Below are 57,296 nucleotides of genomic sequence, written 5' to 3'. Positions count from 1 at the left end.
AGTTATATTTGATATCCAATCAGAAGATTTTCTCCTGCCTGCGCTTACCATACAACCACTGGTAGAAAATGCTGTCAAGCATGGTCTTATGGGGTTGGAAAGCGGCGGAACTGTTATTATCTCCACATATGAAACAAAATCTGATTACTGCATTTGTGTAGAAGATGATGGAATCGGCTTTGACAGCACCGCTGTCCAGGACGAGAAAAAGCACGTGGGAATCCGAAACATTCGAATCCGTCTGGAGATCATGTGTAAAGGCAGACTTGATGTGTGCGGTGTTCCAGGCAAAGGAACAAAGGCTTTGATCACAATACCAAAGAAAGAGGGAAATGAGAAATGATTGCAGTAACTGTTGATGACGAACGTCCAATGCTTCAGGCACTGACAAAAGCAGTTGCCTTTTCTCCGGATATTACAGCGATTTCTGAATTTTCTTCCTGTACAAAAGCACTAGAATGGGTACAGAACAATCATGTTGATATCGCTTTTCTTGACATTAGTATGCGTGGCATGGGCGGTTTGACGTTGGCGGAAAAAATACTAGAGGCACAACCTGAATGCAATATTGTATTTTGCACAGGATTTTCTGAGTATGCCCTGGATGCTTTTCAGATCCATGTTTCTGGATATCTGCTGAAACCGATTACAGCGGAAGCAATACAGAAGGAAATCGACCATATAAAGGGGCGAAAAACAAAGGAAAAGCTGCTCCAGGTGAAGTGCTTTGGCAACTTTGAAGTTTTCGCTCATGGAGTTCCATTGAATTTTACACGCTCTAAATCCAAGGAATTATTAGCGGTTCTGATTGACCGCAATGGTGCAGGTGTGACTGCCAAGCAGATTTGTACAATTATGTGGCAGGATGACTATGATGAATTGAAAAAAATAAATTACCTGCATCAACTTTTCTTTGATCTACGCAATGCGTTGAAGAAAGCCGGAGCGGAATGTCTGCTGAAACAAACCGGATATTATTATTCGCTCGATACGGAACGGATTGACTGTGATTATTATTGTTTTCTGCAAACCGGAATGCCTGCATTTCAAGGTGAATACATGACACAATACAGTTGGGCAGAAGTCACTTGCGGTATGTTGTGGAATAACAAATATGAGTTTTTACAAAACAAATAATGATATTTGTGATGACGTTTTCTATTTTCCATAAACTGACATGAAAAAGTTACACAAATTTTAGCATAAACAACAGAAGCTTTTATGTAAATTCATCTTTCAGTGTCGTTGTTACTCTGCATTTCCTTGTGAAAAATGATAAATTGGTTGTTGAAATGTTTATTTGTGGGGTTTGAAGTCGATTTGATGTGTAACGACTTTGTAATCCTACAGTGCTATATTATAATAAATCTTGATTTCTATCGGCTTCGCGTAATTTTTTTATAAAATTCAAAAAAAGGAGGGTACGCGCCGTGTATAAATCTAAACATATTATAGGAAAACGCAACGGTAAAATACACCGGTTCGCTCTTTTTTTCACAGTGCTTATGCTTCTTTGCGGTGTTCTTTTGCTGTTTCATTTTACCCCTTCCCACGTTTCAGCCGGCGAGGACAGCAGTGTTAACAAGCTGCAAAACGGCAGCTTTGAAGATGGACCGACTTTTTCAGGGATTAATTATTCTCAGCCTGATCAGAGCCAAGTTCCTAGCTGGAATACGACAGCTTTTCAGGGAAAAATTGAGCTGTTCAAGGAGAATAAAAATACTTATATTCAAAATGTAACACTTAAACCATCTGACGGCACTTATGCCGCTGAACTGAATGCCGATGAAGAGAGTACATTATACCAGAATGTTAGTACCTCTCCGTCAAGTGTCTATGAGTGGGGATTGGATCACGGCGCCCGCAATGGCACGGATACCATGGCTTTGGTTATCGGTCCTAAACAGAGCGTTGATCCGTCAAAGCCCAGCAAAGATGGGCGCGACCAGCTGATGCAGATGGTGGACTGGCTGATTGCGCAGAACATGACCTCTGTTAAAACTTCTGCCGGGTTGGGTGAACAGCTTACCGTTTACAGTAAAAAATTTGCCGCAGAGGGTACTTTTGAGGATAATGCAGGAAATAATCCGTTCAGCCTTACTCCAAGTGCGATTTATACCGAAGAGTGGCATATCTGGATCATGGCATCCTCAAAAACTACCAGCGGAACGAATCCATGGAACAGTTACGGCTCTAATGCTGAGAGTTCTGCTGGCAGCAGCTCGGTTAGTTCAAAGGCAGTAGATTTAAGCAAATACTATCTCTATACCGTTCCGTCGGGTCAGACTGATACATTGTTCGGCTTTGTGTCGGTGGGATATTATCAATCATCAACAACTCCGGACAAAGCCAAAACCTTCGGCAACTTCCTTGACAATATCAATTTTGAGATTTACCATCCGCTGTCGGGTAGTACTACCACCCACGGCAGTGCGGTTGTTGGCGGAAGCGACGGAACAACCGGGGGTACGGGAAGCTCAGACGGTCATCATGTCACCGTTGACAATAAGCTTGCCACCTATGTGGTGGATGGAGAACCGCTGAAAATTCAGGCTATTGTGAAGAAAACAGACGCCTATGACGGCTGTGAGTTTGTCGGTGTATATCACACAGAGCAGGATGAAAACGGAAATCCTGTGACCAAGTTTTTGAGATTAGCCGGACATGAAATAGAAGACACCGGAAGCTTGACAGATGAGCAAAAGGCAGGGAAATGGGTAAAATCTACCAATGCGGACGGCGATACCATTTATAACTATTATCTGGACAACCTGACTTCGGCAACAGACCTGCACTTTGTCTTTCTCAAGAGTCCCACCGTAACCTATGACCCCAACGGCGGAAAGCCATATGTAGTCAAAAGGGAGCATAATACAGACGAAGCGGCAAATGTATACAGCTTTAAGCCCGCTTCCGGTGTTGACGAGGCACAGGCAGGTACAAAGACCTTATTTATTGACCCTTATGTATCACATGCAGCTGAAGGACAGAATGATGGCTGGAAGTTTATGGGCTGGCGGCTTATAGGTGATGTCGTTGATGGTGATCTGACGAAATTTGCTCAGGTAAATGCAGATCAGTTGGGAAGTCTGATTCTTCCTGCGGAGCATACGATAGCCTGCGATTACACTTTTGATGGAGTCAATGGGGACACGAAGGCGCAGTATTTTAAAATATACAATGGCAAGGTATCCTTAACCAAGGAGCTCAAAAAAAATGAGAAAGATAATGATGTGGGTGTAACCTGGAGAGATAACAGCGAAACAAAAGCCTATGCCAATGTCCACAAGGGGCTTACCATGGTGGCGCAATGGCGTTGGCTGCAGGCGTTTATACCACGGACGTATAACATCAGTTCAGTCAGCTATGAGGATTCTGATACAGGCGGTACAGTTGCAATTACAAGTGTAACAGATACATCCGACAAGAATTACAACGCCGCATATAATGAAAACGGCGGTAAATCCTACCACGCTGCAACTGGTGAACGCGTAACTCTCAAGGCGACTGCAAAAGAAGGCTATGGTTTTGTTGGTTGGTATGACGAAAGCGGAAATCTTATTGCTACGAATGCTGAATACAGCTATGTGGAAACACAGGAAAGCGTAAAAACCTACTATGCGAGATTTTTGAACAGTGTTACACAGACCTATATCCGTCAGGTAGGAAGCGGTGACAGCTGGGAAGAAACCAATAACGATAAAATAGGTACTCTCGGACGTTATACTTATACCGATGCTGTAGGTATGCCTATCAGCTCCACTGCAACAGCAGGAAGCGGCTACAAATTTATGGGCTGGTATGATTCTGAGGGTAATAAGGTTGACGATAATATGCTTATAAATGACGGCGCAACGATAAGTTACACAACTACGGGCAATGCGACCTATTACGCGAGATTTTCGAAAATTGTTACACAGACCTATATCCGTCAGGTAGGAAGCGGTGACAATTGGAAAAATACAGGCGATGATACAATAGGTACTCTCACTCATTACAGTCAAACCAATACGGCAGATGCGACTGTAAGCTCCCAAGCAACAGCGGGTAAATACTACGAATTCGTTGGTTGGTATGCTTCCGATGGCGCGCTTATTACAACAGATATAACAATAACAGGCGAAATTACAGAAGGTGCAACCTATTACGCGAGATTCTCGAAAAAGATTGTTACACAGACCTTTATCCGTCAGGTGAAGAATGGTGACAGTTGGGAAGTCATCACCGATGATACAGATGATACAATAGGTACTCTCACGAAATACAAAGATGTAGGCGAGATAGATAAACCTGTAAGCTCCAAAGCGACCGCAGGAAGCGGCTACAGATTTGTCGGTTGGTATGATTCCGAGGGTAATGATGCGAATAAGGTCAGCAATGATATGCTTAAAGACAACGGCATGACAATAAGCTACACAACAACAGGCAATGCGACTTATTATGCACGTTTTGAAAAGGTGTATACCCTTAATGTGAGCAAGATTGACGGCGATAAATCCACAGATAAGAATAAAGTGCCGCTTGCCGGTGCGGAGTTTACGCTGTATCAGGCGGACGAAAACGGAGAACAGACCATTGTCTATGAAGGAGCAATCCTTAAATGTACAGCTGTCATAACCTCCGTTACGGTTTTAAATGCGGAAGGTACGCAGGCGACCGCAGTTTTTACGGATACACTCTCCCCCGATAGTGTGTATTATCTAGCCGAAACAAAAGCGCCCACGGGTTACCGATTGCTTGATGCACCATTAGAAATCAACTTTGACGATTCGGGCAATACTGCCCTGATCGGTGGAATAGAAAAAAACATTACTGAAAATGAGGTTAATGTTGAACTAGCGAACTATCTGACGCTGCATATGCCCATTTCCGGAACACCATTCACCGGCGGCCTATTCGCAGTGACAGGGCTTTCGCTACTAACCTTAGCTGTAATCGGTTTGTTTTGGTTTAAAATAAGCCGATATAAAAGCAAAAATAAATAATGAAAGGAAAATTCATATGAAAACAAAAAAATTTGCGGTCTTATTATTTACCCTTATTTTAGCCCTCGGTTTATTTCCGATGGGTGTGTTTGCGGCATCGACCACTGTTACCCCGACTTCAAAGGCATCTATAACAATTAATAATGCCGTGCAAAATGATGTACTTGAAGCTTATAAGGTAGTTGATATCACTTATGATGAAACATCTAACCACGTTTCATATGCGTGGAACAGTGCTTTTGCTGATTATTTTGCGCAGACTAACAGCGTAACGAATAGTGCAAATCAGGCATATACCGTTGAACAGTTTGCCGCACTTAAAGATGGTTCTGCTGACCTGAAAAATCTGCTTGCAGGTCTGCCAAAGTATATTGCAGATCACAACATCGATGCTGCGAAAACAGCAACTGTTGGTGAAGGCGGTACTGCCACCTTTGCAAATCTTGCAATGGGCGAGTACTTTATCCGCCCGTCCAGCACCACATCGGTTTATCAGCTGATGCTTCAGAAGATTGAACCGAAAGTAGAGGAGGCTTCTGATGGAAATCCGCATTATGTAATTGAGGATGTAACCTTCACAGCGAAAAAAGAGGAAGTTACTATTACCAAGACTGCTGACAAGACGAGCGTAACAAAGAATGAAAAAGTTGTCTACACCATTACAGTCGATATTCCTACCTATGCTGATAATACGACAGATAAGTCCTTTTACATATCTGACAAGTTTCCTGACGGACTGAAACTTGATCCTGCTTCAATCAAAGTTTCTTCAGGTGGAACAGATATTACTGCTTACACTCTTGATACAACTGCAACCGAGGATTATACCTTTAAATTAAGCGTCAGCACACAGCAGTATACTGCTGGCTGGACTAATAAAGGCGGAAAACAGCTTGTTATTACCTATACTGCAACGCTGAATGATGATACCACAACTGAAGTCAATGATAAAGAAACCAACAAAGCAACATTTGATTATTCGTTCTATCCCTATGATGCTGACTCACATAACCAGAAAACTGTTGATTATGCTGTCAACACCTTTGCTATTAAGATTGATAAGTTTGCATTCAACGGAATCAACACAGGCGATAAGACCAACAAGCTGTCCGGTGCGAAATTTGATTTGTACAGAACAGCTACTACCGAAGAAACTAACGCAAGAGGAACAATAACCATTCCTCATACAAATATACAAGGCATAAAGCTTGAGAGTGATCTTGTTACTGATAATAACGGTAGTGCAACCTTTAAAAAATACGAAGCAAACGGTGAAAAATACGATTACTACCTTGTAGAGACTCAGGCACCTCATGGCTATAACATTTTGGCCAATGCTGTAAAGGTTAACTTTACCGACACCGACGTTAAAGCAACTAACGGTGTTTATACAGTTGAGGTTCCTAACAGCAGTGGTATTACACTCCCAATAACCGGGGATGAAGGTATTGTAATCTTCACCGTCATCGGTATTGCTTTTATGGGCGGCGCAGTAATTTTGTTTGTTCTCTTCCACAAAAAAGCCAAGGCGAACTAACTACAAGAAATAATCATAACAGTTTACGCCACCCCACATAATAGGGTGGCGTATTGTTTCAAATCATGCATTCAATTGTGGGTTGATATCCTTTAAGGCAACACCGCACAAAGAACACCTGATGGCTTTGTGCGGTATTGCCTTAATACAATGTACGAAAGAGGAAAATGGAATGAAAAAACACTTGCCGACAATACTGATAATCTTTGTATTCCTCGTGGGAGGCGCTATTTTTCTCTATCCTACTGTTTCCAATTATCTTTATCAAAAAAACAGCACCCGCGCGATTACCGAACGCACCGGAAAGGTATCGTCGATAAGTCCCGAAAGAATTGCTGAGGAAAAAGAAGCTGTAAGGCGTTACAATAAAAGTCTGTCTGAGAATGCCGTTGTACTAACCGACCCCTTTGACCCAGATGCCTATCCTATAACCGACGATGAATATACCGAGCTTTTGGCTTTTGATGAAGTAATGGCGAGTATTGAGATTCCTGCTATCAATGTGGATCTGCCGATCTATCACGGAACAAAGGAAGAAACATTGTTAAAGGGTGTAGGGCATTTGGAAAATACTTCGCTCCCCATGGGCGGAGAAAGCACCCACGCCGTTTTGTCAGCACACTGCGGTCTGCCCTCAGCGAGGCTTTTTACCGACCTAAACCAGCTTCGTGAGGGCAACATATTTCGTATTCATGTTCTTGACGAAACGTTGACCTATCAGGTTTATCAAATAGAAACAGTCGAGCCTGATGACAGCTCCTCCCTTTTTATACAGGAAGGCAAGGATCTTGTAACTCTGATCACCTGTACCCCCTACGGCAAGAATACGCACCGTTTGTTGGTACACGGCAGGCGGATAGAGGAAAAAGAGGACGCTACAATTGAGGAGCCAAAAGTCGAAAAGAAAATGACATGGGAGGACTATACAAAGCTTGCTGCATTAGGGATTACAGCAGTGTTTGTTATGCTGCTTGTCAGCAGTGCGGTTAAAGATTTGATACGGAGAAAGAAGAATGAGAAAGCTGGTTAGAATAATAGCGATTATCTTATTGATTGTTGGTATTGGATTTTTTACTTATCCTATTGCTCTGAGAGAGGCATTTGATATACAGGCGAATAAAGAGATATATCAATTTGATCAGCTTAAAACAACAAATGATGATAACCTTCTGTATACCGAACTGCGTAGGGCAATGTTTGAATATAACGAAAAGCTATATTTAAGCGGGCAAAGTGGACTGATTGATCAGTTGTCGTATGAAAAACCGGATTTTTTGCTCTCCGATTATGGTATAGACAGCGATATACTCGGCTACATAACGATCCCTGCTATTGACATTAAGCTGCCGATTTATAACGGTGCGAGCAAAGAAAATATGGCTAAGGGAGCAGCGTATCTTGCCCACACCTCTCTGCCTGTCGGCGGTGAAAACACAAACTGCGTTATTGCCGCTCACACAAGGTATAAGAGTATATATATGTTTAAAAGAATTACCGAGCTTAACGTGGGCGATAAAATTTATATAACAAATTTTTGGGAAACGCTTGTATATCAGGTGGTCGAAACCAAGGTTATTGACCCTAATGATAGTCAGAATATTTATATTAAAGCGAACAGATCTCTTATAACCCTCTCTACCTGCCATCCCTACCCTGACAATTATCAGAGGTATTTAGTCTATGCTGAGCTTGTTAAGAATTAATATCTTATCCAGGAATGAAAAATACCATTATTTTTTGACATGAAAATAGTGAAAATAAGCACGCCAAAAAGACAGATGCAAATCATCAGTCAAAACAAAAATATTCAGTTGCTAAGATTAGCGATATCCGAAATGGATTGCTCCAATTCCACGAAAAGAATTTTCGTGCTGTTTTTAATGCTGATGAAAAGTCAATTTCGTAGTTATATTTATTGTCTTTTTTCCGTTTCTTTTTTTGTTTTCTTCTGCAGCTTCATTGGCAAGGAAAATGCCAAAATTATACAGAATCCCATCACATGCAAGGATGCAGTGATCTTTAAACTTGTTGGTAGTCCTTGGAAAGGAAGAAGAGAATTCCGAGAACAGATACTCTCATTGGTGCTTCCCTTGCCCATACCGATGATCATGCGCATGGTGTCATAGAAAGACAGTTTTCCAAGATCCTGCCGCGTAAAATTGTTATTGTATATGAGATACCGAAAAATGAAAGTGGTAAAATTATTAAAAACAATCGACAGATTCAGAAATAAACGTTATAATATAATTCGATAGTTACTCTAAATAGTATAAAACAGTTCCAGGGAAGGGGATTTTATGCAAGATAAAAAACAAAAGAAAACAATGCTCCAACTGATGTTTATGATTCTGATTTTTACGGTTGTGCTGCTCACGGATTTTTACGCTATCATCAATTATCCGGAGGAATACATACTTATTGCAGTCATAACTGTAATTCTTCTGATTTATCTGTGGGGAGTGGTAAACGGACTTTTCACTCTGCGCACATTAAAGGAGGAACGCAGAGAGGAGCAGTATGACAGTATTTTTAAGTCAGAAAAGGCCTCATATCTCATGCTCAAGAAATATTTTGAGGAGATAGAAGAAAAGATAGATATTTTACAGGAGGCTTCAAAGGTTCCTACAGAGGCTATTATAGGTGCTCAGAAGGGAATTGCAAAGGTTGTCATCAACAGAAACAAGGAGAATGCAGATGCGATCATGGGCTCAAACGAGCAGCTTTTAGATGCTGTCGAGAGGTTTGAGGCCAGACTCAAGGAGAGCGATGAGTTCATCGTTGAAAACCAGAAAAACGTTCTTTATGAGAATCTTAAGGAAATCATGGACAGACAGCAGACTCTTTCTGACAGTATAAAGGATATGGAAATCCGCCTGAGTCAGGTGATTGCTGCAAATCCGGTGCAGTTTACGGCAAATGTTGAGATGCCAAAGACAATCACTGCCATGCCATCGGTAAGTGAGGCAGCATCACAGCCGGTGACAGCTCAAAGCAGCCCTATAAAGCATGATGTGGTTGATGATTTCATAGTTCCTGCAGTTGATGAACCTGTTGATATGGCAGCGGCAGTAGAGCCTGCAGCTGAGCCAATTGCGGAGCCAATTATTGAGCCGGCTGCTGAACCGGTTATTGAACCGATAGCTGAACCCATTGTAGAGCCAGCCCCAGCCACAGAAGAAGCTGCAGCAGATACCGCAAGCAGCGATCCAAACCGCCAGTTGAGTGCAGATGAGATAGCGGCACTTTTTGCAGGAGCAAACGCAGGAGTGGGTGAACCGGAGTCTGCGAGTGAGCCTGAGCCTGTAGTAGAGCCAGCTCCAGCCACAGAAGAAGCTGCAGCAGATACCGCAAACAGCGATCCAAACCGCCAGTTGAGTGCAGATGAGATAGCGGCACTTTTTGCAGGAGCAAACGCAGGAGTGGGTGAACCGGAGCCAGCGAGCGAGCCTGAGCCAGCAAGCGAACCTGAGCCTGTAGTAGAGCCAGCCCCAGCCACAGAAGAAGCTGTAGCAGATACCGCAAACAGCGATCCGAACCGCCAGTTGAGTGCAGACGAGATAGCGGCACTTTTTGCAGGAGCAAACGCAGGAGCGGGTGAACCGGAGTCTGCAAGCGAACCTGAGCCAGCAAGTGAATCTGAGCAGGTTGAGCCTCCGGCAAGCGCACCGGAACCGGAAAATGCTCCGGTTGTGGATTTGAACAACACAAATCGTAATCTCACGCCGGATGAGATAGCCGCTTTATTTAAAGGGCACTAAAATAAAGAAATAGTATTTTGTAATAATCTCACAAATATGTTAAAGTGTGCATGTTATAAAAATATGCACACTTTATTTTTGAAAGGAAATCTAAAAGAATATATGGAAACAATCAGATTTGACGAATTAGAATTAAACCCTAAGATTTTGCGAGGCATCAAGGACATGGGCTTTGAGGAGGCAACTCCGATTCAGGCTCAGGGAATCCCGGCGGTGCTTTCGGGCAGGGATGTAATCGGACAGGCGCAGACCGGAACCGGAAAGACAGCAGCCTTTGGTATTCCGGTGCTTGAGAGCGTTGATGCATCAAGTCACAAGACACAGGTTATCATCCTCTCGCCTACCAGGGAGCTTGCCATCCAGGTGGCAGATGAAATCAGGAAGCTTGCAAAATATATGCATGGCGTGAAGGTGCTTCCGGTATACGGAGGACAGGATATCAGCCGCCAGATTAAGGCACTTAAGGGCGGTGTGCAGATTATTATCGGAACCCCGGGCCGTCTTATGGATCATCTCAGGAGAAAGACAATCAGGCCTGACCATGTAAAGACAATCGTGCTCGATGAGGCAGATGAGATGCTCAACATGGGCTTCAGGGAGGATATCGAGACAGTACTTGAATACCTGCCACAGGAGCATCAGACAGTACTTTTCTCGGCGACAATGCCAAAGCCTATTCTTGAAATCACAAGAAAATATCAGCATGATGCCATCAACATCAAGATAGTGAAAAAAGAGCTGACAGTCGCAAATATCGACCAGTATTACTATGACGTAAAGCGCAAGGACAAGATAGATGTGCTCACGAGACTGTTGGATTACTATAATCCAAAGCTTTCGCTTGTGTTCTGCAACACCAAGAAGATGGTGGACGAGCTGGCATATGAGCTTTGCGGACGCGGCTACAGTGCAGAGGGACTTCATGGCGATATGAAGCAGGTGCAGAGAGATCGTGTCATGAAGAACTTCAGAAACGGAAAGACAGATATTCTTATTGCCACAGATGTTGCAGCGCGCGGAATTGATGTGGATGATGTGGAGGCTGTATTCAACTATGATCTGCCTCAGGATGACGAGTATTATGTGCATAGAATCGGTCGTACAGGAAGAGCCGGCCGCTGTGGAAAAGCATTCTCCTTTGTAAAGGGTAAGGAGGTCTACAAGCTCAAGGACATCCAGCGCTATTGCAAGACAAAAATCTATGCACAGCCAATCCCTTCATCTGATGATGTTGCCAAAATCAGGGCAGAAAAGATCATGGACCAGATTTCTACCATCATAGATGAGGAAAATCTCACAAGTGTCATTGACATTATAGAGAATCAGATAAATGAGTCGGATTACACCGCAATGGATATTGCAGCGGCATTTTTATACCAGGCTATGGGCGCTTCTGAGATATCCACAACTGAATCAAAGGATGACTATGATTTCCACAATACAGGAGCAGAGGATGGCATGGTTCGTCTGTTTATCAACGTCGGAAAGAAGGACAAGATAAAGCCGGGCGACATTTTAGGTGCCATTGCAGGCGAGTCAGGCATGCCTGGCAGGCTTGTCGGTGCAATCGACATGTACGACAAGTATACATTTGTTGAGGTGCCGGCTGAGTATGGCAAGGAAGTGCTTAATGCCATGAAGAATGCGAAGATAAAGGGCCGCTCTGTGAACATGGAGCCTGCAAATTCACGATAGCAAAGTCAGGCTTTTCTGATGATGCATCAGCTTTTCTTGTTCTCAGTGGTTCTGAATAGTTACGATGGTTGTATAAAAAATACCGGGACACAAAATGTGTTGCCCGGTATTTTTTATTACTTGTCGTCATCGATTCCCCAATGCTCTTTCATGTAATCCTTTCCCATTCCTCCGCCGATATCATTTTGATTTCTGCGAAGATAATTTACAAATATTCCACCAACAACTGCAAAAATGATAAGCGCAGCCGTAATACTAGCCACACTGTTAGTTGTGAACAGTAATGACCGGCAGCGAAATCACGCGTCAGCCAGCATAAGCACATGCTTCACAATTGATTTAATTATATTAACTGCAGTTTCCATGCCCTCCACTGATATGTGCTCAAACGGGCCGTGGAAGCCGTAGCCGCCTGTGCCGAGGTTTGGACAAGGAAGACCCATAAAGGATAACCGTGCGCCGTCTGTACCGCCGCGAACCGGGCGTGAGAGCGGCTCCAGGCCGTTTTCTGCTATGGCAGTTTTTGCCAGGTCGATAATGTACATGTTGTCCTTTATGATTGAAAGCATATTCTCGTAGGAGTGGGTGATAGTCAAAGAAACAGTGCCTTCACCATATTTTTTGTTCATTTCTATCTCAAGAGAGCGGAGCGTATCAAGCCTTTTTGCAAAAAGAGCCTTGTCATGGTCTCGCACAATATATGACAGATGGGCTGAAGCCACATCACCGCTCATGTCACACAGATGGTAAAAGCCTTCTCTGCCCTCGGTTGTGGCAGGAGTCTCATTTGCAGGCAGTGCTGCGGCAATTTCACAGCCGACCAAAGCAGCATTGACCATTATATCCTTTGCCTCGCCCGGATGCACATTGACGCCCTTTATGGTAAACTCAGCGCTTGCGGCATTGAAGTTCTCATAGGCCACCTCGCCCTCGTAATCACCGTCCACGGTGTAGGCAAAATCGGCCCCGAAATAATCCAGGTCAAACAAATTCGCACCATTTCCGACCTCCTCATCCGGGGTAAATCCAACCCAGATATCGCCGTGAGGTGTGTTCTCAGCAATAATCTGTTCTAAGGCGGTCATAATCTCAGCCACACCGGCCTTGTCATCGGCACCAAGCAGAGTAGTGCCGTCTGTGGTGATGAGAGTGCGTCCGGTGCAGGCCTTAAGATCTGGAAAATCCTTAGTCATCAGGTAGTCCCCCGAGCCCTGCAATAATATATTGCTGCCGTCATAATTGTGGATAATCTGAGGCTTGACATTCTCGCCTGAAAAATCAGGTGCAGTATCCATATGTGCAATAAAGCCGACTGCCTTTTTGTGCTCCATGCCTGGTGTGGCAGGCAGCAGTCCATATACATAGCAGTGCTCGGTGAGCACAACCTTCGATAAACCAAGCTCATTAAGCTCAGACTCAAGCTCTTTTGCTAAAGCAAACTCCCTTTCGCTGCTTGGTATCTTATCACTGGCTTCATCTGATGTGGTGTGATAGCCCACATATTTTAATAATCTTTCTTCTACATTCATTATTTGTAAATCCTTTCTGAGAGACCTTTAATGGAAATCGGGTACAAAAAGTCTCAGTGTATAGAAAATAATATAGCTCAAAATGGCGTAAAATCAACAGTTTTACGCAAAACTAAAAAAAATTTAAAAAAAATGAAAAAAAGTGTTGCATTTTTATGAACTATACTATATAATAAATCTCGCGTTAAGGAAAGCGCAAAACAAATTTAAGAAACGCGCCTCTAGCTCATTTGGTAGAGCACCTGACTCTTAATCAGGGTGTGCAGGGTTCGAGCCCCTGGAGGCGCACTCAAAGGTACCGGTTTTATGGACGTATGAGCCATAGGGTTGGTGCTTTTTTTTTATTGTATAATCATATTGAGGGCAAGGAGCTATCGAGCCACAACATTAGTATAATAGTCCTATAAATTTTAAAATTAGGGATTGCTATTTTGAAAATTTGAGTATATACTGATAAATAGGACAAAAGTAACATTAGAGGTAAAACAAAATAGTCGGAGTATAAATATGGTAAAGGCAGTTGATAAATTTTCGATCGAAAATAGGGCTGACGAAGAGATAAAATTTGCCGTAGAAAATGTTATCCGGCATGATTATGATAATGCGGTAAATCACATAAAAAGAGCACTCGGCATGTTGAAAAGCATCGGATGCATGGTAAAATATGTGGAATACCTGAATATACTTGGATTGGTATATGAGCTGGATAACAAAGAGAGTGCGGCATTTGACTGCTATCTTGAGAGTCTTGCCAATGCAGAGATAATGCGATCAAAGGACTTGAAGGCAATGATATACAGTAATATTGCGTCAAGCTATAGCAAGATGGGAAGAAACAAGGAAGCGCAGCGGTATTTTAAGGATGCGTGTGATGAGTACGGCGCTTTGTCGGAGAACACAGAGGAACGCCACAGAATGTGGGGAATGTTTGAGTATGTCAATAATGCAATAAACGACAGGTATGTCGCCCTATCTTGAAGCGATAAGCTTACAGATAGGGTTTCCCATGCCTGAGAATTTTTCTTCATATTCTGTCATGATGTTTCCCCGGCTCATGACCGGGTCATTGTGCAGGTCGCGGGTGCTGGCATCGAGGTGCCATACGTCAGAGCATTCAATCTCTTCAAGTGAAAAAGTAAATAAATCCTGATTATCGGTCTTGAACTCGATATGGCCAGATGGTGCAAGAAAACTGTCATATCTGGCAAGAAATTCGCCGGAGGTGAGACGTCTTCTGGCGTGTCGGTCCTTTGGCCACGGATCGGAAAAGTTGAGGTATATGCGGTCAACCTCATTTTTGTCAAAAATATCAGGCAGTGTGGCTGCGTCAATGCACAGAAAATGAACATTGGCAAGCTCTGTCTCCTGCATTTTCTGAACGGCGCGAAGCAGCACGCTCGTGTAGCGCTCTATACCGATATAGTTGATATTGGGATTGAGTGCGGCCAGATCCATCAGAAATCTGCCTTTTCCCATGCCGACCTCAATGTGGATAGGATTGTCATTTCCAAGAAATTCGTGCCATTTTCCCCTTAATTCCACAGGTTCTTTTATACAATATGGGCTGTTGTCGATGACTTCACCGGCGCCCGGAATATTTCTTAGTCTCATAGAATCTCCTTGGTTTATATGAATATATTTATAATGTATTTTATAACACAATTATGACAGTGTCAAAATAAAACAGAAAAAATGCATCTTAAATCCCTTGATAACATGGATTGCTTACTTTATAATTAAAGGGTTGAAAAAAGTTTAATTGTTACAGCAAAAACAGGAATATAATTATGCATATTTTAAATATATTTAGAAAAAAAACAGGAATAATAGTATTGATGGCAGTAATTGCCATTACAACTGTGTGCGCAGCGCCGGTGTCAGTGAGGGCGGATGGAGAGTACTGGCCTGAGGGACCGCAGATTAACTCGCCGTGTGCGGTAGTTATGGAGGTTAACACCGGGACAGTGCTTTATGAGAAAAATTCCCACGAGAGACATTACCCGGCAAGTATTACCAAGATACTCACCACTTATCTGACCATACTCAACTGCAAAATGGATGAAAAGGTGACATTTTCAAAGGAGGCGGTCAATGACAGCAGGGATGGTTCATCGAGCATATCAAGGGATGTTGGTGAGGAGATGACCATGGAGCAGACACTTTACGGTGTGATGCTTGAGTCTGCGAATGAGTGTGCCTATGCGGCAGCAGAGCATACCGGCAAAAAGCTTGGTGGAGATTACAGCACCTTTATCGATTTGATGAACAAGACAGCTAAGGAGCTGGGGTGTGAGGACACACATTTCAATAATGCAAATGGTCTGCCTGACGAAAATCACTGGACAAGCGCCTATGACATGGGGCTTATTTCATGTGCGGCATACAAGAATGATGAGTTTCGCAAGATTACAGGCACGAAAACATACATGATACCGCCAACCAACAAGCATTCCACGGAGACACCGCTGTACAATCATCACGCACTGTTGCATCCGTTTAAGCAGTATTCGCAGTATGTGAATGCGGATTGCACCGGCGGAAAGACAGGCTATACAAAGGTGGCCAACAGTACACTTGTGACATTTGCGGAAAAGGACGGGCTGACACTCTGCGTTGTCATTATGAATGCACAGTCGCCTAGCCATTATGAGGACACGAATACTCTGCTGAATTACTGCTTTAGCAATTTTAAGGCATTGAATATTGGTGAAAATGAGACAAATGAGTCATCTGACAGTTCAAAGGATCTGGGTGTACTAAACACCTACGGAATGTATGCAAAGGTATCGGAGAATTATGTGGTTTTGCCGAACAATGCGGATTTTTCCGAGGTTACAAGAGAAGAAGATGAAAAAAAGCCTGATTCAAAGGAGGCTCTTGCAACGGTCAAGTATTTGTATGGAGACCATGTCGTTGGGCGCGTTAATTTGATAGCTTCAGGGGAAAAGGTGGATTTATCGTATTTTGATGCCGCAAATAGCAACAAAAGCGTCATAAGGATTAAGCCGGTTTATTTTTTGATATTGCTTGTGGTGCTTATAGCACTTGTAATATTAATTTTGATAGGCAGGAGAGTTTATGATAATTTCTATCGTATCAGACATAAGCTGAGTGCAAAGAAAGAACAGCGCGAGAGATATAAGCAGTATAAGAGGATGAAAAGGAGAAAGACAAATTTGTCATTCAGAGGGAAGAAAAAATACTAAAAGTATCAGAAACGGAGATTTAGATGAGTGAGACAAAAACTGCCCTCGTGCTTGAGGGCGGAGCAATGAGAGGAATGTATACAGCCGGAGTGCTTGACTGCTTTATGGATCATGGCATATGCTTTGATGCAGTGATAGGTGTTTCAGCCGGAGCATTGTTTGGTGTGAATCTGCTTTCAAAGCAGCGTGGTAGAGTCATCCGCTACAACAAAAGATTTAACGGCGACAAAAATTATATGGGTATAAGGCCTCTTTTAAAGGAAAAAAACATAGTGAGCACGAAATATGCCTATGATATTGTTCCAAGAGAGCTTGACCCGTTCGATGATGAAGAATACAAGAAATCTGACATTCCTTTTTATGCGGTTGTGACTAATGTAAAGACCGGAAAGCCGGAGTATGTACAGATTAAGAGTGTTTTTGAACAGATGGATGTGCTTCGTGCATCCGGTTCAATGCCAATCGTGTCAAAACCGGTAAAGCTGGGGCATGAGTGGTATCTGGATGGTGCCGTGACAGACAGCATTCCTTATGAAAAGATGCTTGAGATGGGCTATGACAGGGTTGTTGTGGTGCTCACAAAGCCGGCCGATTACGTGAAAAAACCGATGCCTAAGCTGTTTACATCGATATATAAAAGGCGTTTTCCGAGGTTCTATGAGGCATTTTCAAATAGATACATTATGTACAATGCACAGCTTGAGCGTTTAAAGGAGCTTGAAAAGCAGGGTGTTGCAAGGGTGTTAAGACCGTCAGAGCACATTAAGGTCAGCAAGGTTGAGAAGAATCCGGATAAGCTGGAAAGCCTGTATCAGCTCGGTATACGTGATGCAGAGAGATTTCTGGCAGGATGACACCGGACAATAGGGGCATTGCTCACATCGCAATGTGATATGATGTATGGAGAAGCGGTAATGAATATACAACAGGTACAAAGTCTCATAGCTGAGGCTATGGAAAAGCACAATGGAATAGTGAAAAAGGAAGAGCTCACGAAGCTTGGAATAGACTACAGACGCATTGATGCGCTTGTTAAGGAGGGAAAGCTTTCCCGCGTCAGAAACGGCTATTATACTGACCGTGTGGACGGCTTTGGTGAGGTGGAGCTTGTCGCAGCACTTTTTCCGGATGCGATGCTATGCATGGAAAGTGCGCTGTATGCATACGGCTATTTAAAGGAAAAACCGTATGGGTGGACACTTGCAGTGGACAAAAACACTTCAAAATCGCGCTTTAAGATGGATTATCCAAGGATTATTCCGTTTTACACGGAGCCGGAGGCGCTTAGTCTGGGCGCTTCAGTTATTGAGCTGCAGGGCTGCAGCTTTGGTATTTATGATAAGGAACGGCTCATATGCGACTGCTTAAAGTATGAGTCCAAAATGAGCCATGATGATTTCAAGACTGCGATTCAGGCATATATCGCAGATCCTGATAAGGATATCTCTGTACTTATGGATTATGCGCGGGAGAGAAAGGTCTTAAAAAAGGTACAGAGTCTGATAGGAGTTTGGCTGTAGTGAAGGTTGACTTGAGACGAATAAGCAGTGAAAAGAATATTCCGTACAGTGATGTGCTCTGGCAGTATGTCACAGAGGACTTCCTGTGGCGTATAGACAAAGCGGGGCTTGCGCCAGTGCTTTGGCAGAGAAAATCTGAATATGCCACGGGGGAGAAGCTGGCGCTTTACTATGTTTATGGAAAACCACATGAGGCTGCGGATAAAAGCCCTGGCGTGCCGATTGAGCTCATAAGGGGCATGATTACAGGGAATGCCGAGTGCAACAGTCATAGTGATGTGATATGGGAGAATGAGACCGTTAGGGAGGATGCCCCGGAGGCCTATACCCTGTCTTTCAGTGCGTATTTCGATGGCACGAGGGTGCCGTTTACTGTCAGGATAGAGAGGCTTGATGAAGCGGATGCGGGTATTCCTTTACAAAGGAAAATAATGGCTATGAACCGTTTTTATAAAACAATAGAGACGACTGTGTATTCTCCGGAATCGATACTGGGAGAGCAGCTTTTTGAGATTATGGATAAGCTTGAGCTGGTCAGGGATATGAAGCTGTTTGCCGATTCGTATGATATTCTTAAGGAATATTCGGTCAGTGGCAGGCGCATGATTGATTTTTTTAAGGCAAAGTCGCAGGAAAAGCCAAAGGTTGCGTCTATGCGAAGGCTTGAGCAGCTTGGCGGCTACAGAAGCTATACATACATGAAAAAACGCTGGAACCGGTATTGCAAAAGACAGGATAAGCTGTCAGAGCATTATGACAGTGCAGGCTGGGAGGAGACGCTTGATTTGATACTTGATTTCCTCACACCGGTCTGGAGCGCGTTCTGCAATGATGAAATATTTTATGATGACTGGATGCCGGAGCTTGGAAGATTTCTGGGCTAAAAAGGATATATAGGTACTTAAATGGAAAAAGAACTGATAAATAATTCACAATCAAATATTTATCCGTTTCACATGCCGGGGCATAAGCGCCGTGGCAGTGATATAGGTGCAGGGCTGGACCCGTATGCTATTGATATCACAGAGATAGACAATTTTGACAATCTGCACCACGCTGAGGGCATTATAAAGGAGGCGCAGGCTGAGGCAGCGGCACTTTACGGTGCAAAGCATGCATATTTTCTCATAAACGGAAGCACCTGCGGTATACTGGCAGCAATATCTGCGGCCACCAAAAGGGGAGACAAGGTGCTTGTAGCGAGGAACTGTCACAAGGCGGTGTATCATGCGCTTTACTTAAGGCAGCTTCACCCGGTGTTTACATACCCTGAAATTACACGGACAGGGCTGCAGGGGCAGATAACCGAGGCACAGATAAGGGCGGCATTTGATGAAAATCCCGACATAAAAGCGGTTGTGATAACCTCGCCTACATACGATGGTGTGGTTTCCGATGTGGCGGCGATCGCATCTGTGGCACATGCACATGGAGCTTTGCTCATAGTTGACGAGGCACATGGCGCGCACTTTGGCTTTGGAGGCGGCTTCCCTCAAAATGCCATAACGCTCGGGGCCGATGCGGTCATAGTGAGCCTGCACAAGACGCTTCCGGCATTTACACAGACGGCGCTTTTACTGCTGGGTGGGATGCGTGAAGCAGCAGTGGAGAAGTTTCTCGGCATTTATGAGACAAGCTCACCGTCATATGTGCTTATGACAGGCATAGAGCGCTGCATACACTATGTGCGCGATAATAAAGAGACAGCCTTTGCACAGCTTAGGAGCAGACTTGACAGATTTTATCAGAAGGTCAGCGGACTTTCGCATCTGAACGTGGTCAGAAAAAGTGATTTTTCCGCTGACGAGGCATATGATTTTGACGAGTCAAAGATTATTATATTTACGAAAGAGGCTATGAATGGACATACGCTGCTTGAGCTTCTGCTCAAAAAATATGAGCTGCAGCTTGAGATGGCGGCGGGCAATTATGTACTGGCGCTGGCATCTGTCATGGATACGGATGAGGGCTTTGACAGGCTTGCGGATGCTTTGATTGAAATAGACAGCCAGCTCGAAAAATATAAGTCTGATTTTGAAGAGTTTTATGATATATTAAAACAGGAGGGTGTGGTACATCAATTTTACTTTCCTGTCAAAATGGATACGACTATATACCAAAAGCTGCCAGCCGTAATGGAAATGTATGATGCCTATGATGCAGACCATCAGGCGGTCTATGCCTTTAAGGCAAGCGGGAAGGTGAGCGGTGCCTTTATAAATATATATCCGCCGGGGATACCGCTTGTGGTGCCGGGAGAGATAATGAACGACAAGCTCATAGATGATGTAATAAAGGCTGTAAATTCAGGTCTTGAAGTGGATGGCCTGTACTTTGATCCGGATGCCAATATGTGGAAGTTTGTTGCTGTGTTGTAAGCAACAGTTTGACATAGCAAACAATCGTATTTATACTAATTAGTAACTATTCAGAACCAATGAGAAAAAAGCTGATGTGTCATGCTTACATTAATTAAAATATAAGAGGTTTACAGATGGGTAAGATTTTCTGCGTGATGGGAAAAAGCGCATCAGGCAAGGACACTATATACAATAAAATACTGCAGGATGATTCCCTAATGCTTAGCAGGATTATCCCGTATACCACTCGCCCGATAAGGGACGGAGAGACACAGGATAAGGATTATCATTTCTGCAATGAAGAGGATGTAAAAAGGCTCAGTGAACAGGGGAGCATCATAGAGCTTCGCGAGTACAATACGGTGTACGGCGTGTGGAAATATTTCACGGTAAACGATGATGATATAGACCTTCGCTGCAAAAGCTATCTGACAGTCGGAACACTCGAGTCTTACACAAAGATACGCGATTATTTTGGCAGTGACAACGTGCTGCCAATCTATGTGGAGGTGGAGGATGGCGACCGTCTGATACGCGCCATTCACCGGGAAAAGGGGCAGCAGGTGCCTAAATATGAGGAGATGTGCCGCCGTTTTCTGGCAGACGCATCAGATTTTTCTGAGGAGAAGCTGCATGAGGCGGGGATTACACGTCGCTTCATAAATGATGATATGGATACTGTGCTTGCCGAGATTTCAGCATACATACGACAGAGTTCTTAATTGCAGAGCAGGAAAATGGTTACGGACTGCACATAAATGTAACCGGAAACGAATAAGGAGGCAGCCTCATGGCAGTCAGAGTAAATGAAGTAAATCAGGTGACACAGGTTCCTGATGCACAAAAAACACAGGTCGGAGACGGCTCGTTCAAATTCACACTGGCCAGCGCCATAACAGACGCTGATCTCCAGGCAAAGGTAGATGCACTGATGCAGGATATCACAGCACAGGGCAACAGAATAGCCGAGCATATGGACATCAGGGACATGAAGCGATATCGCGGGCTCATAAAGGATTTTTTGAATGAGGTGGTCTACAGATCCCATAAATTTTCCAGAGAAAATTTCCTCGACAGGAGAGGAAGGCACAGAGTTTATGGTATAATAAGACTGATAGACAGCAATCTGGATGAGCTGGCATCAGAGCTGGTGGAGGATGAGAAGGATCATCTGTCCATACTTGCAAGAATCGGAGAGATACGCGGACTGTTGCTTGATATACTCACGTAGGAGATAAAAGCTATAACAGTTCAATTAAAGACAAATACATGAAGAGCCTGCGCCGGATATGGGCAGAAGCATAACAGACACAGGCAGACTAAAACGGAGGCAGCAGCTATGGCAGGATTTAAGGATATAGTAGGAAATGAGCAGATAATAGAGCATCTGCAAAATGCCATATCAATGGGAAAGGTCTCACATGCATATATAATAAACGGACCACAGCTGTCCGGCAAAATGATGATAGCCGAGGCATTTGCCAGGGCACTGCAGTGTGAGAAGGAGGGCACAGACGGTTGTGGAGAGTGCAAATCGTGCCATCAGGCAGATGACCACAATCATCCTGATATCATATATGTCAGTCATGAAAAGCCCAACAACATATCGGTTGACGACATCAGGACACAGCTCAACAACGATATAGTGATAAAGCCGTACAGCAGTAAATACAAGATTTACATAGTGGATGAGGCTGAAAAAATGAACCAGCAGGCGCAGAACGCGCTTTTAAAGACCATTGAGGAGCCACCGGCATATGCGGTCATCATGCTTCTCACCACCAATGCAGACAGCTTTCTGCAGACCATCAGGTCGCGCTGCATCACACTCAATATGAAGTCGGTAAAGGACGAGGTGATAAAGGCATACCTGATGAACGAAAAGCATATTCCGGATTATCAGGCAGATATCAGTGCCGCATTTGCACAGGGCATCGTCGGAAAGGCTGTTAAGCTCGCCTCATCAGACGAGTTCAACGAGCTAAAGGAGTCAGCACTGTCGCTGATAAAGCGCCTCGATGACATAGATTTGTACGAGCTGGGCGCAGCGGTAAAACAGATAGCTGAGTACAAGCTTAAGGTGCAGGATTATTTTGACCTGATTATGGTGTGGTACAGAGATGTGCTGTATATGAAGGCGACAAACGATGTTAACGGACTCATATTCAAGGATGAGGTCTATGATATAAAGAAACAGGCAGCAAAGCATTCCTATCATGGAATCGAGGCAATACTTGAGGCACTTGAGAAGGCGAAGATAAGAATTAACGCAAACGTCAATTTTGACCTGGTAATTGAGCTGCTGCTTATGACCATAAAGGAGAACTAATCACATGACAAAAATAGTTGGTATAAGATTCAGGACAGCAGGCAAAATATATTACTTTGACCCGGCTGATTTCGACCTCGACATGGCAATGCATGTTATCGTGGAGACGGCAAGAGGCATAGAGATGGGAACTATCCTCATTCCGCCGAAGGAGGTGGATGATGACCAGGTGGTTTCACCGCTTAAGCCTGTCATCAGAGTGGCAACCGACGAGGATGAGAAAACGGTTGAGAGAAATAAGGAAAAGGAAAAAGAGGCATTTGCCATCTGCAAGGAGAAAATCATCAAGCACGGACTTGAGATGAAGCTGGTGGATGCAGAGTATACCTTTGACGGAAACAAGCTGTTGTTTTACTTTACAGCAGACGGCAGAATTGACTTCAGGGAACTCGTAAAGGATCTGGCAGCGGTATTCCGCACCAGAATCGAGCTGCGCCAGATCGGTGTCAGGGATGAGACCAAGATGATGGGCGGCATCGGAATCTGCGGCAGACCGCTCTGCTGTCATTCTTATATGGCGGATTTTGTGCCGGTTTCCATAAAGATGGCAAAGGAGCAGAATCTTTCCCTCAATCCGACCAAGATATCAGGTGTATGTGGAAGACTCATGTGCTGTCTCAAGTATGAGCAGGATACATATGAGTATCTGAACAGCAGAATGCCGTCAGTAGGAGAAAAGGTCAAGACACCTGAGGGAATCATCGGAGAGGTCAAGTCAGTCAGCGTGCTCAGGCAGCTTGTGCGTGTTGTCATCGACAATGGCGAGGAGAAGGAGCTTCGTGAGTATACTGTAGATGATCTGCGATTAAAGCCACACCAGAAAAAGGATGTCAAGCTCACCGAGGAGGAGCTTCGCGAGCTCAAGGGCCTCGAGGACAGCGGCGACGAGACAATGGAGGACGAGCCACAGGAGAAACCGCAGAGAAACCGTGGACGCCGCGACAACCGTGATTACAGGGAAAACCGCGACAATAGGGAAAACCGTGACAGCAGGGACAACAAAAATGAATATCGCGAGCACCGTGATAAGCGTGACAACAGAGAAAGACGTCCGTACAGGGCGGACATAGAGGCAGCGGAAGCTTCTACAAATGAGACAAATGAAGTAAATGCTGTAAATGCCGGCAGAGAAAATAAGGACGGCTGCAAAAAGCCGTACAAGGGTGGCAAGAACAGACCAAACAAGCAGAAACACAACCGCAACAAGGATTACAAGAACAAAAACTATAACAAAGATTACAATAAGGAATATAGCAGGGACAAGGATCATGGAAGCACTGATACACAGTAATGAGCGCCTGGACGATTTGTGCCGCAAGGGCTATAGGCTCATACAGGATCCAAAGCTGTTCTGCTTCGGCATAGACGCCGTGCTTTTATCTGATTACGCAAAGGTAAAGCGCGGCGAGCGTGCTGTGGATTTGTGCACCGGAAACGGTGTGATTCCGATACTTCTTGAGGCAAAGAATAACGGAGAGCATTACAGCGGACTCGAGCTTCAGCATCAGTGTGCTGACCTGGCGAAAAGAAGTGTGAAATATAACCATCTTGAGGATAAAGTGACCATAGAAGAGGGCGATGTGTGCAATGCATCGGAGATTTTCGGTCGAGAGTCCGTGGAGGTGGTGACGGTAAATCCGCCGTATATGATAGGCCAGCACGGTATCAAAAATGCAGACGATGCCATGACGATAGCACGCCACGAGGTCAGGTGTACACTTGACGATATAGTCAGGGAGAGCGCAAAAATGCTCAAATTCAATGGACGTTTTTACATGGTTCACAGACCATTCAGGCTGGCAGAGATTTTTAGCACGATGATGAAATATCATATCGAGCCAAAGCGCATGCGCCTTGTACATCCCTACGCGGACAGGGAGCCAAACATGGTGCTAATAGAGGGGCTAAAGGGCGGCAAAAGCCGTATCACCATCGAAAAACCGTTAGTTGTATACAAGGAGCCTAATGTATACACGGATGAGATATATGAGATATACGGCGATAAGCCCCGGAATAACGGAAAATAACAGGAGAATCATATGACAGGAACACTGTATCTGTGCGCAACTCCGATAGGAAATCTGGAGGACATCACATTCCGTGTGCTGCGCACACTTAAGGAGGTAGACCTCATCGCAGCGGAGGATACGAGAAACTCCATAAAGCTGCTCAATCATTTTGAGATAAAGACACCCATGACGAGCTATCATGAGTTTAACAAGATAGATAAAGCCTACCAGCTTGTGGCAAAGCTTAAGGAGGGCAAAAATATAGCCCTCATCACTGATGCAGGAACACCCGGCATTTCTGACCCGGGTGAGGACATCGTGCGCATCTGCTACGAGGAGGGCGTGCCTGTTACCTCGCTTCCCGGGGCAGCAGCGTGCATTACAGCGCTCACCATGTCGGGCAGGCCGACCAGGAGGTTTGCGTTTGAGGCATTTTTGCCGAGGGATAAAAAGGAACGCGCGCGCGTCATTGAGGAGCTTAAAAACGAGACCCGGACAATCATCATCTACGAGGCGCCTCATCATCTTATAAAGACGGTTACAGAGCTTTACAATGCGCTCGGAGACAGAGAACTCACCGTGTGCAGGGAGCTTACGAAAAAGCACGAGGAAAAAGTGCAGACTACATTTTCGGAGCTTTTGGAGAGTTCAAGGACACAGGAGCCAAGAGGTGAATATGTGCTTGTAATCTGTGGCAGAAACGTGGCTGAAATAGCAAAGGAGCAGCAGGAAAGCTGGGAAGCCATGCCGCTTGAAGCACATATGGCACACTATGAGTCACAGGGCATCGACAGGAAGGAAGCCATGAAGCTCGTGGCAAAGGACAGAGGTGTCAGCAAGAGGGATATATACAAACAGCTTCTGTAAGCTGACAATAATACATTCTGCAGCAAATAGTTAGGATTGGATATGAACGATATAAAATATGACATAAAAAAACGACATAAGAACCTGACAGAGTTCAGGTACATCGCAGTTGGCTTTTTTCTGACAATATTATCAGGGGCAATAATGCTGAGTCTTCCGTTTTCTTCAAGAGACGGACAATGGACCAATTTTCTGGACTCACTTTTTACGGCAACAAGTGCAACCTGTGTGACAGGTCTTGTTGTGTTTGACACCTTCAGACACTGGAGTATCATAGGGCAGCTTGTAATTCTGGTGTTGATTCAGATAGGAGGCATGGGATTCATCTCAATCGGTGTGGCATTTTCCATGCTTCTGCACAAAAAAATCGGACTTAGACAGAGGGATCTGATGCAGGAGAGCGTCAATGCACTCGAGATTGGTGGAATAGTTAGGCTTTTCAGCGTGATAATAAGGGGAACCTTCCTTATCGAAGGCATAGGAGCGGTGATTTTAGCAATCCGCTTCATACCGGATTTTGGCATATTAAGAGGCATATATTTCTCGGTGTTCCACTCGATATCTGCATTTTGCAATGCGGGCTTTGATTTGATGGGCATCAACGAGGAGTACTCATCGTTTACAAAATATGTCGCAGATCCGTTAGTCAATATCACAATTATGCTGCTTATCATCATAGGTGGTATCGGTTTTACCATATGGAATGAGGTCAGAATCAAAAAGTTTAAGTTTAGCAGATACTCGCTCCACGCCAAGATAGTAATATCAACCACACTGATACTCGTATTCGGTGGCGCACTGTTTATGTATATTTTTGAAAAAAACAATACCATAGCAGGCATAGATACACCGGGTGCCATATTTGCATCGTTATTCGGCTCAGTTACGGCGAGAACGGCAGGCTTCAATACAGTAGACACAGCAGCACTGACACCGGAGAGCAAGCTTTTGACTATAGTGCTCATGTTCATAGGAGGAAGCCCGGGCTCGACAGCCGGCGGAATCAAAACCACAACAATGGCGGTCATGATAATCTATATTGTTTCTTATCTTAGAGGAAGCAACGGCTGCAATGTGTTTGGCAGGAAAATAAGCAGTGAGGTAATCAAAAAGGCCGGAATGGTGCTTATAATCAATCTGGTGCTTGGCCTTACAGCGGTGATAGCTATACTTGCCACATCCAATATGAAGATGGACGATGTACTGTTTGAGGTATACTCTGCAATCAGTACGGTCGGCATGACAACAGGCATCACAAGAGATTTAAATACAGTAGGACGCATAATTATCATAATTATGATGTATTGTGGAAGAATCGGAAGCATGACCTTTGTGCTTTCGTTTGTGCATAGACCGGGAAAAGCCAATATAGAGCTTCCGGAGGAAAAAGTTATCATTGGATAAGGATAAGGAGAAACGCAATGAAATCAATTTTAATTATTGGAATGGGTAAATTCGGACACCATCTGTGTGCGGATTTGATAAAAAACGGAAACGACATTATGGTGATGGACAAGGACGAGGCCAAGGTCAGGGATTTAATCTATGACGTGACCAAGGTGCAGATAGGTGACTGTACCGACCCACAGGTAGTAAAAGCACTCGGAATTAACAATTTCGATTTGATTTTTGTATGCATCGGCACCAATTTCCAGAGCTCACTTGAGATAACAAGTCTCGTTAAGGAGATGGGCGGAAAATATGTCATCAGCAAGGCAAACAGGGATGTGCATGCCAAGTTCCTGCTTCGAAACGGTGCGGATGAGGTTATCTATCCTGACCGCGACATGGCAGAACGAGTGGCAAAGAAATACAGCGCCAACCATGTGCTTGATTATGTGGCATTAAACGATAATTACTCAATCTACGAGATAAATCCACCTGAAGGCTGGGTAGGAAAGAGCATCATGGAAAATAATGTGCGCCAGAAATACAATGTAAATATCGTTACAGTAAAGGAAGCCGGAAAGAATCGCGTGCTTCCGCTGCCGGACTACGTGTTCAAGGCAGACGATGCAGTGATGGTGTTTGGACTGAATGCAGATGTGGACAAGCTGGTGCGCAAGCTGTAAATATAAGTTGACCATTCAGAAATACTGAGAATAGAAAATTATGAGTCAGCTTGCAAGTGAGCTGCAGTTTTGTCCTGAAGATGGCTCAAATAATAATTGGCAGCAATTAAAATTAAAAGAAGAAAGGATGGATACATATGGGTAACAATGACAGCAGTGTAGAAACATTTTTGCAGTGGATAAAGGCTTCGGACAATATTGTATTTTTCGGCGGAGCAGGTGTATCAACCGAGAGTGGCATACCTGATTTCAGAAGCGTGGACGGACTTTACAATCAGAAGTATGATTATCCGCCCGAGACCATCCTGAGCCATACATTTTACAGGAAGCATCCGCAGGAGTTTTACCGATTCTACCGTGACAAGATGCTCTGCCTAGATGCAGAGCCGAACATCACGCATTACAAGCTTGCAGAGCTTGAAAAAGCAGGAAAGCTTAAGGGCGTTGTGACGCAGAACATAGATGGACTGCACCAGAAGGCCGGCAGCAAAAATGTAATGGAGCTGCACGGCAGTGTGCTGAGAAACTACTGTGAGAGATGCTTGCAGTTTGTAAGCGCAGAGGAAATCCTCAACTCGACAGACGTGCCAAAATGCCCAAAGTGCGGCGGCCCGGTAAAGCCGGATGTCGTATTGTACGAGGAGGGCTTAAATCAGAAAACGCTTGAGGATGCAATCTACTACATCAGTCATGCTGATGTGCTCATAGTAGGCGGTACATCACTTGCGGTATATCCGGCGGCAGGCCTCATAGACTATTACAACGGAAACAAGCTCGTGCTTATCAACAAGTCCACCACGCCAATGGACGCAAGAGCAGACCTTCTGATACAGCAGGGACTGGGCTCTGTATTTGAGCAGATAGAGGTGTAGTATGAGGGGCAAAATACCTTTTGACCCTCATATCATAGTATATAATATGGCAGATATAGGTAGAGAAGGAATATAGGATGGATAAATACACAGTAGGAGATATCGTAAAACTGAAAAAACCACATCCGTGCGGCAGCAGCGAGTGGGAAATCATGCGTGTCGGCGCAGACTTCCGCCTGAAATGCATGGGCTGCGGACACCAGGTTATGGTGCCGAGAAAGCTGGTCGAGAAAAATGACCGCGGTCTCACGAAGAAGCAGGCTTAGTTAGATAGAAACAAAGTAGAATAGTAAAAACAGAGGTGCATGTCCCGACCTAATAAAAATTAAAGAAAAATTGCAAAAACCCCTTGAAAAGTACCACGATTCATGTTATTATCTAGACTCGTGATATAAAATTCCTTGCTCATAATCAGATTTATGAGCCAGAGACCAAAAGGAGGTAACATTCGCATGAACAAATATGAATTAGCACTCGTCGTTAGTGCAAAGATCGAGGATGATGCGAGAACAGCAGTAGTCGAGAAGGCAAAAGAGTACATCACACGTGCCGGCGGTACTGTTACAGAAGTTGAGGAGGCTGGTAAGAAGAGATTAGCTTACGAGATTCAGCACATGACTGAGGCCTTTTATTACTTCATCCAGTTCGATGCTGAGGGAACAGTCCCAGCAGAAATCGAGCAGGACGTTCGTATCATGGACAATGTTCTTCGTTTCTTATGCGTTAGAAAAGACGAGGCATAGTATAAGAAAATAGGAGATTGTATTATGAACAAAGTAATACTTATGGGTAGATTAACCAGAGACGCAGAAATCCGCTATGCCCAGGGGGATAACTCACTTGCAATAGCAAGATTTTCACTTGCAGTAGACAGACGCTACAGCAAGAATGCAGAGGAGCAGTCAACGGATTTCATCAATTGCGTAGCTTTTGGAAAGATAGCAGAATTTTTTGAGAGATTTGGCCGTAAAGGAACAAAATTTGTTGTTGAGGGCCGAATCCAGACCGGCAGCTATACAAACAAGGACGGACAGAAGGTATACACCACTGATGTCGTGGTTGAGAATGCAGAGTTTGCAGAGTCTAAATCAGCCGCATCAGGAAATGCAGGCGGATTTGCACCGGCAGACAGACCTGCACCTAGCCAGGCTGCTGGGGATGGCTTCATGAACATTCCGGACGGAATCGACGAGGAGCTTCCATTCAATTAGTAGTGTCCACGAGGACAAATATTCAAGGAGGTAACAAAAATGGCTTACAATAAATCAGCTGATGGTTCATCAATGAAGAAAAGACCAATGCGTAGAAGAAAAAAAGTCTGCGTATTCTGTGGAAAAGACAATGTCATTGATTACAAAGATACAAACAAATTAAAGAGATACATCTCTGAGAGAGGAAAAATCCTTCCACGCCGTATCACAGGAAACTGTGCAAAGCACCAGAGAGCTCTTACAGTAGCAATCAAGAGAGCACGTCATCTTGCTCTTATGCCATACGTTTGCGAATAAGATAAATGTATGATAAATCCCGACTACCGGATGGTGGTCGGGATTTTTAGGTTAAAAACATTTTATGTTTAAAAAATTAATATTTGTTGCATAATCAAATTACATAGTATAAAATGGATATAAAACAAATACTAATAAAAAGGGAGGGTTCAAATGGATACATACATTGTTTTCTGGTTGGCAGCCACCGTAGTTTTTGTTTTAGTTGAGCTTATGACAGTTGGGCTCACATCCATATGGTTTGCGGCAGGCTCATTTGTAGCGTTTATAATCGCACTGCTTGGCGGCAATGTCGTGGTTCAGGGAATTGCATTTATACTCGTTTCAGTCGTGCTTTTAGCTCTCACAAAGCCATGGGCCGGGAAGTACATCAATTCCAGGACAGTGAAGACAAACGTGGACAGTCTGGTCGGAGAAAGAGCTGTGCTCACCGAGGATGCTGACAGCATGAAGCAGACAGGAAAAGCCGTTGTAAACGGTCAGGAGTGGACAGTCAGACCGCAGGACGAGACCCAGGTCATAAGAAAAGGCGAGCTTATCGAGGTAGTGAAGATAAGCGGAGTAAAATTAATTGTAAAAAGGGCAAAGGAGGCTTAACCGGAAATGGAAGGATTAATAGCACTTGCAGTGTTACTCGTAATCGTACTTATAGTACTGGTAAACTGCATTAAAATCGTGCCACAGGCACATGCAATGGTAATTGAGCGTTTGGGAGGATATCTCACCACATGGAGCGTAGGACTTCACCTCAAGGTGCCATTTATCGACAGAATAGCAAAGAGAGTCATCTTAAAGGAGCAGGTGGTAGATTTCCCGCCACAGCCTGTAATCACAAAGGATAATGTAACAATGCAGATAGACACTGTAGTATATTTCCAGATTACAGATCCAAAGCTCTATGCATACGGAGTAGAGAATCCAATCATGGCAATTGAGAACCTTACAGCCACAACACTTCGTAACATCATCGGAGACTTAGAACTTGATGAGACACTCACCAGCCGTGAGACAATCAACACCAAGATGCGCGCAACACTCGATGTGGCAACAGACCCATGGGGCATCAAGGTAAACCGTGTCGAGCTCAAGAACATCATACCTCCAAAGGCCATCCAGGATGCTATGGAGAAGCAGATGAAGGCAGAGCGTGAGAGACGAGAGGCCATTCTTCGTGCAGAGGGTGAGAAAAAATCAACAATCCTTGTTGCAGAGGGAAATAAAGAGTCAGTCATCCTCGATGCCGAGGCTGAAAAGCAGGCAGCCATCCTTCGCGCAGAGGCAAAGAAGGAGGCAACAATCCAGGAGGCAGCAGGTCAGGCAGAGGCTATCCTCAAGATACAGCAGGCTAATGCAGACGGACTTCGCATGTTGAAGGAGGCAAATCCGGACAACGCAGTGCTCCAGATAAAGAGCTTAGAGGCATTTGCCAAGGCCGCAGATGGCAAGGCTACAAAGATAATCATCCCTTCAGAGATTCAGGGGATTGCAGGTCTTACAAAGTCAATTGCAGAGATAGCTGCGGATAAGACTGAGAAGTAATTATATTTAATTAAAATGATTAAAGGGTCAAAAGGTATCATCGATGCATGCTTGCATGCAATTCGATGTATACCTTAAAATGAATACCGGAAGATGAGAGCACACGAAAAGCATCGCATGTATCATATCAGATATATGCGGTGCTTTTTAAATTACATAAAATTTGTTTAGATTTTACATAATTATGATTTGCTACACAGAAATGCCATATATTCCTCATAATCATAACTGAGTATAACTGATAAATATAGTACTAGGAATAATCCTCACAAAGTGGTATACTCTCTAGTAGGTATATCAATCGATGCGGGCTGCACAAAGGTGTGACCGGTAACTATTAATTTGTAGTACATTCTTGAAACCGGAATCGTTGCACCGGCAGCATCAGCGCAGCGCACCGGGGGATAAGGAGAGTAAAATGAAGAAAAAAATAAAATTCAAGGGAAGGCTGAAAAGCTACATGTGCTGGCCGCTGTATCTGACACTCGTGTTGGCATGTGCCGATGGAATAGCAATGCGCTACGACAGGAGACTTGGCTATGGCATGGCAGGCTTTACAGTGTTTTATTTTGTACTCGTGCTGCTTTTGTATGTCAGAAGCAAGTCAGTCGTTGCAAATGAGCTGATTAGCTTTGCAACCCAGTATTCATCGGTGCAGAAGAGGCTGCTTAATGAGTTTGAGGTGCCGTATGCCCTGCTTGAGTATTCAGGTAAGATACTATGGGTAAATGACAAATTCGCAGAGCTAATGGGTGTGGATAAAAACTATCACAAATCCATCACGACACTTTTCCCGACAGTGACCAGGGAAATTCTCACCAAGAGTGATACGCCGACAGATTTCAAGATAGTAAACGAGGAAGAGGACAGCATAGTCAGACTGTCCGTCAAGCGAATATATTTCAACTCTATCGCAGAGGAAAATGAGATAATCGACACAAATGAAGCAGACGAGTTTTTGACGGCGCTGTACGTATTTGATGAGTCGGAGCTTTATCACTGCAAGAAGGAAATCACAGAGCAGAAGCAGGTATCAGCGCTTGTGTATATCGACAACTATGATGAGGCACTTGACAGCATAGAGGACGTAAAGAGGTCACTGCTCGTTGCACTTATCGACAGGCGTGTAAACCAGTACTTTGCCAAGTATGACGGACTTGTCAGAAAGATAGAAAATGACAAATACTTCGTGGTGTTCAAGTACAAGTACCTTGACAGCATGAAGGAGGACAAGTTCAAGGTGCTCGACGAGGTCAAGGCTATAAAGGTCGGCAATGAGATGGCGGTCACACTCAGTATCGGAATCGGTATAAAGAGCGATAAGTATAATGAAAACTACGTTTATGCGCGAAATGCCATAGACTTAGCCCTCGGACGAGGCGGTGATCAGGTAGTCATAAAGGATCACGACGATATCCTGTATTTTGGCGGCAAGTCAAAGCAGGTGGAGAGCAAGACAAGGGTAAAGGCGAGAGTCAAGGCGCAGGCGCTTCAGGAGATTATTGAGACCTGTGAGAATGTGCTTATCATGGGCCACAGCATCACAGATGTAGACTCGCTCGGAGCTGGCATAGGTATATACTGTGCAGCCAAGAATCTCGACAAAAAGGCGCAGATAGTCATAAATGACCCGACAAGCTCGGTAAGACCTCTCATGGAGACTTTTTCGGAGGTAAAGGGCTATCCAACAGACATGTTTATAAATAGTGAGGAGGCCCTCGAGATGGTGAGTAAGGATACGCTTGTCATGGTGGTGGATACCAACAGGCCAAGCTACACAGAGTGTTCTGAGCTCCTCAGAAAGACAGGAAAGATAGTTGTATTTGACCACCACAGACAAAGCAGCGAGATAATAGAGAATCCTACACTCTCATATATCGAGCCGTACGCATCGAGTGCGTGTGAGATGGTCGCAGAGGTATTGCAGTACTTCAACGACGGAGTCAAGATCAATGCGACAGAGGCCGACTGCATTTACGCAGGCATCCTCATCGATACCAACAACTTTATGACAAAGACAGGCGTGCGTACATTTGAGGCGGCAGCCTTTTTGAAGCGCTCAGGCGCAGAGGTAACACGCGTCAGAAAGATGCTTAGAAATGACATGGCATGCTACAAGGCAAGAGCCGAGGCCGTGCGCCATGCAGAGGTATACAGGGGTTCATTTGCCATATCGGTATGCCCTAGCGAGAATGTGGAGAGCCCGACAATCGTCGGCGCACAGGCAGCAAATGAGCTGCTCAACATAATAGGAATCAAGGCATCATTTGTGCTCACGGAGTACAATGGCAAGATTTATATCAGCTCTCGTTCAATCGACGAGATAAATGTCCAGATAATCATGGAGAAGCTGGGCGGCGGCGGACACTTAAATGTGGCAGGCGCGCAGCTGACAGGCGTTACTATCGTGCAGGCAAAGCGCATGATACAGGATACACTGGACGAAATGCTAAAAGAAGGAGACATAGAAGAATGAAAGTAATCTTATTACAGGACGTAAAATCATTAGGCAAAAAAGGCGAGATAGTAAACGTAAGTGACGGCTACGCCAGAAACAATATCATACCTAAAAAGCTCGGAGTAGAGGCTACTCCAAAGAACTTAAATGACTTAAAGCTTCAGAACCAGCACGCTGACAAGGTAGCACAGGAAAACTACGAGAGTGCACTTGCGCTCGCAAAGGTCGTAGAGAGCACAAAGGTAGTAGTAAAGCTGCGCTCAGGAGAGGGCGGTAGGACCTTCGGCTCCATCTCTACCAAGGAGATATCGGCTGCGGCAAAGGAGCAGCACGGCTTAGAACTCGACAAGAAAAAGATGCAGCTTAACGAGTCAATCAAGGCACTCGGAAATTATGAGGTGCCTGTCAAGCTTCATCCAAAGGTAACAGCAAACCTCACAGTATCAGTAGTTGAAGGATAGGAGGAATCCCCTTGGAAGAAGCATTAATCAAACGAATAATGCCAAACAGCCTTGAGGCAGAGCAGTCCGTGGTCGGCTCCATGATTATGAGCAAGGATGCCATAGTGACCGCCAGCGAGATGCTCCTTAGGGAGGATTTTTATCATCAGCAGTACGGCATCATATTTGAGACCATGGTTGAGCTCTTTACAGAGGGTCAGCCTGTAGATCTCGTCACACTCCAGAACCGTTTAAAGGAAAAGGATGTGCCGCAGGAAATACAAAGCCTTGACTTTGTGAGAACTCTCGTCACTAGTGTGCCGACCTCTGCCAACATCAAGTACTATGCCAATATCGTAAAAGAAAATGCCATAAAGCGAAAGCTAATCCATGTGACAGAGGACATAGAGAACGAATGCTACGCCGGCAAGGAATCACTCGAGAGCGTGCTCGACAAGACAGAGCACGATGTATTTGAGCTGCTTTCTACAAGGCAGACAGGTGACTACGTGCCAATCCGTACTGTTGTCATGAATGCTCTCGAGAAAATTGAAAAAGCAGCACAGCAGGAGGGCACCGTAACAGGAATCCCGACAGGCTTCATAGACCTGGACTACAGGACAGCGGGACTTCAGCCGTCAGACCTCGTGCTCGTGGCAGCCCGTCCGTCAATGGGAAAGACAGCCTTCGTCCTCAACATAGCACAGCATGTGGCATTCCATGCACATCTGTGTACAGCCATATTCTCACTCGAGATGTCGAAGGAACAGCTCGTAAACCGTCTGTTCTCACTTGAATCAAAGGTAGATGCGCAGGCACTGCGTACAGGAAATCTGTCTGATGCCGATTGGGAAAAGCTGGTCGAGGGCGCCGGAATCATCGGAGACTCCGAGCTCATCATAGACGACACTCCGGGTATCAGCATCTCAGAGCTTCGAAGCAAGTGCCGTAAATACAAGCTTGAGCATGACTTAAAGCTCGTCATCATCGATTACCTGCAGCTCATGACAGGCTCAGGACGAGGCTCAGAATCACGTCAGCAGGAAATCTCAGACATATCTCGTTCGCTTAAGGCGCTCGCCAGAGAGCTTTCAGTCCCTGTAGTGGCACTCTCACAGCTATCACGAGCCGTAGAGCAGCGACCGGACCACAGACCGATGCTTTCTGACCTTCGAGAGTCAGGAGCCATCGAGCAGGATGCCGACGTCGTCATGTTCATCTATCGTGACGACTATTACAACAAGGACACCGAGCTCAAGGGTATCTCAGAAATTATCATCGCTAAACAGCGTAACGGTCCAATCGGCACCGTAAACCTTGCATGGCTGCCTGAGTACACGAAGTTTGCAAATCTGGAGCATTAAATTGGAGGATTTTAATGTTAAATTATAAATGGGCTTATTTATTAACAAGCCCATAAATATAGTGATTACACCACTGCCCATGCAGCATCAGATAATCTCTAAGCAGCCCCTCCTGCACGAAGCCAAGCCCATTAAGAAGCTTCATAGAAGGCACATTTCCCGGGTGGACAACCGCCGTTACCTTGTGCATGCGAAGCTCATTAAAGGCAAGCTTGGTGCAGAAGCCGACTGCCTCAGTGGCATATCCCATGTGGTGAAACTCGCTGGAAAATTTATAGCCAATCTCACAGCTTCCGTAGAAAGCCGGAGCGATATTATGTATACACACAGTGCCGATAATCCGGCACGGATTTTCCTTCTTAAAAACATAAAATCTGAAAAGCTGTGATTTGACAGCCATATTGTATTCATATCTGAGCACCTTCTGCAGGTGCTTCACAGTATAAAAATCCGGCACGCGGTCTATTTCATACATTTCAAAAAGCTCTTTATCCCTATTGTAAAAATCCAAAACCTGTGGGGCACAATCAGCGTGCAATACCTTAAGAAGCAGGCGCGGGGTTTCATATTGAAAAAACATATTTTCCTTCTTTCATATTTGGTGTATCATGATAAATAGATTATAACACATGGAGCAGACAAATATGACACAAGATGAAAAATATATGAAACAGGCAATAAAACAGGCAAAAAAAGCATATGCACTCGATGAGGTGCCGATAGGCTGCGTAATTGTAGCCGGTGACAAAATCATCGCACGCGGCTACAACCGCAGAAATACCGACAAAAATCCACTCGCTCACGCTGAGCTCTCTGCCATCCGCAAAGCCAGCAAAAAGACCGGAGACTGGCGTCTCGAGGAATGCACAATGTACGTCACCCTTGAGCCTTGTCAGATGTGTGCCGGAGCAATAGTACAGGCACGCATTCCCAGAGTGGTAATAGGCGCCATGAATCCGAAAGCAGGCTGTGCAGGCTCAATCATCAATCTACTGCAGATGCAGCAGTTCAATCATCAGGTGCAGACAGATATAGGCATCTGTGGTGACGAATGCAGCACCATGCTTTCTACCTTCTTCAAGGAGCTGCGAAAGAAGCGTAAGTTTCAAGGGCAGTAAATAAATTGTCGTTAAAACCACAATGTAAGGCACGTAAGCCCCGGGTACCGGACGCGCATACGTACTCTTGCCGTGGCTACGCTACGCTGTTAAGATTCTGTACGGATTATGCATGATGGTTTTCTATGCTTGACAAAACCATGCATTATAGCGTATACTTAAGACTCCGAGCAGCCGGGGTGGTAGCGGTACCTTGAACCAACAATCCGCTATAGTTGGGGTGATGCTTCGTAGAGGGCTTAAGCGGTGGAGCTGCCCTCCATAAGTGGCGTTGACGTCTGGGTCTTGCGCAATGGAAATCTATGAACCGTGTCAGGGTGGGAACACAGCAGCACTAAGTAGAAGCTTTCATGTGACGCAAGGCAGCCTGGAGGGAGTTAACTGTGGAGGTAACGTCTGTTGTGATGGTTCGAAGCGAGGCGCTCGGATTTTTAGCGTATAAACATCGTATGATAACACAGGTAATCAGCGGAAATTCTATTTCCAGGCTGATTAACTGTGTTATCAGACGGTGCAACGGAAACCGAAAATAAAGAAAATCGAGGCATACCATGATTCAGGACATTGCACCACATAAGTGGGACATAACATACAAAAACATACAGCCGGACCCGGACAGCAGGGTCCTTTTTTTTAGCAGGGGACAGCTTCTTGTGCAGCAGGCATCGGACAAGCCTGCTGACGAATCCATTCAGGATATTCATCAGATAAGCTTTCCAAGATATGAGGATATAAAAACAGAATGCTTAGATGCTAAATATCAGTATCTGTTTACACTTGACGATATTGCATTTTTCAGGGTGGCACTGTCACATGCTGACAAAATGCATATATTGGAAGTAACAGGTGGCAAATTCATAAACCGGCACTATATGCGCAGTGCAGCACCGAAGGAGTACGTGCTTGCCGCGATAACGGGATTCCATCTGGATGGCTGGTATGATAAGAACCATTTCTGCGGCAGATGCGCAAACAGGCTGGTAGAGGACGACGTGGAGCGCATGCTCAGATGTCCGGTCTGTGGCAACATGGTTTACCCGCGCATCAATCCGGCCGTGATAGTGGGAGTTACCAATGGAGATAAGCTGCTTTTGACAAAATATAATGGCAGAGAGTATAAAAAGTACGCACTTGTGGCAGGCTTTAACGAGATAGGTGAGTCGCTTGAGGAGACCGTGCGCCGTGAGGTCATGGAGGAAACGGGATTGCGTGTGAAAAACATAAGATACTACAAATCGCAGCCGTGGGGCTTTACTGACAATATACTTGCGGGATATTTCTGTGAAGTTGACGGAACAGATGAGATTGAGGTTGACATGCAGGAACTTTCGGTGGCAAAATGGGTGTCAAGAGAAGAAATACCTGCATCCCTAGAGGAATTAAGCCTGACAAATGAAATGATTTCTGTTTTTCGGCTTGACAAAGGCGATTTCTGAATGTATAGTAAAACAGTAGGAAATGAAACAGAGGTGCTATAAATGAAAATTTCAACAAAAGGACGTTATGCTCTTCGCCTTATGATGGATCTTGCAGAGAACAACAGTGGTTCACCCATCAGCCTGAAGGATGTAGCGAAGAGACAGGATATTTCAGATAAATATCTTGAACAGATTATATCCATTTTAAACAAGGCGGGCTACGTCAGAAGTGTCAGAGGCGCCCAGGGCGGCTACATGCTGAAGATGGAACCGCAGAACTACACAGTCGGCATGATTCTCAGACAGACTGAGGGCAGCCTTGCGCCGGTAGCATGTATAGAGGATGACGAGATAGTCTGCGACAGACAGCAGCAGTGCGTCACATCTATTGTGTACAAGAAGATCAATGATGCAATCTCAGGTGTGGTTGACAATATCACCTTGCAGGATCTGGTAGACTGGCAGAACGAGAAGAATGGAAATTATGTCATATAAAGAAAGAAGGTTATCATAGATGAGCAGATTAATTTATTTGGATAATGCGGCAACCACACAGGTATATCCGGAGGTTGTGGATGCAATGCTTCCTTACTTTACAGAGCATTACGGCAATCCATCAGCTATATACAGCTTTGCAGATGAGGCAGAAAGAGCAGTGGATCATGCCAGAGGAGAGGTCGCAGACCTTATCGGAGCCAAGAAGGATGAGATATATTTCACAGGCGGCGGCAGCGAGTCCGACAACTGGGCATTAAAGGCCACAGCAGAGGCATATGCTGCAAAAGGAAAGCACATCATCACATCAGCTATCGAGCATCATGCAATTCTTCACACAGCACAGTGGCTAGAGAAGCATGGCTTTGAGGTGACATATGTGGGTGTTGATGAGGACGGAAAAATCAAGCTTGATGAGCTTAAGGCAGCCATCAGACCTGACACAATCCTTATCTCAGTTATGGCGGCAAACAACGAGATTGGTACTATCCAGCCGCTTAAGGAGATCGGAGAGATAGCAAAGGAGCATGGCATTTTGTTCCACACAGATGCAGTTCAGGCATTCGGACATATTCCGATTAATGTAGATGATATGCATATCGACATGCTCAGCGCCAGCGGTCACAAGCTCAACGGACCAAAGGGCATCGGCGTGATGTATATCAGAAAGGGCGTAAAAATCCGCTCATTTATCCACGGCGGAGCACAGGAGCGCCAGAGACGTGCGGGAACACACAATGTGCCGGGTATCGTAGGACTCGGCAAGGCAGTAGAGCTTGCAAAGGCCAACATGGTAGAGCGCAGTGCATATGAGACAAAGCTCAGAGACCACCTCATCGAGAGAGTGACAAGTGAGATTCCATATACACGCTTAAATGGACACAGAACAGACAGACTGCCAAACAATGCAAACTTCTGCTTCAGATTTATCGAGGGAGAGTCAATGCTTATCCTGCTTGACCAGGCAGGCATATGCGGCAGCTCAGGCTCAGCCTGCACATCAGGCTCACTCGACCCATCGCATGTGCTCCTTGCAATAGGACTGCCACATGAGATAGCACACGGCTCACTGCGTCTTACATTATCAGAGAAGACCACTCTTGAGGATATCGACTATACAGTGGACAAGTTAAAGGAAATCATAGCAAGGCTCAGAAGCATGTCACCGTTATACGAGGATTTTGTAAAGAAAAACGGCAAATCTGAGGCATAAATGATCAGGTCAAAAATTATAGTGACTATCAGATTATTAATATATACATGAAAATTAGGAGGAACTAAGGACATGGCATACAGTGAAAAGGTAATGGACCATTTTAACCATCCAAGAAACGTAGGAGAGATGGAGAATCCAAGTGGTGTCGGCACAGTAGGAAACGCAAAGTGCGGAGACATCATGAGAATGTATCTGGATATAGATGACAACGGCATTATTCAGGAGGCCAAATTCAAGACCTTCGGATGTGGCGCAGCAGTTGCAACAAGCAGTATGGCAACAGAGCTCGTAAAGGGCAAGACAATCCAGGAGGCGCTTGAGGTTACAAACAAGGCAGTTATGGAGGCACTTGACGGACTTCCACCTGTAAAGGTACACTGCTCACTTCTCGCAGAGGAGGCAATCCATGCGGCACTCTGGGATTATGCAGAGAAAAACGGCATCAAGATAGAGGGACTTGAGAAGCCTGTAAACGATATCAGCGAGAAGGAAGAGGCGCCTGAGGAAGACTATTAATGAAAAAGAAGGTTGTAGTAGGAATGTCGGGCGGAGTGGATTCGTCAGTAGCGGCATATTTATTAAAGGAACAGGGATACGATGTCATCGGAGTCACAATGCAGATATGGCAGGACGAGGACGTATTTAAACAGTCACAGGAGGGCGGATGCTGTGGGCTATCCGCAGTGGAGGACGCCAGACGAGTGGCAGCAGTGCTTGATATTCCGTATTATGTGATGAACTTCAAGGCTGATTTCAAGAAATACGTCATAGACTATTTCGTGTCCGAATACGAGCGTGCATACACGCCAAATCCGTGTATCGCCTGCAACCGTTATGTGAAATGGGAGTCGCTGCTTCACCGCTCGCTCGAGATAGGAGCCGACTATATAGCAACAGGCCATTATGCCCGCATAGCACAGCTTCCAAACGGCAGATACACCATAGCCAACTCAGTCACAGCGGAAAAGGACCAGACATATGCGCTTTACAATCTGACACAGGAGCAGCTTCGTCGCACGCTGATGCCTGTGGGAGAGTATGAAAAGCCACAAATCCGCCGTATCGCAGAGGAAGCCGGACTGCCTGTGGCGCACAAGAGCGACAGCCAGGACATATGCTTCGTGCCGGATCACGACTATGCCTCATTTATCGAGAATGAGACAGGCAAAACCTATGAGCCGGGAAATTTCGTGGATGAATCGGGCAATATTCTCGGCCGTCATAAGGGCCTCATCCACTATACTATCGGACAGCGCAAGGGGCTTGGAATTACAGCCGCAACGCCTTTATTCGTGAAGGAGCTGCGTCCGGCAACAAATGAGGTCGTAATCAGCACAAATGAGTCACTTTTCTCAGACACCTGTTATATCAGCGATATAAACTACATGGCGCAGGAGCACATCACACCGGACACCCGCAGCATAGGAAAGGTACGCTACTCTCACAGGGGAGCTGAATGTACACTTACCCCTATGGAAAACGGCATGATAAAATGTGTATTTGACGAGCCACAGCGCGCCATGACACCGGGCCAGGCAGCGGTATTCTATCAGGATGGGCACGTACTGTGCGGTGGAACAATTGAAAAGATGGTGAATTTAATGGGAGATTTACCAATATGATCTTAGACCATTTGGAATCACGAGCTTAATGTGTAACAACACATAAATATTGCAACGAAACAACGTATACTCTTCTTAATCTATTATTTTTAACGAGATTAAGAAGAGTATATTTGTGTTTTGGCTTGTTTTTTGCTCAAAATATCGTTATACTTTACTTAAAGTGTATAAAAAACAGAGATTAAGAAGAATATAGCGATATAATATATTTTGGGCGGAGTACCTTACTATTGGGGATTTTTGAAAAAGGGATTAAGCCTTTCGCAGAATATTGATAGTATATTGTTTGAAAAGGATGCGCCCCTGCGCGATGAATTTAAGTATTTATATGCTTCTGTATTCAAAAAACCGGAGAACTATGTAAAAATAATAGAAGCTCTTGGGACTAAAAAGGTTGGAATGACAAGGGAAGAAATCATCACAGCGACCAAAATTCCTAATTCGGGAGATCTGACAACGAAGCTTGAAGAGCTTGAAAGCTGTGGATTTATCCGCAAGTACAATGCATTTGGGATGAAAAAGAAAAATGCGATATATCAGTTGATGGATTGCTTTACATTGTTTTATTTCAAATTTTTGAAATCAGAACCGACAGATGAGCATTTTTGGACGAACCAGATTAATGCGCCCGCAGTGGATACATGGCTGGGGCTGGCGTTTGAAAGAGTGTGCATGGAGCATGTAGATCAGATTAAGTTTAAACTGGGTATTTCGGGAGTGCTGACAGAGGTAAATTCGTGGTACTGCAAATCAGATCCGGATAATGGCATTTTCGGCTCACAGATTGATATGCTGATTGCCAGAAAAGATCAGGTGATTAATTTGTGTGAGATGAAATATTCGCAGTCAGAATATACCATAACGGAGAAAGTGGACAGGAGCATTAGGAATAAAATAAGTGATCTGAGAGTGGTGTCCGGTACAAAGTATGCGATATACCCAACACTTATTACAACCTATGGTGTGGTGGAAAACTCGTATTCGCAGGAGCTGCAGTCGGTTGTTACGATGGATGATCTGTTTGCCTGAGATAAAAAATTAAAAACCCCATAAATTCCTGTTGACAGATAGGGATTCATGGGGTATATTTATATCAACAATTAATTCATACAAATACAGTATGAATATAGGAGATTAAAACAAAGCATTAACATTACAATGACATCAAGGAGGACGCAAACATGTCAAACATTTATCAGGGAACATTAGGACTTATTGGAAATACACCGCTCGTAGAGCTTACACACGTAGAGAAGGCATACGGACTTGAGGCAAGACTTCTTGCAAAGCTTGAGTACTTCAACCCGGCAGGATCAGTAAAGGATAGAATCGCAAAAGAGATGATCGAGCAGGCTGAGAGAGACGGAAAGCTCAAGCCGGGCTCAACAATTATCGAGCCAACATCAGGAAATACAGGAATCGGACTTGCTGCAATCGCAGCAGCAAAGGGATATAAGATTATCATCGTTCTTCCTGAGACAATGTCCATCGAGAGAAGAAACATCATCAAGGCATATGGCGCAGAGCTCGTGCTTTCAGACGGTACAAAGGGTATGAAGGGAGCTATCGCCAAGGCAGAGGAGCTTCATGAGCAGATTCCTGACAGCTTCATTCCGGAGCAGTTTGAGAACCCTGCAAACCCGGAGGCACACAGAAAGACAACAGGCCCTGAGATCTGGAACGATACAGACGGACAGGTAGATGCATTCGTAGCTGGAGTTGGAACAGGCGGAACAATCACAGGAACAGGTGAGTACTTAAAGAGTAAGAACCCTGATGTAAAGATTGTCGCAGTAGAGCCTGAGACATCAGCAGTGCTTTCAACAGGAAAAGCCGGAGCACACAAGATTCAGGGAATCGGAGCAGGCTTCGTACCAAACACATTAAATACAGAGGTATATGATGAGATTATCCCTGTATCAAATGAGGCAGCCTTCGAGTACGGCAAGATTATCGCAAAAGAGGAGGGTGTACTTGTAGGTATTTCTTCAGGAGCAGCTCTCTATGCAGCAATCGAGGTAGCCAAGAGACCTGAGTTCAAGGGCAAGACAGTCGTAGCACTTCTTCCTGACAGCGGAGACAGATACTACTCAACAGATCTTTTCAAAGACTAATGAAGTATATTATGATAGCGAAAAAGACACCCCTGCGGTGTCTTTTTTGCATATAATTCAATTGATTCTTTAAAATACCATAAACTTTTTCCTTTGTTTTTTGATTCTCAGCTTATTATTTACATTTTTTGGTTTTGGAGTTATGAATATTTAGGGATAATATATTAGTTATATCTTGATAAAAATGCCAAAAAGGGATAATATATTAGCATGATTAACTTATATCAAAAAACATGGATAGAAATAAATAACGACATTGCACAAAAGATAGTACGTTTGCGCAAAAGAAAGAAAATTACTCAAAAGCAATTAGCTGCAAGGTCAGGTGTAAGTCTTGGTTCACTTAAGCGATTTGAGCAGAGCGGCGAGATATCCCTGCAATCTTTGACCAAAATTGCTATAGCTCTTGATGTGGAGAACGAACTTGAAGACTTGTTTAATAATGTGCCTTTTGCGTCTATCGAGGAGGTAATTAATGAACAGACTAAATAAGCTGGAAGTCTTTTATCATGAAAGACTCGTCGGAACGATTGCTTTGTACCAAAATCGTCTGGCTGCGTTTGAGTATGACAGTAACTGGCTGGCAAATGGATTTTCCATAAGCCCTTTTTCACTGCCTTTGGAGAAAAAAGTTTTTATACCAAAGATAGATCCGTTTGATGGACTTTTTGGCGTTTTTGCAGATAGTCTGCCTGATGGATGGGGCAGATTGTTGGTTGATAGACTTATGAAGAAAAATGGCATAAATCCACATGAGATAGGCAGCCTTGAGAGACTAGCGATAATCCGGGCTTTTAGAAACATCTCACAGAATACCAAATCTTGATTATGATATTCTGATGCAGCTTACACTCCAGCTTACCAAATCTATGGAAGAATGTGAAAAATTGTATAGACTTATGTGTTTTAATGTGTATGCGCATAACAGGGATGACCATTCGAAGAATTTTACTTATCTGTATGATGAAGATGAATGTAGCTGGAAATTGTCACCGGCGTATGACCTCACCTACAGTAATTCAATCGGTGGAGAGCATGCTACCACGGTAAATGGAAATGGTGTAAATCCTGAACTGGATGATATTCTCGCGGTTGCCCAAAAAATTGGATTAAATATGACAATGGCAAGGAAAACCGCACTGAATATAAGAGATTGTGTTAGTGAAATGCTTGGGGAGTATCTATAGTGCAGTGATAATATGTTATCACTTATAAATACCCATTTTCCATTATAACTATATTCTATAATGGAAAATGGGTATTTTTTTACGCTATTCCTAATTCGAAAAATGACGTATCTTCAGATGAATACCCCTCTCATCAGCAATCTGCTGGCAGGTCTTTATATCCTCCTCGGGGAGCACATCCACGATAGAAAGCTGTGTATGCTTGATCATGCGGTTGCATTCCTTGGCAAAATCCAGCATAGCCTCATAAGCATTGTCAAAGGTTGGTCTCGTGACCTTATTGTATTCCTCGGCATTTATTTGTGATATTTGCATAAACCTCGTTCTTGTATGTATAGATTATATCAGCCATTACTTAGTCTCCTCCAATGTGAAAAATCTTCTTGTCCAACCGGGTTCTCCTTTGTGTTGTGCTAAGCATGACTTAAGAACTCAATTGATAATCCGATGCATTTTTACAGCAAATGGTCATAAGAATCACATAAACATCACATCAGCTCCCGCAAAAACTTCTCGAAATTCACTCCGTCATTTGGTGCGGTGTCATCATTCATGGTATCTGCGATGCTGTCATACAGGAATTTTCCGGCGCGCTCAGCGGCCTCCTCTGTTGAAAATCCGTTCAGCCTGCTTCCGCATATAACAGATGCAAACAGATCTCCTGTGCCGGAAAAGCTCACGTCGAAAAAGTGTGATCTGTGGGTTGTGGTGCCGTTTGCGGTAGTCACGAGATTGTATATAAAGGGTGCCTTGTCATCCCGGCATTTGATACCGGTGATGATTACATCCTGGTTTTTGCCGGACAGGTCTCGCAGCTTCTCGCTTATCTCTGTCGCAAGTGGCAGAAGCACATCCTTTCTCGTGTCACTGTATACCTTTTCGATATCATAGTCTGCCAAAAGGCATGCCTCGGTCAGATTTGGTGTGATGACATCGGCCTTTCTGGAAAGAGCCTTCATGCCATCCAAAAGAGCGGCAGAGTATATGCCGTAGGTTCTGCCGTCATCGCCCATCACAGGATCCACGAGCAGCATCGCGTTTTCCTCATAAAATACATCCAAAAAATCCATAAAAAGCTCAATCTGCTTTGAGCCTGTCATGAAACCGCTGTAAATGCCGTCAAAATGGGCATTATTTTTCTGCCAGTTGTCGATGTAGTCCTTAATCATGGCTGTCAGGTCTGTGCATTTATGATATTCATATCCTGTCTGGTTTGTCAGCACTGCTGATGCCATGGGACAGCACTGTACGCCCTGCGCGGACAGTACCGGAATTGCGGCGGTCAGAGAGCATTTTCCAAAGCCGGACAAATCGTTAAAAACGGCTGCTTTCTTCATATATCCTCCAAATTTTTTGCGCTTGATAAACTCTGTTTGAGGCGGCATTTACTCCCGCTAGGCCAAGGAATTATGAAAGCGTATGTCACAGGTGACTGCCACACCGCAAGTGTACCGCCATTAACAAAATATAGGATAAGTATACATGCGTCTGACCATATTTCTATGACCAGAAAGATAAAAAAATAAATGCCAGATAAAATGTTTTTGAAAAAGAACGCTGTCTGTGATATTATAGATGTGTATATAAATACGGAGGTAAAAGCATGTTTCAAAAGAAACAGATTATATATAGTGAAACCCTTGGCGTATGTGTGGTTGACAACATAGTACCGCTTGCGGCATCTAAGAGAGAAAAGGCGGTGCCATACTATGTGCTGAAGCCTGTGTTTGAGGACAAGGTGTCATATATACCGGTAGAGCATCACCGGGTGGTACTGCGTGATATGTTCACCAGAGAAGAAGCTCTAAAGCTTAAGGAAACTGAGCAGTATGAGAAGGATAAGCACCTTAGGCAGGCAGTTGACTATGTACTGGACAAGGTGGCTATAAAATAAAATTACAAAAAGGAGGACAGGATTACATGGGACAGCAGCATGCAATACACAAATTTGTGCTGGGAACCAAGGACTTTGATGATAAGCAGTCAGAGTTCATGTACGATAGAGGCTGGTACAGCATCACGGATATAGTAGATGAGGAGAAAAATATCATCTACAAGTCAAGAAATGCCCAGGAGGCATATCTTAAGTGGAATATCTATATCGGCAGGAAAAAGGAACGCCTCACACCTGAGGAGAGGAAGAGGCAGCGCGAAGAGTGCTATGAGAAAAAGAGAGAACAAAACAGAGAGCACCACAGGATATAGGAGAGCATTATGGGCATTTTTAACATAGACAACAAATTTTTCAGAGCATTAAACAAACTGGTAGATATGGTTATTTTGAGCTTTTGCTGGATCATATCATGCATACCTGTTTTTACAATAGGAGCGGCATCCACAGCACTTTACGATACATCGCGCCGTGTCATCCATCGCGATGAGGGCTATGTGTGGAGAGGCTACTGGCATGCGTTTAAGGTAAATTTCAAGCAGGCCACCAAGGCATGGCTGGTACAGCTTATAATACTTATCGTGCTTTTGGGAGATATTTATATTACATGGTCAGGTCTTAAGACAGGCAATCAGTGGGGAAACTTCTCCATCGTGTTCATCATAATGGCACTTATCGCCGCAGCCTGGGTCATATACACATCAGCGTATATTTCACGATTTGAGCAGGTCACAAAGATAACCCTTAAGAATACACTGCTCATTCTTATCGCCAACCTGCCGTGGACATTACTGGTCATAGTGATACTTGTGGTATCACTTATACTTGTATGGATTCTTATTCCACTCATTTTCATACTTCCTGCCGGCGCAGCACTCACCTATGAGTTTATTTTTGAGCGTATTTTCAGAAAGCTCATGCCTGAGGAGGACAGGCTACGCGAGGAGGAGAAGGATAAGGAGTACAGGAATTAGCATAATAAAAGACAATCATAATATTGCATAAGGAGGAAGCAGCAATGAAGAAAATTGGAATGCTTACCAGCGGAGGAGACTGCCAGGCACTTAACGCAGCCATGAGAGGTGTGGTAAAGGCGTTGGCACACAATATCGACGAGCTTGAGATTTACGGCTTTGAGAACGGGTACAAGGGACTCATATATGAGAACTACAGAATACTCACATCAAAGGATTTTTCGGGCATCCTGACAAAGGGCGGCACAATACTCGGCTCATCAAGACAGCCTTTTAAGCTTATGAGAATGCCGGATGAGAACGGACTGGACAAGGTCGCAGCCATGAAAAACACATACAAGAAGCTTGGTCTTGACTGCCTCGTTATCCTGGGCGGAAACGGCACACAAAAGACAGCCAATCTTCTCAGGGAAGAGGGACTTAATGTCATTCATCTGCCAAAGACAATCGACAATGATATCTACGGCACAGATGTGACCTTTGGCTTCCAGAGCGCAATCAATATAGCTACAGATGCAATCGACTGCATTCACACCACAGCAGCATCCCACAACCGTGTATTTATCGTTGAGGTTATGGGCCACAAGGTAGGCTGGCTTACACTGTATGCAGGTGTTGCGGGCGGTGCAGACATCATTCTGCTTCCTGAGATACCATACGATATTGACAAGGTCGTAGATGCCATCCACAAGAGAACAAAGGAGGGCAAGGGCTTTACCATTCTTGCTGTAGCAGAGGGAGCCATCTCCAAGGAGGATGCAGCCCTTTCCAAAAAGGAATACAAGAAGAAGCTTGCAAAGAGCAAATACCCGTCAGTATCATACGAGGTTGCAGACCGCATCAGCGAAAGACTCGGTCTTGAGGTCAGAGTGGCAGTTCCGGGACATACACAGCGAGGCGGAAGCCCATGCCCTTACGACAGAGTGCTTTGTACACGTCTTGGCTCAGCAGCAGCAAAGGCCATCATGGATGAGGATTACGGCTGCATGATAGCCATGGTAAACGGACAGACAAAGAAGGTTCCGCTTGCCGACGTAGCAGGAAAGCTTAAGACTGTAGATCCAAAGAGCCAGATGATCAAGGAAGCAAAGCGCACCGGTATCTGCTTCGGAGATTAAGCAGCAATATTAGATATAAGGAAGGTGAAAAGGCGTGTCTTATCAGGCCCTATACCGTAAGTTCCGTCCACAGGAGTTCGAGGACGTAAAGGGACAGGAACACATTGTAACAACACTGAAAAATCAGATAAAAGCTGACAGAATAGGGCATGCCTATTTATTTTGCGGTACGAGAGGTACAGGAAAGACCACTGTGGCCAAGATATTTGCAAAGGCAGTCAACTGTGAGCACCCTGTAGACGGAAGCCCGTGTGGCGAATGTCCATCGTGCAGGGCAATCACTGAGGGCTCATCCATGAATGTCATAGAGATAGATGCAGCGTCCAACAACGGCGTGGACAATATCAGACAGATTCGTGAGGAGGTCACATACCGCCCGACAGAGGGCAGGTACAAGGTCTATATCATCGACGAGGTTCACATGCTTTCGGCAGGAGCCTTCAATGCACTTTTAAAAACACTTGAGGAGCCGCCGAGCTACGTTATATTTATACTGGCGACCACCGAGGCACACAAGATACCGATTACTATCCTGTCCAGATGCCAGCGCTATGATTTCCACAGGATTTCCATAGATACGATTGCATCCAGACTCAGCGATTTGATGGAGCAGGAGCAGGTGGAGGTCGAGGAGCGCGCCATAAGGTACGTGGCCAAGGCAGGAGACGGTTCTATGAGGGATGCGTTAAGTCTTCTTGACCAGTGCATTGCTTTCCATCTTGGTGAGAAGCTCACCTATGAAAATGTGCTCGAGGTGCTTGGAGCGGTGGACACAGAGGTGTTTTCAAGGCTCTTAAGGCGCATACTAGACGAGGATGTGACAGGCGCCATCCGCATACTGGGCGAGCTCATAGATGAGGGCAGGGAGCTGTCGCAGCTTGTCAATGATTTCACCTGGTATATGAGGAATCTGTTGCTTTTGCAGAGCTCCGACGATATGGAAGAGGTGCTCGACATCTCAAAGGACAATCTTGAGGCGCTTAAGGAAGAGGCAGCACTTGTAAAGCCTGAGACACTCATCAGGTATATCAGGGTATTTTCCGAGCTGTCCAGCCAGGTAAAGTTTGCATCGCAAAAGCGTATTATGGTCGAGATAGCCATAATAAAGCTGTGCAGGCCGCAGATGGAAAAGAGCTATGATTCGGTGCTTGACCGCATAAACAGCATAGAGAAAAAGCTTGAAAAGGGTATACCTGTAGCGGCACAGGCTGCGCAGACACAGGATATGCAGCAGGCCGCAGCAAGCGAGCCTATAGTGAAAAAGGAGCTTCCCAAAGCAATACCGCAGGATATCTCAGAGCTCATGAAGCAGTGGAAATCCATACTTTCGGAGATGGGAGCAACATCAAAGGTTTATCTGAACAAGGCTGTGACATCGCTGGGCAATTCCTCTGACCTGATTTTAATGTTTGATGATGAGAATGCATATGAGTATCTCTCTGAAAACCGTGCAGGCTGTATGGATACGCTGGCTTCGCTTATAGAAAAGCGCATAGGCAAAAAAGTCGAGGTGACGGTCAAGAAAAATAATTCCGCAGTCAGCGCAAAGGAAGCTGTTGTGGACTTGACAGATATGATAAATTTTGATATAGAGGAAGAAAACTAAGTTATAAACAGGGCTGGGATTAGCCCATTAAAAACAAGGAGGACGCCAGAATGGCAAGAAGAGGTGGATTCCCTGGAGGAATGCCGGGAAACATGAACAATCTTATGAAACAGGCGCAGAAGATGCAGCGTCAGATGGAGGAGGCTCAGAAGCAGCTTGAGGATGCTGAGGTTACAGCAAAGGCAGGCGGCGGAGCAGTCGAAGTCACTGTTTCTGGAAAAAAGGAAATCACAAAGGTCAAATTATCTGAGGAGGTAGTGGATCCTGATGATATCGAGATGCTCGAGGATCTCATCATGGCAGCAACCAATGAGGCACTTCGCCAGATTGATGAGCAGTCACAGGCATCTATGTCCAAAATTACCGGTGGCCTGGGTGGCGGTCTGTTTTAATGGATTTTTACAGCAGTGAGATATCAAAACTAATAGAGGAGCTGTCACAGCTTCCGGGAATCGGAGCCAAGACAGCGCAGAGACTGGCATTTCATATCATAAATATGCCAAAGGAGCAGGCAAAATCGCTCTCTGATGCCATAATCGATGCGAAGGAGCATGTCAGATACTGTAAATGCTGCTATACACTCACAGATGACGAGCTGTGCCCCATCTGCAAGGATGCGGCAAGAGACCACAAGACCATCATGGTTGTTGAGAATACGAGGGATCTTGTGGCATACGAAAAGACCGGTAAATATGAGGGCGTGTATCATGTGTTGGGTGGCGCAATTTCACCCATGCTTGGCATAGGTCCTGCGGATATTCGTCTTAAGGAGCTTATGGTTCGCCTTGAAAAAGACGTAGACGAGGTCATTATAGCGACCAATTCAAGCCTGGAGGGCGAGACTACGGCCATGTATATCAGCAAGCTCATCAAGCCTACAGGCATCAAAGTGACACGAATCGCGAGCGGAGTTCCCGTAGGAGGCGATTTGGAATATATTGACGAGGTGACCCTGCTTAGGGCGCTTCAGGGAAGAACAGAGATATAAATGATAGAAGGAGACATCATGAACAATCTTGAACTTGAGAAGATGGCGAATGAAATTCGCAAGGACATTGTGACAGCAGTTCACAGTGCCAAATCCGGACATCCGGGTGGATCACTTTCATCAGCAGATATTTTTACATATCTGTATTTTGAGGAGATGAATGTAGACCCTGCCAATCCTAAATGGGAGGACAGGGATCGTTTCGTGCTCTCAAAGGGACACGTAGCACCGGGACTTTACTCTACTCTCGCAGAGAAAGGATATTTTCCAAAGGAGGATTTAAAGACACTCCGTCATACAGGCTCATATCTGCAGGGACATCCTGATATGAAGCACATCCCTGGCATTGATATGTCAAGCGGCTCGCTCGGACAGGGCGTATCTGCCGCAGTAGGAATGGCTGCAGCAGGAAAATATGACAAGAAGGATTACCGTGTATACACACTCACAGGAGATGGCGAGATTCAGGAGGGACAGATATGGGAGGCAGCCATGTGGGCAGGTCACCGCAAGCTCGACAACCTCGTAGTCATCGTTGACAACAATAACCTCCAGATAGATGGCTCTGTTGAGGACGTATGCTCGCCATACCCAATCGACAAGAAGTTTGAGGCATTCAATTTCCACGTAATCAACATTGATGGCAACGATTTCGACCAGATCAGGGCAGCATTCAAGGAGGCTCGTGAGACAAAGGGCATGCCTACAGCCATTATCGCAAAGACTGTAAAGGGCAAGGGCGTATCATTCATGGAAAATGCCGCAGGATGGCATGGAAAGGCTCCAAATGACGAGGAGTATGAAATCGCAATGGCAGACTTAGAAAAGGCAGGTGAAGCATTATGTCAGAAGTAAAGAAAATCGCTACAAGAGATAGCTACGGAAACGCACTCGTAGAGCTTGGAAAAGCACACGATGACCTTATTGTACTTGATGCTGACCTGGCAGGTGCCACAAAGACCTGTATATTCCAGAAAGAGTTTCCTGAGCGTCACTGGGACTGCGGAATCGCAGAGTGCAATATGACAGGTATCGCAGCAGGACTTGCTACATGCGGCAAGGTGCCTTTTATCAGCTCATTTGCCATGTTTGCAGCAGGCAGAAACTATGACCAGGTAAGAAATTCAATCGGATATCCTCATCTCAATGTCAAGATAGGTGCCACACATGCAGGAATCTCTGTAGGTGAGGACGGAGCTACACATCAGTGCCTCGAGGACCTTTCACTCATGAGAGAAATCCCGGGCATGGTTGTAATAAACCCATCAGACGATGTGGAGGCAAGAGCCGCAGTAAAGGCAGCATACGACCATGTGGGCCCTGTATACCTTAGATTCGGCAGACTTGCAGTGCCTGTAATCAACGACACACCGGACTACAAGTTTGAAATCGGAAAGGGTATCGTACTCAAGGAAGGCAAGGATGTATCTATATTTGCAACAGGACTTGAGGTATCAGAGACACTTGAGGCAGCAAAAATGCTCGCAGCAGACGGCATAGATGCTGAGGTTATCAATATCCATACAATCAAGCCAATCGACAGAGAGCTGATTGTTAAATCTGTATCAAAGACAGGCAAGGCAGTCACAGTAGAGGAGCACTCTATCAATGGAGGACTCGGAAGTGCTGTGGCAGAGGTACTCTGTGAGGAGCAGCCTGCAAAGCTTCTGCGTATCGGTGTAGAGGACCGCTTCGGCGAGTCAGGACCGGCAGTTGAGCTTATCCACAAGTATGGGCTGGATGCAGAGGGCATCTACAGCAAAGTAAAGAATTATATGAAGTAGTGGGTTTTATGTGCTTCGCACTTGGAGGCTGTGTTCACCGGTGCAGCATACAGTATATTCCTCAGAAAAAATATGAAGTCAGCCGCAGGATTTCGTGTGGATAGTGTGTGGAATGAGTTTAGTCATTCTTGCTATTTTACATAATGGAACCCTGCGGCAGTTCATATTGTTTCTTCGGAACATTCTGTATGCTTTCCGGTGGTATGTAGTTTGTTGAGTGCGAAGCATTTTACTTTTTCATATGTGTGAAAAGTCGGGCGCATGGATTCATGCGCCCTTTTTTCGGTGGGGATTAAATTCAAAAAGTTTTTATAATCGCACAATTTTGCATAAATTTACATTTTGAAAGTGCTATGCTGACCGAAAAAGGAGGCTGGCATGATAGATATTGTGACGAACAACGTCAGACAGATTGGCACACCGGCGGATGAGGGCCGGGTTTACATATCGGAGAAAGCGTACAAGCGCATAAAGACAGAGGGCTTTAAGGATAAAGAGGTTTTTGTACTTATGGGACATACGGAGAGCAGCGGAGGCAGGTATGCCACATTTGTGGAGGCGGCGATTGCAGTATATGATATGGAGTTTGACAAAAATGCGCCTCTTTGGACCAACAAGGTATGGAGCAGAGTGTTTGCGGAGATAAAGAAAAGCTACGAGGAGCTGATTATTGTCGGATGGGCATTCAGGCAGGAGGATTTTCCGGCTGAGCCAACACCCATGCTTGAAAATATACACAGGGAGCACTTTGGCGGTGCTCATCAGCTTATGTTCCTTTTGAACAGGACCGAGCATGAGGAAAACTTCTTTATCAAAAAGAATAATCATCTGAAGAAAAAGACAGGATTTTTTGTATATTACCGCATGAATGAGCATTGTGATAGTGCTGACAGCTATAATGAAACTGACACCTGCAATAAAACCTACAGCTATAGTAATGCAAACAACAATAATAAAATCGACAGTTATAGTAATGCCGATGACAATAATAAAAGCAGCAGCCGGTATGAGGACACTGACACAGCGGCCAAAAGCAGCTACAGCCGGATACATAGAAGAGCTTCGGCAGACGACAGAATCAATGTGTCGTTTCCTGAGGAATTTGGCAGCATATCGAAAGAACGCGGCCGGTACAGAAAAGCCATGGAGGCAGGAAAAGAACCGCGCAAGGGTTCACTTACATCTGTAGTGATGATTGCAGCGATAGCAGTGCTTATAGTGCTTATCGGGCTTAAAGCCGGCGCTGGAATGAGCGGAACAATAGACAAAAAGGAGACACTTCCTGCCATGTCCACAGAAGAAGATTTAATTCCAGTGGAAAAAATATCCGGTGAATGGTATACTGACAAGTAACAAACACTTTGGAAGTAGAACAAAAGGATAAGATTATGGCACAGAGAGCAGACTTTAAAACTGTCGAGACCGATTTGGACGAGCTCGAGGAGAAAATACGAAAGCACAGAAGAAAAATAGCAAAAAGAATAATAATAGTCGTGGCAGCAGTCGTGGCTTTATTTCTTATAGTATGGTTGTGGATGGCGCTGCGCACCTACAAGTCCTTTGACGTAAAAAACAGCGTGGAGCAGAAGGACAAGAGTGCGGTGTCGTTCGTGGATTTCTGCGGAGCGGTAGTGGAGTACAGCAATGATGGCGTATTGTATACAGACTCAGACGGAAACCGTATATGGAACCAGGCATTTGAGATGTCATCGCCACAGGTAGTCATATGTAAAAGCTATATGACCATCTATGACAAGGGTGGAACAGAGCTGTATATTATGGACAAAAAAGGCATAAAAAAGCAGATAAGTACATCACTGCCTATAATCAAAGCATGCATAGCCGGACAGGGAACAGTGGCGGTGCTTGTAAACGAAGATAAAAATTACTATGTAAAGCTGTATGACACAAGCGGAAAGGAGCTTGCCAGCGGAGAATTTTTCGGCGAGCAGAAGAACATTCCTGTCGATATAGCACTCTCATATGACGCTAAAAAGCTTGCCGTCGATATGATAGATTTATCAAATGGAAAAACAGACAGTGTGATAGCATTTTACAACTTTGGCTCAGTAGGACAGAATGAGATTGACAACAACGTGGGCACATACAAATACGAGGATCAGTTGATTCCTGAGATAGCATACGTGTCCGACAACAAAATGATAGCGGTATCCGACAAAAACATCATGGTATTTGACGGAAGCCAGAAGCCGAAGCTAAAGCAGAAAATAAAGCTGGAAAAACAGATAGACAGCGTATTTTATAACAACAAATATATAGGAGTAGCATACTCCAACAACGATAAAAAATGCACCAGTCATATTAAACTGTATGATTTTAACGGTAAAATGCTCATGGAAAATGATACGTCAATAGCATACCGGAATATAGAATTTGACAGCAATAATGAGGTATGTGTGACCAGCGAAACCGCGTGTGAAATATACACCATACACGGAGTGAAAAAATTTTACCATACCTTCGACCAGAAATTGTATAAGGTAATGTATAAATCAGGCATTAATAACTATATATTCATATATGAAGGGGCGATGGACGAGGTGATGCTCAAATGAATTGGTTATTAATAGTAGTGATATGCATAATTGCATGGAATGCAGTGAGAGGATATACAAGAGGACTCCTTCGCGTAGTGTATTCACTTGCAGCCTGTATACTGATGCTCACAGCGTCAACCATGGCAGCCCCGTATGTCAGGGATAATATATTATCGCAGACAGGGATAGAGTCTGTCATATGCAGTAATATCGAAAAACAAATAGCTGTACAGGGACAGAAAGCCACGGGCGATTTTGATATGGCAAACATATTGCTGCAGAAATCCGGGGCATACGACTCAATATCCATGCAGCTTACCAATGCCATCATGACAGGACTATCATTTTTTATAGTAATCTTTTCGCTTGGAATAGTGGAGTACTTTGTCCGCAGACTAATACGAAAAATAGAAAGAGTGCCGGTTATAAGTACCGTAAACAGGGTTGCCGGCTTTGGCGTAGGTTTTATAAAAGGAATAGTTATAGTATGGCTGCTCCTTGCGCTCATATCATTGTTAGCCACATCAGAAGCAGGACAGACAATGACACTATATATAAATGATTCCCTGATGCTTAAGTATCTGTATGAAAACAACCCGGTCATGAAGCTGATAGAAAATATACTGTAGCTTAAACCGGTGTAATAATGCATAAAAGAGAAAAGTACATAAGCAATAAATGGTATGTGGATAAGTATGTAAATACAATATATAGTTGTGTAAAAACAATGAGAAAAAAATATATATAAAAAAATAAAAAATGTGTTGACTTTATGTGACACAGATGATATTATATCAAAGCTGACTCGCGGGACACATTGAGTTGTAGAGCTTGTGAGTTACATTTTACAAACATAACTTTATAGATACTGCTTTGAAAATAAGTTGAAAAAGTTATGAAAAAGTTCTTGACAAATGCAAAACATTTTGATAGAATAAACAAGCTGTCGCAAGACAGAGAACTTAAAACAAAGTTCAAAAAATAAAAAAGTGCTTGACAAACGAACAGCGATTTGATAAAATGAACAAGCTGTTGTAAGAGAGCAAACAAAGAACATTGATAACTGAACAGTGAGAAACCTTGAAAGATTTTGAGAATCAATCAGAACGCTTCAATGAAAATTGAAGACCTTTAAAACAGTAAATTCAGAATTTGTGCG

Annotated in this window: 60 protein-coding genes, 1 tRNA gene, 1 other RNA gene and 1 pseudogene (1 of these 63 running past the window's edge); 57 read left to right on the top strand and 6 right to left on the bottom strand. The window is 44.5% G+C overall.

Annotated elements, in window-relative coordinates; translation table 11 throughout:
* The 8 genes from ACTQ1L_RS09525 to ACTQ1L_RS09490 all read left to right on the top strand — a co-directional run.
* On the top strand, nt 1–343 hold the final stretch of the coding sequence (locus tag ACTQ1L_RS09525) for a sensor histidine kinase (RefSeq protein WP_441366774.1). Its footprint begins 1,508 nt before the window's first position; the window shows 343 of its 1,851 coding nt (coding positions 1,509–1,851); its start codon lies beyond the left edge, outside the window; the stop codon is at nt 341–343.
* Nucleotides 340–1,137, top strand: a complete 798-nt coding sequence (locus ACTQ1L_RS09520) for a response regulator (protein WP_279206071.1) — start codon at nt 340–342, stop codon at nt 1,135–1,137. Before ACTQ1L_RS09525 ends, ACTQ1L_RS09520 begins: the two co-directional genes overlap by 4 nt.
* Before the next feature lie 293 nt (nt 1,138–1,430).
* Complete coding sequence (locus ACTQ1L_RS09515) at nt 1,431–4,985, top strand: InlB B-repeat-containing protein (RefSeq protein ID WP_441366773.1); 3,555 nt, start codon at nt 1,431–1,433, stop codon at nt 4,983–4,985.
* 16 nt (nt 4,986–5,001) lie between these two features.
* The gene (locus ACTQ1L_RS09510) at nt 5,002–6,522 is read left to right on the top strand and encodes a SpaH/EbpB family LPXTG-anchored major pilin (RefSeq protein ID WP_441366771.1); all 1,521 of its coding nucleotides are present in this window, start codon (nt 5,002–5,004) and stop codon (nt 6,520–6,522) included.
* Between the two features lie 172 nt (nt 6,523–6,694).
* On the top strand, nt 6,695–7,552 hold the full coding sequence (locus ACTQ1L_RS09505) for a class C sortase (protein ID WP_441366769.1): 858 nt from the start codon (nt 6,695–6,697) through the stop codon (nt 7,550–7,552).
* Nucleotides 7,536–8,225 carry a class C sortase gene (locus ACTQ1L_RS09500; RefSeq protein ID WP_441366767.1) on the top strand — a complete coding sequence of 230 codons (690 nt, stop codon included), beginning with the start codon at nt 7,536–7,538 and terminating at the stop codon, nt 8,223–8,225. The genes ACTQ1L_RS09505 and ACTQ1L_RS09500 overlap by 17 nt, the downstream gene beginning before the upstream one ends.
* A gap of 594 nt (nt 8,226–8,819) precedes the next feature.
* Nucleotides 8,820–10,280: a hypothetical protein gene (locus ACTQ1L_RS09495; protein ID WP_441366764.1), complete on the top strand. Its 1,461-nt coding sequence runs from the start codon at nt 8,820–8,822 to the stop codon at nt 10,278–10,280.
* A gap of 102 nt (nt 10,281–10,382) precedes the next feature.
* The gene (locus tag ACTQ1L_RS09490) at nt 10,383–11,975 is read left to right on the top strand and encodes a DEAD/DEAH box helicase (RefSeq protein ID WP_321112289.1); all 1,593 of its coding nucleotides are present in this window, start codon (nt 10,383–10,385) and stop codon (nt 11,973–11,975) included.
* Nucleotides 11,976–12,091: 116 nt separating this feature from the next.
* Here ACTQ1L_RS09490 and ACTQ1L_RS09485 read toward each other — a convergent pair whose 3' ends face one another.
* Complete coding sequence (locus ACTQ1L_RS09485) at nt 12,092–12,238, bottom strand: hypothetical protein (RefSeq protein WP_441366761.1); 147 nt, start codon at nt 12,236–12,238, stop codon at nt 12,092–12,094.
* Nucleotides 12,239–12,274: 36 nt separating this feature from the next.
* Complete coding sequence (pepT, locus tag ACTQ1L_RS09480) at nt 12,275–13,504, bottom strand: peptidase T (protein WP_441366760.1); 1,230 nt, start codon at nt 13,502–13,504, stop codon at nt 12,275–12,277.
* Nucleotides 13,505–13,719: 215 nt separating this feature from the next.
* On the opposite strand from pepT, the gene ACTQ1L_RS09475 reads away from it, so the two are divergent.
* Both ACTQ1L_RS09475 and ACTQ1L_RS09470 read left to right on the top strand, forming a co-directional pair.
* Nucleotides 13,720–13,792 (top strand) — tRNA-Lys (locus ACTQ1L_RS09475).
* A gap of 219 nt (nt 13,793–14,011) precedes the next feature.
* Nucleotides 14,012–14,482: a tetratricopeptide repeat protein gene (locus ACTQ1L_RS09470; RefSeq protein ID WP_441366756.1), complete on the top strand. Its 471-nt coding sequence runs from the start codon at nt 14,012–14,014 to the stop codon at nt 14,480–14,482.
* Here the strand turns inward: ACTQ1L_RS09470 and trmB are convergent.
* Nucleotides 14,474–15,115 (bottom strand): tRNA (guanosine(46)-N7)-methyltransferase TrmB, encoded by a 642-nt coding sequence (trmB, locus tag ACTQ1L_RS09465; protein ID WP_321112286.1) that lies wholly within the window; start codon nt 15,113–15,115, stop codon nt 14,474–14,476. The genes ACTQ1L_RS09470 and trmB overlap by 9 nt on opposite strands.
* A 176-nt stretch (nt 15,116–15,291) precedes the next feature.
* On the opposite strand from trmB, the gene ACTQ1L_RS09460 reads away from it, so the two are divergent.
* The 23 genes and pseudogenes from ACTQ1L_RS09460 (at nt 15,292) to dnaB (ending at nt 36,048) form a co-directional block, all read left to right on the top strand.
* Nucleotides 15,292–16,710 carry a D-alanyl-D-alanine carboxypeptidase family protein gene (locus ACTQ1L_RS09460; protein ID WP_441366754.1) on the top strand — a complete coding sequence of 473 codons (1,419 nt, stop codon included), beginning with the start codon at nt 15,292–15,294 and terminating at the stop codon, nt 16,708–16,710.
* A gap of 23 nt (nt 16,711–16,733) precedes the next feature.
* Complete coding sequence (locus ACTQ1L_RS09455; protein ID WP_321112284.1) at nt 16,734–17,564, top strand: patatin-like phospholipase family protein; 831 nt, start codon at nt 16,734–16,736, stop codon at nt 17,562–17,564.
* Between the two features lie 60 nt (nt 17,565–17,624).
* Nucleotides 17,625–18,230 (top strand): type IV toxin-antitoxin system AbiEi family antitoxin domain-containing protein, encoded by a 606-nt coding sequence (locus tag ACTQ1L_RS09450; protein ID WP_321112283.1) that lies wholly within the window; start codon nt 17,625–17,627, stop codon nt 18,228–18,230.
* Nucleotides 18,230–19,114, top strand: a complete 885-nt coding sequence (locus tag ACTQ1L_RS09445) for a hypothetical protein (RefSeq protein ID WP_441366752.1) — start codon at nt 18,230–18,232, stop codon at nt 19,112–19,114. Before ACTQ1L_RS09450 ends, ACTQ1L_RS09445 begins: the two co-directional genes overlap by 1 nt.
* 21 nt (nt 19,115–19,135) lie before the next feature.
* Nucleotides 19,136–20,608: an aminotransferase class I/II-fold pyridoxal phosphate-dependent enzyme gene (locus tag ACTQ1L_RS09440; RefSeq protein WP_441366750.1), complete on the top strand. Its 1,473-nt coding sequence runs from the start codon at nt 19,136–19,138 to the stop codon at nt 20,606–20,608.
* Between the two features lie 116 nt (nt 20,609–20,724).
* Nucleotides 20,725–21,312 carry a guanylate kinase gene (locus tag ACTQ1L_RS09435; protein WP_321112280.1) on the top strand — a complete coding sequence of 196 codons (588 nt, stop codon included), beginning with the start codon at nt 20,725–20,727 and terminating at the stop codon, nt 21,310–21,312.
* Nucleotides 21,313–21,380: 68 nt separating this feature from the next.
* The gene (locus ACTQ1L_RS09430; RefSeq protein WP_321112279.1) at nt 21,381–21,821 is read left to right on the top strand and encodes a YaaR family protein; all 441 of its coding nucleotides are present in this window, start codon (nt 21,381–21,383) and stop codon (nt 21,819–21,821) included.
* A 108-nt stretch (nt 21,822–21,929) separates the two neighbouring features.
* Nucleotides 21,930–22,919: a DNA polymerase III subunit delta' gene (gene holB, locus ACTQ1L_RS09425; RefSeq protein WP_012744028.1), complete on the top strand. Its 990-nt coding sequence runs from the start codon at nt 21,930–21,932 to the stop codon at nt 22,917–22,919.
* 4 nt (nt 22,920–22,923) lie between these two features.
* Nucleotides 22,924–23,823, top strand: a pseudogene (locus ACTQ1L_RS09420) (PSP1 domain-containing protein); the annotation flags it as partial.
* Nucleotides 23,824–24,187: 364 nt separating this feature from the next.
* Nucleotides 24,188–24,946, top strand: a complete 759-nt coding sequence (locus ACTQ1L_RS09415) for a tRNA1(Val) (adenine(37)-N6)-methyltransferase (protein ID WP_441366748.1) — start codon at nt 24,188–24,190, stop codon at nt 24,944–24,946.
* Nucleotides 24,947–24,958: 12 nt separating this feature from the next.
* Nucleotides 24,959–25,795: a 16S rRNA (cytidine(1402)-2'-O)-methyltransferase gene (gene rsmI, locus ACTQ1L_RS09410; RefSeq protein WP_441366747.1), complete on the top strand. Its 837-nt coding sequence runs from the start codon at nt 24,959–24,961 to the stop codon at nt 25,793–25,795.
* A 42-nt stretch (nt 25,796–25,837) separates the two neighbouring features.
* Nucleotides 25,838–27,199: a TrkH family potassium uptake protein gene (locus ACTQ1L_RS09405; protein ID WP_321112274.1), complete on the top strand. Its 1,362-nt coding sequence runs from the start codon at nt 25,838–25,840 to the stop codon at nt 27,197–27,199.
* 17 nt (nt 27,200–27,216) lie between these two features.
* Nucleotides 27,217–27,867 carry a potassium channel family protein gene (locus ACTQ1L_RS09400; RefSeq protein ID WP_321112273.1) on the top strand — a complete coding sequence of 217 codons (651 nt, stop codon included), beginning with the start codon at nt 27,217–27,219 and terminating at the stop codon, nt 27,865–27,867.
* Nucleotides 27,868–28,004: 137 nt separating this feature from the next.
* Complete coding sequence (locus ACTQ1L_RS09395) at nt 28,005–28,739, top strand: NAD-dependent protein deacylase (protein ID WP_041254702.1); 735 nt, start codon at nt 28,005–28,007, stop codon at nt 28,737–28,739.
* Between the two features lie 77 nt (nt 28,740–28,816).
* Nucleotides 28,817–29,005, top strand: a complete 189-nt coding sequence (locus ACTQ1L_RS09390) for a DUF951 domain-containing protein (RefSeq protein ID WP_441366744.1) — start codon at nt 28,817–28,819, stop codon at nt 29,003–29,005.
* 186 nt (nt 29,006–29,191) lie between these two features.
* On the top strand, nt 29,192–29,482 hold the full coding sequence (gene rpsF / locus ACTQ1L_RS09385; protein WP_015515858.1) for a 30S ribosomal protein S6: 291 nt from the start codon (nt 29,192–29,194) through the stop codon (nt 29,480–29,482).
* Between the two features lie 24 nt (nt 29,483–29,506).
* Nucleotides 29,507–29,950 (top strand): single-stranded DNA-binding protein, encoded by a 444-nt coding sequence (locus ACTQ1L_RS09380; protein WP_012744018.1) that lies wholly within the window; start codon nt 29,507–29,509, stop codon nt 29,948–29,950.
* 39 nt (nt 29,951–29,989) lie between these two features.
* The gene (rpsR, locus tag ACTQ1L_RS09375) at nt 29,990–30,247 is read left to right on the top strand and encodes a 30S ribosomal protein S18 (RefSeq protein ID WP_321112271.1); all 258 of its coding nucleotides are present in this window, start codon (nt 29,990–29,992) and stop codon (nt 30,245–30,247) included.
* Nucleotides 30,248–30,400: 153 nt separating this feature from the next.
* The gene (locus tag ACTQ1L_RS09370; RefSeq protein WP_055224257.1) at nt 30,401–30,844 is read left to right on the top strand and encodes an NfeD family protein; all 444 of its coding nucleotides are present in this window, start codon (nt 30,401–30,403) and stop codon (nt 30,842–30,844) included.
* 6 nt (nt 30,845–30,850) lie between these two features.
* Nucleotides 30,851–31,786: an SPFH domain-containing protein gene (locus tag ACTQ1L_RS09365; RefSeq protein WP_015515859.1), complete on the top strand. Its 936-nt coding sequence runs from the start codon at nt 30,851–30,853 to the stop codon at nt 31,784–31,786.
* 418 nt (nt 31,787–32,204) lie between these two features.
* Nucleotides 32,205–34,262 carry a DHH family phosphoesterase gene (locus ACTQ1L_RS09360; protein ID WP_441366741.1) on the top strand — a complete coding sequence of 686 codons (2,058 nt, stop codon included), beginning with the start codon at nt 32,205–32,207 and terminating at the stop codon, nt 34,260–34,262.
* Complete coding sequence (gene rplI, locus ACTQ1L_RS09355; RefSeq protein WP_321112268.1) at nt 34,259–34,705, top strand: 50S ribosomal protein L9; 447 nt, start codon at nt 34,259–34,261, stop codon at nt 34,703–34,705. The genes ACTQ1L_RS09360 and rplI overlap by 4 nt, the downstream gene beginning before the upstream one ends.
* An 11-nt stretch (nt 34,706–34,716) precedes the next feature.
* A complete protein-coding gene (dnaB, locus tag ACTQ1L_RS09350) occupies nt 34,717–36,048 on the top strand; it encodes a replicative DNA helicase (protein ID WP_308668987.1) in 1,332 nt (443 codons plus the stop codon).
* A gap of 34 nt (nt 36,049–36,082) precedes the next feature.
* On the opposite strand, the gene ACTQ1L_RS09345 is transcribed toward dnaB, so the two are convergent.
* Nucleotides 36,083–36,628, bottom strand: a complete 546-nt coding sequence (locus ACTQ1L_RS09345) for a GNAT family N-acetyltransferase (RefSeq protein ID WP_441366739.1) — start codon at nt 36,626–36,628, stop codon at nt 36,083–36,085.
* 64 nt (nt 36,629–36,692) lie between these two features.
* Here ACTQ1L_RS09345 and tadA point away from each other — a divergent pair, with 64 nt between their 5' ends.
* From tadA to ACTQ1L_RS09285, 12 genes are all read left to right on the top strand, one after another.
* Nucleotides 36,693–37,166: a tRNA adenosine(34) deaminase TadA gene (gene tadA / locus ACTQ1L_RS09340; protein WP_441366737.1), complete on the top strand. Its 474-nt coding sequence runs from the start codon at nt 36,693–36,695 to the stop codon at nt 37,164–37,166.
* 166 nt (nt 37,167–37,332) lie between these two features.
* An RNA gene (gene ffs, locus ACTQ1L_RS09335) (signal recognition particle sRNA large type) lies at nt 37,333–37,593 on the top strand.
* Nucleotides 37,594–37,717: 124 nt separating this feature from the next.
* A complete protein-coding gene (gene nudC, locus ACTQ1L_RS09330) occupies nt 37,718–38,602 on the top strand; it encodes an NAD(+) diphosphatase (RefSeq protein WP_441366735.1) in 885 nt (294 codons plus the stop codon).
* Nucleotides 38,603–38,644: 42 nt separating this feature from the next.
* Nucleotides 38,645–39,079 (top strand): RrF2 family transcriptional regulator, encoded by a 435-nt coding sequence (locus tag ACTQ1L_RS09325; protein WP_022292488.1) that lies wholly within the window; start codon nt 38,645–38,647, stop codon nt 39,077–39,079.
* Between the two features lie 19 nt (nt 39,080–39,098).
* Nucleotides 39,099–40,292 carry a cysteine desulfurase NifS gene (gene nifS, locus ACTQ1L_RS09320; protein WP_441366732.1) on the top strand — a complete coding sequence of 398 codons (1,194 nt, stop codon included), beginning with the start codon at nt 39,099–39,101 and terminating at the stop codon, nt 40,290–40,292.
* Between the two features lie 72 nt (nt 40,293–40,364).
* Nucleotides 40,365–40,811, top strand: coding sequence for a Fe-S cluster assembly scaffold protein NifU (nifU, locus tag ACTQ1L_RS09315; protein WP_012741233.1), 447 nt, complete (start codon nt 40,365–40,367; stop codon nt 40,809–40,811).
* Nucleotides 40,811–41,917, top strand: coding sequence for a tRNA 2-thiouridine(34) synthase MnmA (gene mnmA, locus ACTQ1L_RS09310; protein WP_441366730.1), 1,107 nt, complete (start codon nt 40,811–40,813; stop codon nt 41,915–41,917). Before nifU ends, mnmA begins: the two co-directional genes overlap by 1 nt.
* Nucleotides 41,918–42,157: 240 nt before the next feature.
* Nucleotides 42,158–42,946 (top strand): AAA family ATPase, encoded by a 789-nt coding sequence (locus ACTQ1L_RS09305; RefSeq protein ID WP_441366728.1) that lies wholly within the window; start codon nt 42,158–42,160, stop codon nt 42,944–42,946.
* 152 nt (nt 42,947–43,098) lie between these two features.
* Entirely contained in the window at nt 43,099–44,031 is a 933-nt protein-coding gene (cysK, locus tag ACTQ1L_RS09300; protein ID WP_321112242.1) for a cysteine synthase A, read from the top strand.
* Between the two features lie 210 nt (nt 44,032–44,241).
* Entirely contained in the window at nt 44,242–44,523 is a 282-nt protein-coding gene (locus ACTQ1L_RS09295; protein ID WP_119213789.1) for a helix-turn-helix domain-containing protein, read from the top strand.
* Nucleotides 44,507–44,857, top strand: a complete 351-nt coding sequence (locus tag ACTQ1L_RS09290) for a HipA N-terminal domain-containing protein (RefSeq protein WP_441366726.1) — start codon at nt 44,507–44,509, stop codon at nt 44,855–44,857. The genes ACTQ1L_RS09295 and ACTQ1L_RS09290 overlap by 17 nt, the downstream gene beginning before the upstream one ends.
* A gap of 13 nt (nt 44,858–44,870) precedes the next feature.
* Nucleotides 44,871–45,218, top strand: coding sequence for a HipA domain-containing protein (locus tag ACTQ1L_RS09285; protein ID WP_306747995.1), 348 nt, complete (start codon nt 44,871–44,873; stop codon nt 45,216–45,218).
* Between the two features lie 90 nt (nt 45,219–45,308).
* Here ACTQ1L_RS09285 and ACTQ1L_RS09280 read toward each other — a convergent pair whose 3' ends face one another.
* Both ACTQ1L_RS09280 and ACTQ1L_RS09275 read right to left on the bottom strand, forming a co-directional pair.
* A complete protein-coding gene (locus tag ACTQ1L_RS09280; RefSeq protein WP_321112245.1) occupies nt 45,309–45,533 on the bottom strand; it encodes a hypothetical protein in 225 nt (74 codons plus the stop codon).
* A gap of 173 nt (nt 45,534–45,706) precedes the next feature.
* Nucleotides 45,707–46,555, bottom strand: coding sequence for a pyridoxamine kinase (locus ACTQ1L_RS09275; RefSeq protein WP_441366723.1), 849 nt, complete (start codon nt 46,553–46,555; stop codon nt 45,707–45,709).
* Between the two features lie 266 nt (nt 46,556–46,821).
* Here ACTQ1L_RS09275 and ACTQ1L_RS09270 point away from each other — a divergent pair, with 266 nt between their 5' ends.
* The 12 genes from ACTQ1L_RS09270 (at nt 46,822) to ACTQ1L_RS09215 (ending at nt 56,766) form a co-directional block, all read left to right on the top strand.
* The gene (locus ACTQ1L_RS09270; protein WP_321112248.1) at nt 46,822–47,112 is read left to right on the top strand and encodes a CarD family transcriptional regulator; all 291 of its coding nucleotides are present in this window, start codon (nt 46,822–46,824) and stop codon (nt 47,110–47,112) included.
* Between the two features lie 26 nt (nt 47,113–47,138).
* Complete coding sequence (locus ACTQ1L_RS09265) at nt 47,139–47,423, top strand: hypothetical protein (RefSeq protein ID WP_441366721.1); 285 nt, start codon at nt 47,139–47,141, stop codon at nt 47,421–47,423.
* Between the two features lie 9 nt (nt 47,424–47,432).
* Nucleotides 47,433–48,083 carry a YesL family protein gene (locus ACTQ1L_RS09260; RefSeq protein WP_441366719.1) on the top strand — a complete coding sequence of 217 codons (651 nt, stop codon included), beginning with the start codon at nt 47,433–47,435 and terminating at the stop codon, nt 48,081–48,083.
* A 44-nt stretch (nt 48,084–48,127) separates the two neighbouring features.
* Nucleotides 48,128–49,201, top strand: coding sequence for a 6-phosphofructokinase (locus ACTQ1L_RS09255; protein WP_321112251.1), 1,074 nt, complete (start codon nt 48,128–48,130; stop codon nt 49,199–49,201).
* A gap of 34 nt (nt 49,202–49,235) precedes the next feature.
* Nucleotides 49,236–50,807, top strand: a complete 1,572-nt coding sequence (gene dnaX, locus ACTQ1L_RS09250; RefSeq protein WP_441366717.1) for a DNA polymerase III subunit gamma/tau — start codon at nt 49,236–49,238, stop codon at nt 50,805–50,807.
* 50 nt (nt 50,808–50,857) lie between these two features.
* Nucleotides 50,858–51,199 carry a YbaB/EbfC family nucleoid-associated protein gene (locus ACTQ1L_RS09245; RefSeq protein WP_012741253.1) on the top strand — a complete coding sequence of 114 codons (342 nt, stop codon included), beginning with the start codon at nt 50,858–50,860 and terminating at the stop codon, nt 51,197–51,199.
* Nucleotides 51,199–51,795, top strand: a complete 597-nt coding sequence (gene recR / locus ACTQ1L_RS09240; RefSeq protein ID WP_012741254.1) for a recombination mediator RecR — start codon at nt 51,199–51,201, stop codon at nt 51,793–51,795. The genes ACTQ1L_RS09245 and recR overlap by 1 nt, the downstream gene beginning before the upstream one ends.
* Nucleotides 51,796–51,813: 18 nt before the next feature.
* Nucleotides 51,814–52,650: a transketolase gene (locus ACTQ1L_RS09235; RefSeq protein ID WP_055060957.1), complete on the top strand. Its 837-nt coding sequence runs from the start codon at nt 51,814–51,816 to the stop codon at nt 52,648–52,650.
* Nucleotides 52,638–53,579 carry a transketolase family protein gene (locus ACTQ1L_RS09230; RefSeq protein ID WP_321112254.1) on the top strand — a complete coding sequence of 314 codons (942 nt, stop codon included), beginning with the start codon at nt 52,638–52,640 and terminating at the stop codon, nt 53,577–53,579. The genes ACTQ1L_RS09235 and ACTQ1L_RS09230 overlap by 13 nt, the downstream gene beginning before the upstream one ends.
* Before the next feature lie 378 nt (nt 53,580–53,957).
* Nucleotides 53,958–54,932 (top strand): hypothetical protein, encoded by a 975-nt coding sequence (locus ACTQ1L_RS09225; RefSeq protein ID WP_441366714.1) that lies wholly within the window; start codon nt 53,958–53,960, stop codon nt 54,930–54,932.
* Between the two features lie 35 nt (nt 54,933–54,967).
* A complete protein-coding gene (locus ACTQ1L_RS09220) occupies nt 54,968–56,155 on the top strand; it encodes a DUF5711 family protein (protein ID WP_441366712.1) in 1,188 nt (395 codons plus the stop codon).
* Nucleotides 56,152–56,766 carry a CvpA family protein gene (locus ACTQ1L_RS09215; protein WP_321112257.1) on the top strand — a complete coding sequence of 205 codons (615 nt, stop codon included), beginning with the start codon at nt 56,152–56,154 and terminating at the stop codon, nt 56,764–56,766. Before ACTQ1L_RS09220 ends, ACTQ1L_RS09215 begins: the two co-directional genes overlap by 4 nt.
* The last annotated feature ends 530 nt before the right edge of the window (nt 56,767–57,296 follow it).

The sequence above is a fragment of the Agathobacter sp. LCP21S3_B2 genome (assembly GCF_052118705.1).
Classification (GTDB): Bacteria; Bacillota; Clostridia; order Lachnospirales; family Lachnospiraceae; genus Roseburia.
Note: the sequence above shows the minus strand (reverse complement) of the source record. Positions and strands in the feature narration are given on the sequence as shown.

What these genes read in the sequence shown, in the direction of transcription:
- ACTQ1L_RS09520 (WP_279206071.1), top strand. Translation starts at nt 340, where the DNA reads ATGATTGCAGTAACTGTTGATGACGAACGTCCAATGCTTCAGGCACTG.
- ACTQ1L_RS09510 (WP_441366771.1), top strand. Translation starts at nt 5,002, where the DNA reads ATGAAAACAAAAAAATTTGCGGTCTTATTATTTACCCTTATTTTAGCC.
- ACTQ1L_RS09505 (WP_441366769.1), top strand. Translation starts at nt 6,695, where the DNA reads ATGAAAAAACACTTGCCGACAATACTGATAATCTTTGTATTCCTCGTG.
- ACTQ1L_RS09500 (WP_441366767.1), top strand. Translation starts at nt 7,536, where the DNA reads ATGAGAAAGCTGGTTAGAATAATAGCGATTATCTTATTGATTGTTGGT.
- ACTQ1L_RS09495 (WP_441366764.1), top strand. Translation starts at nt 8,820, where the DNA reads ATGCAAGATAAAAAACAAAAGAAAACAATGCTCCAACTGATGTTTATG.
- ACTQ1L_RS09490 (WP_321112289.1), top strand. Translation starts at nt 10,383, where the DNA reads ATGGAAACAATCAGATTTGACGAATTAGAATTAAACCCTAAGATTTTG.
- pepT (WP_441366760.1), bottom strand. Translation starts at nt 13,504, where the DNA reads ATGAATGTAGAAGAAAGATTATTAAAATATGTGGGCTATCACACCACA.
- ACTQ1L_RS09470 (WP_441366756.1), top strand. Translation starts at nt 14,012, where the DNA reads ATGGTAAAGGCAGTTGATAAATTTTCGATCGAAAATAGGGCTGACGAA.
- trmB (WP_321112286.1), bottom strand. Translation starts at nt 15,115, where the DNA reads ATGAGACTAAGAAATATTCCGGGCGCCGGTGAAGTCATCGACAACAGC.
- ACTQ1L_RS09460 (WP_441366754.1), top strand. Translation starts at nt 15,292, where the DNA reads ATGCATATTTTAAATATATTTAGAAAAAAAACAGGAATAATAGTATTG.
- ACTQ1L_RS09455 (WP_321112284.1), top strand. Translation starts at nt 16,734, where the DNA reads ATGAGTGAGACAAAAACTGCCCTCGTGCTTGAGGGCGGAGCAATGAGA.
- ACTQ1L_RS09450 (WP_321112283.1), top strand. Translation starts at nt 17,625, where the DNA reads ATGAATATACAACAGGTACAAAGTCTCATAGCTGAGGCTATGGAAAAG.
- ACTQ1L_RS09440 (WP_441366750.1), top strand. Translation starts at nt 19,136, where the DNA reads ATGGAAAAAGAACTGATAAATAATTCACAATCAAATATTTATCCGTTT.
- ACTQ1L_RS09435 (WP_321112280.1), top strand. Translation starts at nt 20,725, where the DNA reads ATGGGTAAGATTTTCTGCGTGATGGGAAAAAGCGCATCAGGCAAGGAC.
- ACTQ1L_RS09430 (WP_321112279.1), top strand. Translation starts at nt 21,381, where the DNA reads ATGGCAGTCAGAGTAAATGAAGTAAATCAGGTGACACAGGTTCCTGAT.
- holB (WP_012744028.1), top strand. Translation starts at nt 21,930, where the DNA reads ATGGCAGGATTTAAGGATATAGTAGGAAATGAGCAGATAATAGAGCAT.
- ACTQ1L_RS09415 (WP_441366748.1), top strand. Translation starts at nt 24,188, where the DNA reads ATGGAAGCACTGATACACAGTAATGAGCGCCTGGACGATTTGTGCCGC.
- rsmI (WP_441366747.1), top strand. Translation starts at nt 24,959, where the DNA reads ATGACAGGAACACTGTATCTGTGCGCAACTCCGATAGGAAATCTGGAG.
- ACTQ1L_RS09405 (WP_321112274.1), top strand. Translation starts at nt 25,838, where the DNA reads ATGAACGATATAAAATATGACATAAAAAAACGACATAAGAACCTGACA.
- ACTQ1L_RS09400 (WP_321112273.1), top strand. Translation starts at nt 27,217, where the DNA reads ATGAAATCAATTTTAATTATTGGAATGGGTAAATTCGGACACCATCTG.
- ACTQ1L_RS09395 (WP_041254702.1), top strand. Translation starts at nt 28,005, where the DNA reads ATGGGTAACAATGACAGCAGTGTAGAAACATTTTTGCAGTGGATAAAG.
- ACTQ1L_RS09390 (WP_441366744.1), top strand. Translation starts at nt 28,817, where the DNA reads ATGGATAAATACACAGTAGGAGATATCGTAAAACTGAAAAAACCACAT.
- rpsF (WP_015515858.1), top strand. Translation starts at nt 29,192, where the DNA reads ATGAACAAATATGAATTAGCACTCGTCGTTAGTGCAAAGATCGAGGAT.
- ACTQ1L_RS09380 (WP_012744018.1), top strand. Translation starts at nt 29,507, where the DNA reads ATGAACAAAGTAATACTTATGGGTAGATTAACCAGAGACGCAGAAATC.
- rpsR (WP_321112271.1), top strand. Translation starts at nt 29,990, where the DNA reads ATGGCTTACAATAAATCAGCTGATGGTTCATCAATGAAGAAAAGACCA.
- ACTQ1L_RS09370 (WP_055224257.1), top strand. Translation starts at nt 30,401, where the DNA reads ATGGATACATACATTGTTTTCTGGTTGGCAGCCACCGTAGTTTTTGTT.
- ACTQ1L_RS09365 (WP_015515859.1), top strand. Translation starts at nt 30,851, where the DNA reads ATGGAAGGATTAATAGCACTTGCAGTGTTACTCGTAATCGTACTTATA.
- ACTQ1L_RS09360 (WP_441366741.1), top strand. Translation starts at nt 32,205, where the DNA reads ATGAAGAAAAAAATAAAATTCAAGGGAAGGCTGAAAAGCTACATGTGC.
- rplI (WP_321112268.1), top strand. Translation starts at nt 34,259, where the DNA reads ATGAAAGTAATCTTATTACAGGACGTAAAATCATTAGGCAAAAAAGGC.
- ACTQ1L_RS09345 (WP_441366739.1), bottom strand. Translation starts at nt 36,628, where the DNA reads ATGTTTTTTCAATATGAAACCCCGCGCCTGCTTCTTAAGGTATTGCAC.
- tadA (WP_441366737.1), top strand. Translation starts at nt 36,693, where the DNA reads ATGACACAAGATGAAAAATATATGAAACAGGCAATAAAACAGGCAAAA.
- nudC (WP_441366735.1), top strand. Translation starts at nt 37,718, where the DNA reads ATGATTCAGGACATTGCACCACATAAGTGGGACATAACATACAAAAAC.
- ACTQ1L_RS09325 (WP_022292488.1), top strand. Translation starts at nt 38,645, where the DNA reads ATGAAAATTTCAACAAAAGGACGTTATGCTCTTCGCCTTATGATGGAT.
- nifS (WP_441366732.1), top strand. Translation starts at nt 39,099, where the DNA reads ATGAGCAGATTAATTTATTTGGATAATGCGGCAACCACACAGGTATAT.
- nifU (WP_012741233.1), top strand. Translation starts at nt 40,365, where the DNA reads ATGGCATACAGTGAAAAGGTAATGGACCATTTTAACCATCCAAGAAAC.
- mnmA (WP_441366730.1), top strand. Translation starts at nt 40,811, where the DNA reads ATGAAAAAGAAGGTTGTAGTAGGAATGTCGGGCGGAGTGGATTCGTCA.
- cysK (WP_321112242.1), top strand. Translation starts at nt 43,099, where the DNA reads ATGTCAAACATTTATCAGGGAACATTAGGACTTATTGGAAATACACCG.
- ACTQ1L_RS09295 (WP_119213789.1), top strand. Translation starts at nt 44,242, where the DNA reads ATGATTAACTTATATCAAAAAACATGGATAGAAATAAATAACGACATT.
- ACTQ1L_RS09290 (WP_441366726.1), top strand. Translation starts at nt 44,507, where the DNA reads ATGAACAGACTAAATAAGCTGGAAGTCTTTTATCATGAAAGACTCGTC.
- ACTQ1L_RS09285 (WP_306747995.1), top strand. Translation starts at nt 44,871, where the DNA reads ATGCAGCTTACACTCCAGCTTACCAAATCTATGGAAGAATGTGAAAAA.
- ACTQ1L_RS09280 (WP_321112245.1), bottom strand. Translation starts at nt 45,533, where the DNA reads ATGCAAATATCACAAATAAATGCCGAGGAATACAATAAGGTCACGAGA.
- ACTQ1L_RS09275 (WP_441366723.1), bottom strand. Translation starts at nt 46,555, where the DNA reads ATGAAGAAAGCAGCCGTTTTTAACGATTTGTCCGGCTTTGGAAAATGC.
- ACTQ1L_RS09270 (WP_321112248.1), top strand. Translation starts at nt 46,822, where the DNA reads ATGTTTCAAAAGAAACAGATTATATATAGTGAAACCCTTGGCGTATGT.
- ACTQ1L_RS09265 (WP_441366721.1), top strand. Translation starts at nt 47,139, where the DNA reads ATGGGACAGCAGCATGCAATACACAAATTTGTGCTGGGAACCAAGGAC.
- ACTQ1L_RS09260 (WP_441366719.1), top strand. Translation starts at nt 47,433, where the DNA reads ATGGGCATTTTTAACATAGACAACAAATTTTTCAGAGCATTAAACAAA.
- ACTQ1L_RS09255 (WP_321112251.1), top strand. Translation starts at nt 48,128, where the DNA reads ATGAAGAAAATTGGAATGCTTACCAGCGGAGGAGACTGCCAGGCACTT.
- ACTQ1L_RS09245 (WP_012741253.1), top strand. Translation starts at nt 50,858, where the DNA reads ATGGCAAGAAGAGGTGGATTCCCTGGAGGAATGCCGGGAAACATGAAC.
- recR (WP_012741254.1), top strand. Translation starts at nt 51,199, where the DNA reads ATGGATTTTTACAGCAGTGAGATATCAAAACTAATAGAGGAGCTGTCA.
- ACTQ1L_RS09235 (WP_055060957.1), top strand. Translation starts at nt 51,814, where the DNA reads ATGAACAATCTTGAACTTGAGAAGATGGCGAATGAAATTCGCAAGGAC.
- ACTQ1L_RS09230 (WP_321112254.1), top strand. Translation starts at nt 52,638, where the DNA reads ATGTCAGAAGTAAAGAAAATCGCTACAAGAGATAGCTACGGAAACGCA.
- ACTQ1L_RS09225 (WP_441366714.1), top strand. Translation starts at nt 53,958, where the DNA reads ATGATAGATATTGTGACGAACAACGTCAGACAGATTGGCACACCGGCG.
- ACTQ1L_RS09220 (WP_441366712.1), top strand. Translation starts at nt 54,968, where the DNA reads ATGGCACAGAGAGCAGACTTTAAAACTGTCGAGACCGATTTGGACGAG.
- ACTQ1L_RS09215 (WP_321112257.1), top strand. Translation starts at nt 56,152, where the DNA reads ATGAATTGGTTATTAATAGTAGTGATATGCATAATTGCATGGAATGCA.